The 53,831-nt window shown below is 70.7% G+C and carries 47 protein-coding genes and 1 tRNA gene; 15 read left to right on the plus strand and 33 right to left on the minus strand.

Annotation, left to right across the window (positions count from 1 at the left end):
* Window positions 1-170 precede the first annotated feature (170 nt).
* Both meaB and ACWD0A_RS28215 read right to left on the minus strand, forming a co-directional pair.
* On the minus strand, window positions 171-1,127 hold the full coding sequence (gene meaB, locus ACWD0A_RS28210; protein WP_307713387.1) for a methylmalonyl Co-A mutase-associated GTPase MeaB: 957 nt from the start codon (window positions 1,125-1,127) through the stop codon (window positions 171-173).
* 35 nt (window positions 1,128-1,162) lie between these two features.
* A complete protein-coding gene (locus ACWD0A_RS28215) occupies window positions 1,163-2,365 on the minus strand; it encodes an acetyl-CoA C-acetyltransferase (protein ID WP_307713388.1) in 1,203 nt (400 codons plus the stop codon).
* 144 nt (window positions 2,366-2,509) lie between these two features.
* On the opposite strand from ACWD0A_RS28215, the gene mce reads away from it, so the two are divergent.
* The 7 genes from mce (at window position 2,510) to ACWD0A_RS28250 (ending at window position 12,248) form a co-directional block, all read left to right on the plus strand.
* Window positions 2,510-2,938 (plus strand): methylmalonyl-CoA epimerase, encoded by a 429-nt coding sequence (gene mce / locus ACWD0A_RS28220; RefSeq protein WP_177147620.1) that lies wholly within the window; start codon window positions 2,510-2,512, stop codon window positions 2,936-2,938.
* 167 nt (window positions 2,939-3,105) lie between these two features.
* Complete coding sequence (scy, locus tag ACWD0A_RS28225) at window positions 3,106-7,116, plus strand: polarized growth protein Scy (RefSeq protein WP_451302590.1); 4,011 nt, start codon at window positions 3,106-3,108, stop codon at window positions 7,114-7,116.
* A gap of 113 nt (window positions 7,117-7,229) precedes the next feature.
* Complete coding sequence (locus ACWD0A_RS28230; protein ID WP_177147618.1) at window positions 7,230-8,168, plus strand: coiled-coil domain-containing protein; 939 nt, start codon at window positions 7,230-7,232, stop codon at window positions 8,166-8,168.
* A gap of 144 nt (window positions 8,169-8,312) precedes the next feature.
* Entirely contained in the window at window positions 8,313-9,299 is a 987-nt protein-coding gene (locus ACWD0A_RS28235; protein WP_451302592.1) for an ABC transporter ATP-binding protein, read from the plus strand.
* Window positions 9,300-9,302: 3 nt separating this feature from the next.
* A complete protein-coding gene (locus tag ACWD0A_RS28240; RefSeq protein ID WP_451302594.1) occupies window positions 9,303-10,082 on the plus strand; it encodes an ABC transporter permease in 780 nt (259 codons plus the stop codon).
* A gap of 175 nt (window positions 10,083-10,257) precedes the next feature.
* Entirely contained in the window at window positions 10,258-11,418 is a 1,161-nt protein-coding gene (locus ACWD0A_RS28245) for an ABC transporter ATP-binding protein (protein WP_451302596.1), read from the plus strand.
* On the plus strand, window positions 11,415-12,248 hold the full coding sequence (locus ACWD0A_RS28250) for an ABC transporter permease (RefSeq protein WP_451302598.1): 834 nt from the start codon (window positions 11,415-11,417) through the stop codon (window positions 12,246-12,248). Before ACWD0A_RS28245 ends, ACWD0A_RS28250 begins: the two co-directional genes overlap by 4 nt.
* Before the next feature lie 4 nt (window positions 12,249-12,252).
* On the opposite strand, the gene ACWD0A_RS28255 is transcribed toward ACWD0A_RS28250, so the two are convergent.
* Complete coding sequence (locus ACWD0A_RS28255) at window positions 12,253-12,582, minus strand: ATP/GTP-binding protein (RefSeq protein WP_451302600.1); 330 nt, start codon at window positions 12,580-12,582, stop codon at window positions 12,253-12,255.
* 213 nt (window positions 12,583-12,795) lie between these two features.
* Here ACWD0A_RS28255 and ACWD0A_RS28260 point away from each other — a divergent pair, with 213 nt between their 5' ends.
* A complete protein-coding gene (locus tag ACWD0A_RS28260) occupies window positions 12,796-13,827 on the plus strand; it encodes an LLM class flavin-dependent oxidoreductase (protein WP_451302602.1) in 1,032 nt (343 codons plus the stop codon).
* 136 nt (window positions 13,828-13,963) lie between these two features.
* On the opposite strand, the gene ACWD0A_RS28265 is transcribed toward ACWD0A_RS28260, so the two are convergent.
* Complete coding sequence (locus ACWD0A_RS28265; RefSeq protein WP_307713396.1) at window positions 13,964-14,356, minus strand: SCO5389 family protein; 393 nt, start codon at window positions 14,354-14,356, stop codon at window positions 13,964-13,966.
* Window positions 14,357-14,599: 243 nt separating this feature from the next.
* On the opposite strand from ACWD0A_RS28265, the gene nucS reads away from it, so the two are divergent.
* Entirely contained in the window at window positions 14,600-15,262 is a 663-nt protein-coding gene (nucS, locus tag ACWD0A_RS28270; protein WP_451302605.1) for an endonuclease NucS, read from the plus strand.
* A gap of 699 nt (window positions 15,263-15,961) precedes the next feature.
* Here the strand turns inward: nucS and ACWD0A_RS28275 are convergent.
* From ACWD0A_RS28275 to ACWD0A_RS28285, 3 genes are all read right to left on the minus strand, one after another.
* Window positions 15,962-18,343, minus strand: coding sequence for an ATP-binding protein (locus ACWD0A_RS28275; protein ID WP_451302607.1), 2,382 nt, complete (start codon window positions 18,341-18,343; stop codon window positions 15,962-15,964).
* Between the two features lie 330 nt (window positions 18,344-18,673).
* Window positions 18,674-18,997 (minus strand): STAS domain-containing protein, encoded by a 324-nt coding sequence (locus tag ACWD0A_RS28280; protein ID WP_177147608.1) that lies wholly within the window; start codon window positions 18,995-18,997, stop codon window positions 18,674-18,676.
* 149 nt (window positions 18,998-19,146) lie between these two features.
* Window positions 19,147-19,995: a 3-hydroxyacyl-CoA dehydrogenase family protein gene (locus tag ACWD0A_RS28285; protein ID WP_451302609.1), complete on the minus strand. Its 849-nt coding sequence runs from the start codon at window positions 19,993-19,995 to the stop codon at window positions 19,147-19,149.
* Window positions 19,996-20,216: 221 nt separating this feature from the next.
* Between ACWD0A_RS28285 and ACWD0A_RS28290 the strand changes: the two genes are divergently transcribed.
* Window positions 20,217-20,789 carry a cob(I)yrinic acid a,c-diamide adenosyltransferase gene (locus ACWD0A_RS28290; protein ID WP_365993395.1) on the plus strand — a complete coding sequence of 191 codons (573 nt, stop codon included), beginning with the start codon at window positions 20,217-20,219 and terminating at the stop codon, window positions 20,787-20,789.
* Between the two features lie 42 nt (window positions 20,790-20,831).
* On the opposite strand, the gene ACWD0A_RS28295 is transcribed toward ACWD0A_RS28290, so the two are convergent.
* Entirely contained in the window at window positions 20,832-21,407 is a 576-nt protein-coding gene (locus ACWD0A_RS28295) for a hypothetical protein (RefSeq protein ID WP_451302611.1), read from the minus strand.
* A 152-nt stretch (window positions 21,408-21,559) separates the two neighbouring features.
* Here ACWD0A_RS28295 and ACWD0A_RS28300 point away from each other — a divergent pair, with 152 nt between their 5' ends.
* The 3 genes from ACWD0A_RS28300 to ACWD0A_RS28310 all read left to right on the plus strand — a co-directional run bounded on the left by ACWD0A_RS28300 (window position 21,560) and on the right by ACWD0A_RS28310 (window position 25,588).
* On the plus strand, window positions 21,560-22,765 hold the full coding sequence (locus ACWD0A_RS28300) for a sensor histidine kinase (protein ID WP_451302613.1): 1,206 nt from the start codon (window positions 21,560-21,562) through the stop codon (window positions 22,763-22,765).
* Window positions 22,766-22,890: 125 nt separating this feature from the next.
* On the plus strand, window positions 22,891-23,571 hold the full coding sequence (locus ACWD0A_RS28305; RefSeq protein ID WP_451302647.1) for a response regulator: 681 nt from the start codon (window positions 22,891-22,893) through the stop codon (window positions 23,569-23,571).
* A 250-nt stretch (window positions 23,572-23,821) separates the two neighbouring features.
* Window positions 23,822-25,588 (plus strand): glycosyl hydrolase family 18 protein, encoded by a 1,767-nt coding sequence (locus ACWD0A_RS28310; protein ID WP_451302649.1) that lies wholly within the window; start codon window positions 23,822-23,824, stop codon window positions 25,586-25,588.
* A 141-nt stretch (window positions 25,589-25,729) separates the two neighbouring features.
* On the opposite strand, the gene ACWD0A_RS28315 is transcribed toward ACWD0A_RS28310, so the two are convergent.
* The 25 genes from ACWD0A_RS28315 to ACWD0A_RS28435 form a co-directional block, all read right to left on the minus strand.
* Window positions 25,730-26,176, minus strand: a complete 447-nt coding sequence (locus ACWD0A_RS28315) for a DUF2550 domain-containing protein (RefSeq protein ID WP_177147602.1) — start codon at window positions 26,174-26,176, stop codon at window positions 25,730-25,732.
* 129 nt (window positions 26,177-26,305) lie between these two features.
* Entirely contained in the window at window positions 26,306-26,680 is a 375-nt protein-coding gene (locus ACWD0A_RS28320) for a F0F1 ATP synthase subunit epsilon (RefSeq protein WP_177147601.1), read from the minus strand.
* A 195-nt stretch (window positions 26,681-26,875) separates the two neighbouring features.
* Window positions 26,876-28,318, minus strand: a complete 1,443-nt coding sequence (gene atpD, locus ACWD0A_RS28325) for a F0F1 ATP synthase subunit beta (RefSeq protein WP_451302615.1) — start codon at window positions 28,316-28,318, stop codon at window positions 26,876-26,878.
* Window positions 28,318-29,235, minus strand: coding sequence for a F0F1 ATP synthase subunit gamma (locus ACWD0A_RS28330; RefSeq protein WP_177147599.1), 918 nt, complete (start codon window positions 29,233-29,235; stop codon window positions 28,318-28,320). Before ACWD0A_RS28330 ends, atpD begins: the two co-directional genes overlap by 1 nt.
* A gap of 20 nt (window positions 29,236-29,255) precedes the next feature.
* Complete coding sequence (gene atpA, locus ACWD0A_RS28335) at window positions 29,256-30,854, minus strand: F0F1 ATP synthase subunit alpha (RefSeq protein ID WP_451302617.1); 1,599 nt, start codon at window positions 30,852-30,854, stop codon at window positions 29,256-29,258.
* Window positions 30,855-30,989: 135 nt separating this feature from the next.
* Window positions 30,990-31,805 (minus strand): F0F1 ATP synthase subunit delta, encoded by an 816-nt coding sequence (locus ACWD0A_RS28340; RefSeq protein WP_451302619.1) that lies wholly within the window; start codon window positions 31,803-31,805, stop codon window positions 30,990-30,992.
* Window positions 31,802-32,350, minus strand: coding sequence for a F0F1 ATP synthase subunit B (locus ACWD0A_RS28345; protein ID WP_177147596.1), 549 nt, complete (start codon window positions 32,348-32,350; stop codon window positions 31,802-31,804). Before ACWD0A_RS28345 ends, ACWD0A_RS28340 begins: the two co-directional genes overlap by 4 nt.
* 41 nt (window positions 32,351-32,391) lie before the next feature.
* Window positions 32,392-32,628 carry an ATP synthase F0 subunit C gene (gene atpE / locus ACWD0A_RS28350; protein ID WP_147988146.1) on the minus strand — a complete coding sequence of 79 codons (237 nt, stop codon included), beginning with the start codon at window positions 32,626-32,628 and terminating at the stop codon, window positions 32,392-32,394.
* Window positions 32,629-32,700: 72 nt separating this feature from the next.
* On the minus strand, window positions 32,701-33,471 hold the full coding sequence (atpB, locus tag ACWD0A_RS28355) for a F0F1 ATP synthase subunit A (protein WP_177147844.1): 771 nt from the start codon (window positions 33,469-33,471) through the stop codon (window positions 32,701-32,703).
* Between the two features lie 274 nt (window positions 33,472-33,745).
* A complete protein-coding gene (locus tag ACWD0A_RS28360; protein ID WP_177147595.1) occupies window positions 33,746-34,183 on the minus strand; it encodes a hypothetical protein in 438 nt (145 codons plus the stop codon).
* A 354-nt stretch (window positions 34,184-34,537) separates the two neighbouring features.
* On the minus strand, window positions 34,538-35,872 hold the full coding sequence (locus tag ACWD0A_RS28365; protein WP_451302622.1) for an MraY family glycosyltransferase: 1,335 nt from the start codon (window positions 35,870-35,872) through the stop codon (window positions 34,538-34,540).
* A 100-nt stretch (window positions 35,873-35,972) separates the two neighbouring features.
* Window positions 35,973-37,232: a serine hydroxymethyltransferase gene (locus ACWD0A_RS28370; protein WP_451302624.1), complete on the minus strand. Its 1,260-nt coding sequence runs from the start codon at window positions 37,230-37,232 to the stop codon at window positions 35,973-35,975.
* A 133-nt stretch (window positions 37,233-37,365) separates the two neighbouring features.
* Window positions 37,366-38,016, minus strand: a complete 651-nt coding sequence (locus ACWD0A_RS28375) for an arsenate reductase/protein-tyrosine-phosphatase family protein (RefSeq protein ID WP_177147592.1) — start codon at window positions 38,014-38,016, stop codon at window positions 37,366-37,368.
* Between the two features lie 28 nt (window positions 38,017-38,044).
* The gene (locus ACWD0A_RS28380) at window positions 38,045-38,692 is read right to left on the minus strand and encodes an L-threonylcarbamoyladenylate synthase (RefSeq protein ID WP_177147591.1); all 648 of its coding nucleotides are present in this window, start codon (window positions 38,690-38,692) and stop codon (window positions 38,045-38,047) included.
* Between the two features lie 268 nt (window positions 38,693-38,960).
* Complete coding sequence (gene prmC, locus ACWD0A_RS28385; RefSeq protein WP_451302627.1) at window positions 38,961-39,806, minus strand: peptide chain release factor N(5)-glutamine methyltransferase; 846 nt, start codon at window positions 39,804-39,806, stop codon at window positions 38,961-38,963.
* Between the two features lie 42 nt (window positions 39,807-39,848).
* Window positions 39,849-40,928: a peptide chain release factor 1 gene (gene prfA / locus ACWD0A_RS28390; protein WP_451302629.1), complete on the minus strand. Its 1,080-nt coding sequence runs from the start codon at window positions 40,926-40,928 to the stop codon at window positions 39,849-39,851.
* A 107-nt stretch (window positions 40,929-41,035) separates the two neighbouring features.
* Entirely contained in the window at window positions 41,036-41,260 is a 225-nt protein-coding gene (gene rpmE / locus ACWD0A_RS28395; protein ID WP_005311879.1) for a 50S ribosomal protein L31, read from the minus strand.
* A 201-nt stretch (window positions 41,261-41,461) separates the two neighbouring features.
* On the minus strand, window positions 41,462-42,547 hold the full coding sequence (locus tag ACWD0A_RS28400; protein WP_451302631.1) for an LCP family protein: 1,086 nt from the start codon (window positions 42,545-42,547) through the stop codon (window positions 41,462-41,464).
* A 188-nt stretch (window positions 42,548-42,735) separates the two neighbouring features.
* Window positions 42,736-44,742, minus strand: coding sequence for a transcription termination factor Rho (gene rho / locus ACWD0A_RS28405; protein ID WP_451302633.1), 2,007 nt, complete (start codon window positions 44,740-44,742; stop codon window positions 42,736-42,738).
* 390 nt (window positions 44,743-45,132) lie between these two features.
* Window positions 45,133-46,053 carry a homoserine kinase gene (gene thrB, locus ACWD0A_RS28410; RefSeq protein ID WP_451302635.1) on the minus strand — a complete coding sequence of 307 codons (921 nt, stop codon included), beginning with the start codon at window positions 46,051-46,053 and terminating at the stop codon, window positions 45,133-45,135.
* A 345-nt stretch (window positions 46,054-46,398) separates the two neighbouring features.
* Window positions 46,399-47,469, minus strand: coding sequence for a threonine synthase (thrC, locus tag ACWD0A_RS28415; protein ID WP_451302637.1), 1,071 nt, complete (start codon window positions 47,467-47,469; stop codon window positions 46,399-46,401).
* 7 nt (window positions 47,470-47,476) lie between these two features.
* The gene (locus ACWD0A_RS28420; protein WP_307713416.1) at window positions 47,477-48,769 is read right to left on the minus strand and encodes a homoserine dehydrogenase; all 1,293 of its coding nucleotides are present in this window, start codon (window positions 48,767-48,769) and stop codon (window positions 47,477-47,479) included.
* A gap of 95 nt (window positions 48,770-48,864) precedes the next feature.
* The gene (lysA, locus tag ACWD0A_RS28425; RefSeq protein WP_451302639.1) at window positions 48,865-50,256 is read right to left on the minus strand and encodes a diaminopimelate decarboxylase; all 1,392 of its coding nucleotides are present in this window, start codon (window positions 50,254-50,256) and stop codon (window positions 48,865-48,867) included.
* Between the two features lie 14 nt (window positions 50,257-50,270).
* Entirely contained in the window at window positions 50,271-51,248 is a 978-nt protein-coding gene (gene nrtL, locus ACWD0A_RS28430) for an ArgS-related anticodon-binding protein NrtL (RefSeq protein WP_451302641.1), read from the minus strand.
* A gap of 145 nt (window positions 51,249-51,393) precedes the next feature.
* A complete protein-coding gene (locus tag ACWD0A_RS28435) occupies window positions 51,394-51,840 on the minus strand; it encodes a response regulator (RefSeq protein WP_451302643.1) in 447 nt (148 codons plus the stop codon).
* Between the two features lie 194 nt (window positions 51,841-52,034).
* Here ACWD0A_RS28435 and ACWD0A_RS28440 point away from each other — a divergent pair.
* Both ACWD0A_RS28440 and ACWD0A_RS28445 read left to right on the plus strand, forming a co-directional pair.
* Window positions 52,035-52,106, plus strand: a tRNA-Arg gene (locus ACWD0A_RS28440).
* Window positions 52,107-52,491: 385 nt separating this feature from the next.
* On the plus strand, window positions 52,492-53,025 hold the full coding sequence (locus tag ACWD0A_RS28445; protein ID WP_451302645.1) for a zinc-ribbon domain-containing protein: 534 nt from the start codon (window positions 52,492-52,494) through the stop codon (window positions 53,023-53,025).
* Window positions 53,026-53,831 lie beyond the last annotated feature (806 nt).

Raw genomic sequence — 53,831 nt, forward strand, 5'->3', positions numbered from 1 at the left:
GCGCGGTGTCCTCAAGCGCCGGACGGGCTGGATTTCGCTGCGCGAAATCAGCCCCGCCCGCGATTGAGGCGCTGGGGGTCCCTCCCACGGCCGCCAGGCCGTAGGGGGAGGGTCCGGGGGCGGAGCCCCCGGTTACGGGAAGGGGCGGGGTGGGGACAGGCCCGCCCCGGCTACGACTGCGTCAGGCCCGCCACCAGTTCGTCCGCCGCCCGGTACGGGTCCAGCTCGCCCGCCACGATGCGCGCCGCCAGCGCGCCCAGGCGGCGGTCGCCGTGGAGGTCGCCGATGCGTTCGCGCAGCGCCGTGACCGCGATCGTCTCGACCTCCGTCGCCGCCCGGCGCGCACGGCGCTCCGCGAGGACGCCGTGCTCCTCCATCCACGCCCGGTGCTTCTCCAGCGCCTCGACGACCTCGTCCACGCCCTCGCCCCGCGACGCGACCGTCTTGACGATCGGCGGCCGCCAGTCGCCGGGGCCGCGGGCCTCGCCGAGGCCCAGCATGTGGTTCAGCTCCCGGGCCGTCGCGTCCGCGCCGTCCCGGTCCGCCTTGTTGACGACGTACACGTCGCCGATCTCGAGGATTCCCGCCTTCGCCGCCTGGATGCCGTCGCCCATGCCGGGCGCGAGCAGTACCACGGAGGTGTCGGCCTGGGAGGCGATCTCCACCTCCGACTGACCGACGCCCACCGTCTCGACGAGGACCACGTCGCAGCCGGCCGCGTCCAGGACACGGATCGCCTGCGGCGCCGCCCAGGCCAGGCCGCCCAGATGGCCGCGGGTCGCCATCGAGCGGATGTAGACGCCCGGATCGGAGGCGTGGTCCGACATCCGGACGCGGTCGCCCAGCAGCGCCCCGCCCGAGAACGGCGACGACGGGTCGACGGCCAGGACGCCGACCCGCTTCCCGGCCCGCCGGTAGGCGGAGACCAGCGCCGAGGTGGAGGTGGACTTGCCGACGCCCGGAGAGCCCGTCAGCCCGACGACGTACGCCCCGCCGGTCAGCGGCGCCAACGCCGCCATGACCTCACGGAGTTGCGGCGCCGCCCCCTCCACGAGTGAGATCAGCCGGGCCACGGCCCGCGGCCGGCCCTCCCTCGCCTGGGCGACCAGCTCGGGGACGTCCACCATGGTGCTGCTCCGATCCTCGTCGGGTACCGACTGTCCTACTTGGCCGGGACGCGGACGATCAGCGCGTCGCCCTGACCGCCGCCGCCGCACAGCGCGGCCGCACCGACGCCGCCGCCGCGGCGCTTGAGCTCGAGCGCCAAGTGGAGCACCACACGCGCGCCGGACATGCCGATGGGGTGGCCGAGCGCGATCGCGCCGCCGTTCACGTTCACCTTTTCCGGCGAAACGCCCAGGTCCTTCATTGACTGGTGGGCGACCGCGGCAAAGGCCTCGTTGATCTCGATGAGGTCGAGGTCGGAGACCTCCAGGCCCTCCTTCTTCAGGGCGTGCCGGATGGCGTTGGACGGCTGCGACTGCAGGGAGTTGTCGGGGCCGGCCACGTTGCCGTGGGCGCCGATCTCGGCGATCCACTCCAGGCCCAGCTCCTCGGCCTTGGCCTTGCTCATCACGACGACGGCGGCGGCGCCGTCCGAGATCTGCGAGGAGGTGCCAGCGGTGATCGTGCCGTCCTTCGCGAACGCGGGGCGCAGCTTGCCCAGCGACTCGGCGGTGGTCTCGGCGCGGATGCCCTCGTCCTTGGAGAACAGGATCGGGTCGCCCTTGCGCTGCGGGATCTCGACGGGCGTGATCTCCGCCTCGAAGAGGCCGTTCTTCTGCGCCGCGGCGGCCCGCTGGTGGGAGAGCGCCGCGATCTCGTCCTGCACGTCGCGCGGGATGCCGAGGCGGGTGTTGTGCTTCTCCGTCGACTCGCCCATGGCGATGTTCTCGAAGGCGTCGGTCAGGCCGTCGTACGCCATGGCGTCGAGCATCTCGATCGCGCCGTACTTGAAGCCCTCGCGGGACTTGGGCAGCAGGTGCGGCGCGTTCGTCATGGACTCCTGGCCGCCGGCGACGATCACGTCGAACTCGCCGGCACGGATCAGCTGGTCGGCGAGCGCGATGGCGTCCAGACCGGACAGACACACCTTGTTGACGGTCAGGGCCGGGACGTTCATCGGGATTCCGGCCTTGACCGCGGCCTGACGGGCGGGGATCTGGCCGGCGCCCGCCTGGAGCACCTGCCCCATGATCACGTACTGCACCTGGTCGCCGCCGATGCCCGCACGGTCGAGGGCGGCCTTGATGGCGAAGCCGCCGAGGTCGGCGCCGGAGAAGGACTTGAGCGAGCCGAGCAGACGGCCCATGGGCGTACGGGCACCCGCGACGATCACGGAAGTGGTACCGGTCGTTCCAGACATGTGCACGATCCCCTTTCAGCCGCAGCTGAGGAGTGAACGAGGGTTTACTCAAATGTACTGAGCGGTACCGTCGCCGGTCACCGGTCGGCCGGTGTGATCGCGCGCACGTTGCGTAACCGGCCGCCGGGGCGCTGCACTGGAGCAATGCTGACGCGAATCGACCACATCGGAATCGCCTGTTTCGACCTCGACAAGACTGTCGAGTTCTACCGTGCGACCTACGGCTTCGAGGTCTTCCACTCCGAGGTCAACGAAGAGCAGGGCGTGCGGGAGGCCATGCTCAAGATCAACGAGACGTCCGACGGCGGCGCCTCCTACCTCCAGCTCCTGGAGCCCACCCGCGAGGACTCCGCGGTGGGCAAGTGGCTGGCCAAGAACGGCGAGGGTGTGCACCACATCGCCTTCGGGACGGCGGACGTCGACGGCGATGCCGCGGACATCCGCGGCAAGGGCGTACGCGTCCTCTACGACGAACCGCGTATCGGCTCCATGGGGTCGCGCATCACCTTCCTGCACCCGAAGGACTGCCACGGCGTTCTCACCGAACTCGTCACCTCCGCAACGGAGCACTGACCGACACGATTCCCGGCCCGGTAGAGTGGGCCGTTCCGGGCCGGGGCCGGGTCGGGGCCGTGCCGCGTCTCCGTCGTTGATCTGTCACCATTCCCCGGGGGGCCGTTCGCCGGCGAACGGTGCTCGTGTGGAGACAGTTGCGACCAGGGGACGGATGGGACCGCGCAGTGCGGGGCTACGAACGCCAGGAGAGCCACCGAGCTGACGACGACCACCTCTCGCGGTTCGAGGCCGAGATGGACCGGCTGAAGACCGAGCGGGAGAAGGCCGTCCAGCATGCCGAGGACCTCGGCTACCAGGTCGAGGTGTTGCGCGCCAAACTCCATGAGGCGCGCCGGACCATCGCCTCCCGCCCCGCCTATGACAGCGCCGACCTCGGCTACCAGGCCGAGCAGTTGCTCCGTAATGCCCAGATCCAGGCGGACCAGCTGCGCTCGGACGCCGAGCGGGAGCTGCGCGAGGCGCGCGCCCAGACCCAGCGCATCCTGCAGGAGCACGCCGAGCACCAGGCGCGTCTGCAGGCGGAGCTGCACGCCGAGGCGGTGCAGCGCAGGCAGCGTCTCGACCAGGAGCTGGCCGAGCGCCGCCAGACCGTCGAGTCGCACGTCAACGAGAACGTCGCCTGGGCCGAGCAGCTGCGCGCCCGCACCGAGTCGCAGGCGCAGCGTCTGCTGGACCAGTCCCGCGCCGAGGCCGAGCAGTCCCTCGCCGCGGCACGCGCCGAGGCCGCCAGGATCGCCGAGGAGGCCCGCCGCCGGCTCGGCAGCGAGGCCGAGGCGGCCCGCGCCGAGGCCGAGGCGATCCTGCTGCGTGCCCGCAAGGACGCCGAGCGGCTCCTGACCGCCGCCTCCAACCAGGCGCAGGAGGCGACCGCCCACGCCGAGCGGCTGCGGTCGTCCACCACGGCCGAGTCCGACCAGGCCCGCCAGCAGGCCACCGAGCTCAGCCGTGCCGCCGAGGCGCGGATGCAGGAAGCGGAGGAAAAGCTCCGCGAGGCGCGGGCCGAGGCCGAGAAGCTGGTCGCCGAGGCCAAGGAGTCCGCGGCCAAGCAGCTCTCGTCGGCCGAGTCGGTCAACGAGCAGCGCACGCGTACGGCCAAGGCGGAGATCGCCCGTCTCGTCGCCGAGGCGACCAAGGAGTCCGAGGCGCTGAAGGCGGACGCCGAGCAGGCGCTCGCGGACGCCCGCGCCGAGGCGGAGAAGCTGGTCGCGAACGCCACCGAGAAGGCCCGTACGGCCGCGGCCGAGGACTCGGCCGCCCAGCTCGCGAAGGCGGCCCGCACCGCGGAGGAGGTGCTGACCAAGGCGTCCGAGGACGCCAAGGCGACCACCCGTGCGGCGAGCGAGGAGGCCGAGCGGATCCGGCGCGAGGCCGAGGCCGAGGCGGACCGGCTGCGCGGCGAGGCGGCCGAGCAGGCCGACCAGCTCAAGGGCGCGGCGAAGGACGACACCAAGGAGTACCGCGCCAAGACGGTCGAGCTGCAGGAGGAGGCGCGCCGGCTGCGCGGCGAGGCCGAGCAGCTGCGGGCCGAGGCGGTCGCCGAGGGCGAGCGGATCCGCGGCGAGGCGCGGCGCGAGGCCGTCCAGCAGATCGAGGAGGCGGCGAAGACCGCCGAGGAGCTGCTGACCAAGGCGCGTACGGACGCGGACGAGCTGCGGGCGAAGGCGGCGGCCGACTCCGAGAAGGTGCGCACCGAGGCGATCGAGCGCGCCACCACGCTGCGCAAGCAGGCCGAGGAGACGCTGGAGCGCACCCGCGCGGAGGCCGACCGGCTGCGCGCGGAGGCCGAGGAGCAGGCGGACGGCATGCGCGCGGCGGCCGAGGCCGCCGCGGACCGGCTGCGCGAGGAGACCGAGCGCGGCGTCGCGGCCCGGCAGGCGGAAGCGGCCGAGGAGCTGACGCGGCTGCACAGCGAGGCCGAGGCCCGGCTCGCGAGCGCCGAGGAGAACCTGACCGAGGCCCGCGCGGAGGGCGAGCGGATCCGCCGCGAGGCGGCGGAGGAGACCGAGCGGCTGCGGGCCGAGGCCGCGGAGCGGCTGCGTACGCTCCAGGCGCAGGCCGAGCAGGAGGCGGAGCGGCTGCGCGACGAGGCCGCGGCCGACGCGTCGGCGGCCCGTGCGGAGGCCGAGTCGGTCGCCGTACGGCTCACCAGCGACGCGGCGGCCGAGGCGGAGCGGCTGCGCACCGAGGCGCAGGACACCGCCGACCGGGTACGGGCGGAGGCCGCGGCGGCCGCCGAGCGGGTCGGTGCGGAGGCCGCCGAGGCGCTCGCCGCCGCACAGGAGGAGGCGGCCCGCCGGCGGCGGGCGGCCGAGGAGACCCTCGAGTCCGCGCGCGCCGAGGCGGGCCAGGAGCGCGAACACGCCCGCGAACAGAGCGAGGAGCTGCTGGCGTCGGCCCGCAAGCGGGTCGAGGAGGCGCAGGCCGAGGCGCAGCGGCTCGTGGAGGAGGCCGACCGGCGGGCCACCGAGATGGTCTCGGCCGCCGAGCAGACCGCCCAGCAGGTACGGGACTCCGTCAGCGGGCTGCAGGAGCAGGCCGAGCAGGAGATCGCCGGGCTGCGCAGCGCCGCCGAGCACGCGGCGGAGCGCACCCGCAGCGAGGCGCAGGAGGAGGCGGACCGGGTCCGCGCCGACGCGTACGCGGAGCGGGAGCGGGCCTCCGAGGACGCGGCCAGGCTGCGGCAGCGGGCCCAGGAGGAGACGGAGGCGGCGCAGGCGCTGTCCGAGCGGACCGTCGCCGAGGCGATCGCGGAGGCGGAGCGGCTGCGTGCGGAGGCCTCGGAGTACGCGCAGCGGTTGCGTACGGAGGCGTCGGACTCGCTGGCATCCGCCGAGCAGGACGCGTCGCGGACGCGGGCGGAGGCGCGCGAGGACGCCAACCGGATCCGTTCCGAGGCGGCGGCGCAGGCGGACCTGCTGGTCGGCGAGGCGACCAGCGAGAGCGAGCGGCTGCGCACGGAGGCCGCCGGGGTGCTGGCCGCCGCGGAGGCGGACGCGACACGGCTGCTCACCGAGGCCGAGCAGATCAAGGTGGACGGCGAGGCCGAGGTCGAGCAGATGCGCGCGGCCGTGCGCGCCGACCGGGAGCAGGTGCTCGACGAGGCGCGGAAGGCCGCGGACAAGCGGCGTGCCGACGCCGCGGCGCAGGCCGACCAGCTGATCGCCGAGGCGACGAGCGAGGCCGAGCGGATCGCGGCCGAGTCGGCCGCCGACGCGGAGCGGATGCGGGCGGAGGCCGCCGAGACGGTGGGTTCCGCGCAGCAGGCCGCCGAGCGGATGCGGGCGGAGGCGGAGCGGCACCGCGCCGAGACGGAGGCCGCTGCCGAGCAGCTGCGCAACGAGGCGCGCGCCGAGGTGGACCAGCTGCTGGACGAGGCGCGCACGGAGGCGGCGAAGCGCCGTGCCGACGCGGCCCAGCAGGTCGACCAATTGATGGCCAAGGCGCAGGAGGAGGCGCTGCGCGCGGCCACCGAGGCGGAGGAGCAGGCCGACACGATGGTCGGCGCCGCCCGCAAGGAGGCCGAGCGGATCGTCGCCGAGGCCACCGTCGAGGGCAACGCCCGGGTGGAGAAGGCGCGTACGGACGCCGACGAGCTGCTGGTCGGCGCGCGCCGGGACGCGACGGCGATAAGGGAACGCGGCGAGGAGCTGCGGGCCCGGGTCGAGAGCGAGATCGAGGAGCTGCACGAGCGGGCCCGCCGGGAGACGGCGGAGCAGCTGAAGACGGCCGGCGAGCGTGTCGACAAGCTGGTCAAGGCCGCCGAGCAGCAGCGGGCCGAGGCGGAGGCCAAGGCCAAGGAGCTGGTGTCGGATGCCGATTCCGAGGCCGGCAAGGTCAGGATCGCCGCCGTGAAGAAGGCGGAGGCGCTCCTGAAGGAGGCCGAGACCAAGAAGGCCGAACTGATCCGCGAGGCCGAGCGCGTGAAGGCCGAGGCCGATCGCGAGGCCGAGCACACGATCGCCGAGGGCCGGCGGGAACTCGACGTGCTGGTGCGCAGGCGTGAGGACATTCAGGCCGAGATCTCGCGAGTCCAGGACGTACTCGAGGCGTTGGAGTCTTTCGAGGCGCCGACGGGGGGTAAGACTTCGGCCAATGGCGGCTCGGGAGCGGGAGCCGTCAAGGCGGGAGCGTCAGCAGGGGGTACACGTTCGAGTGGCAAGTCGTCCGACGACTAGCCACTCAAAAGGCTGGACATTCTCCAGATCAAACCGGCATCCGCTCGATGACACGCCGCTTCGGCCCCTAGGATTCCCTCTAACACCTCACCGGTCTCATTGACAGGAACCCCATGAGCGACACTTCCTCCCCCTTCGGCTTCGAGCTCGTGCGGCGTGGTTACGACCGCGGTCAGGTGGATGACCGCATTACCAAGCTCGTCGCCGACCGTGATAGTGCTCTGGCCCGAATCACGTCTCTGGAAAAGCGCATCGAGGAGCTCCACCTCGAGACGCAGAACGCCCAGGCCCAGGTCAACGACGCCGAGCCGTCGTACGCGGGTCTCGGCGCGCGTGTCGAGAAGATCCTCCGCCTCGCCGAGGAGGAGGCGAAGGACCTGCGAGAGGAGGCCCGTCGCGCGGCCGAGCAGCACCGTGAGCTCGCCGAGTCCGCCGCCCAGCAGGTGCGCAACGACGCCGAGGCGTTCGCTGCGGAGCGCAAGGCGAAGGCCGAGGACGAGGGCGTTCGGATCGTCGAGAAGGCGCAGGGCGAGGCCAACTCGCTGCGGGCCGACGCGCAGAAGGACGCGCAGTCCAAGCGCGAGGAGGCGGACGCCCTCTTCGAGGAGACCCGCGCCAAGGCCGCCCAGGCCGCCGCGGACTTCGAGACCAACCTGGCCAAGCGCCGTGAGCAGTCGGAGCGCGACCTGGCCTCGCGTCAGGCCAAGGCCGAGAAGCGCCTCGCCGAGATCGAGCACCGCGCCGAGCAGCTGCGCCTGGAGGCCGAGAAGCTGCGCACGGACGCGGAGCGCCGGGCCCGCCAGACGGTGGAGACCGCTCAGCGTCAGGCGGAGGACATCGTGGCCGACGCGAACGCCAAGGCCGACCGCATCCGCAGCGAATCGGAGCGCGAGCTGGCGGCGCTGACGAACCGCCGCGACTCGATCAACGCCCAGCTCACCAACGTCCGCGAGATGCTGGCGACGCTGACCGGTGCGGCCGTCGCCGCGGCGGGTACGCCGGCGGACGACGAGCCGATCTCCCGCGGGGTTCCGGCGCAGCAGTCCCGCTGACGCCCTTCGCAAGCCTGATCCGACGAGTGCCCGGTGCCGCTTCGGCACCGGGCACTCGCGCGTCACCGGCCCTATGCGGAACGGCCCTCGTCCGTTGGGCGAACCCGGTGGCGGACGCCATGACGCCCCCGTAGCGTGAAACGCATGATCGAGCTCGAGGGCCTCACCAAGCACTTCGGTACGAAGGTCGCCGTCGACCGTCTGTCCTTCACGGTCCGCCCGGGCATGGTGACCGGTTTCCTCGGTCCCAACGGCGCGGGCAAATCGACGACGATGCGCATGATGCTCGACCTGGACAACCCCACGAACGGCACGGTCAGGATCGACGGCAAGCACTACCGGGACCTGGACGAGCCGCTCAAGTACATCGGCGCCCTGCTGGACGCCAAGGCGATGCACGGCGGCCGCAGCGCCTACAACAACCTGCTCTGTCTGGCCCAGGCGAACCGGATCCCGGCGAGCCGCGTGGCCGAGGTCCTGGACGTGGTCGGACTGACGGCGGTGGCGCGCAAGAAGGTCAAGGGCTTCTCGCTCGGCATGGGCCAACGGCTCGGAATCGCTTCGGCGCTGCTCGGCGATCCGGAGATTCTCATGTTCGACGAGCCCGTCAACGGTCTGGACCCCGAGGGAATTCACTGGATACGCAATCTGATGAAGGCCCTTGCCGCCGAAGGCCGGACGATCTTCGTCTCGTCCCATCTGATGAGTGAAATGGCGCTCACCGCCGACCACTTGATCGTGATCGGCCAGGGCAGACTGCTCGCCGACACATCGATGGCCGATTTCATTCACGAGAACTCCCGCAGTTATGTCCGGCTGCGCACTCCGCAGCGGGAGAGGCTGCTCGACGTCCTGCACGCCGCCGGTCTGATCGCCGTCGAATCGGGCAACGGCACGCTGGAGATCGACGGGGCGTCCACCGAGCAGCTGGGCGAGCTGGCGGCGGAGCACCGGATCGTGCTGCACGAGCTCAGCGCCCAACGCGCCTCGCTGGAGGAGGCGTTCATGCAGATGACGGCCGGCGCGGTGGAGTACCACGCGCATGCGACCGGCCCCGCCGCACCGCCCTCCGCACCTGCCGCCACCGGTACCGCCGCCCCGCAGTGGGCCCCGCGCAGCAAGGGAGCCTGACCGATGGCATCCGTACCCGCCGTCCTCCAGTCGGAGTGGACCAAGATCCGTACGGTCTCCTCGACGCGCTGGACCCTGATCTGCGCGCTCGCGGTCACGGTCGCCATGAGCGCCGCGCTCTGCGCCCTGATGAACTCCACCTTCGACGACCTGCCGGAGGCCGAGCGCCTCACCTTCGACCCGACGCTGATCAGCTTCTCGGGAATGGTGCTGGGCCAGCTGGCGATGGTCGTCTTCGGCGTCCTCGTGGTCGGCACGGAGTACAGCTCCGGCATGATCCGCACGTCGCTCGCGGCCGTTCCGCAGCGCGCCACCTTCCTGCTCGGCAAGATCACGGTGGCCGGGCTGCTGGCCCTGGCGGTCGGGATGGCGACGAGCTTTCTGACCTTCTTCCTCGGCCAGGCGCTGCTGGGCGAGTACCGCACCACGATCGGCGAGGAGAACGTGCTGCGCGCGGTGGTCGGCGGCGGGCTCTACATGGGCCTGATGGCGATCTTCTCGATGGGCGTCGCGGCGATGCTGCGGAGCTCGATGCTGTCGCTCGGCATCCTGATGCCGTTCTTCTTCCTGGTGTCCCAGATCCTCTCCGCGGTCCCGGGCGCGAAGGACGTGGCCCGCTACTTCCCCGACCAGGCCGGCTCCAAGATCATGCAGGTCGTCCCGGGCGCGATGAACAGCGGCGACTCCCCCTACGGGCCGTGGGGCGGCCTGGGCATCATGCTGCTGTGGGTGGCGGCGGCGCTGATCGGCGGCGTCCTGGTGCTCAAGAAGCGCGACGCGTAGGCGTCCTGGACGCGCGGCGCCCGGAAACGGGAGGCGGCCGCCGCGGAATCCGGGACGTACGGCGCGCGGGCTTGATGGGAACCGTCAAGGCCCGGATATCCTCCTAACTCTTACGGGGGGCGTACGGCATGCATGGCCTGTGCCCCGACGACCCGAAAGTCGATGGGGCTGGAGAATGATCGAGGCAGTCGGCCTGACGAAGCGCTACGGCGCCAAGACGGCCGTGTACAACCTTTCCTTCCAGGTGCGGCCCGGGGCCGTCACCGGGTTCCTCGGACCCAACGGAGCCGGCAAGTCCACGACCATGCGCATGATCCTCGGGCTCGACAAGCCGACGGAGGGACAGGTCACCATCAGCGGCCGGCCGTACCGGCAGCTGCCGAACGCGCCGCGGCAGGTCGGTGCGCTGCTGGACGCCAAGGCCGTGCACGGCGGGCGCAGTGCGCGCAGCCACCTGCTGTCGCTGGCGCAGCTGTCCGGCATCCCGGCCCGCCGGGTCGACGAGGTGCTGGGCGTCGTCGGTCTCCAGGACGTCGCCAAGCGCCGTTCCAAGGGCTTCTCCCTCGGTATGGGGCAGCGGCTCGGCATCGCGGCCGCGCTGCTCGGCGACCCGCAGGTGCTGCTCTTCGACGAGCCGGTCAACGGTCTCGACCCCGAGGGCATCCTGTGGGTGCGCAACCTGATGAAGCAGCTGGCCGCCGAGGGCCGTACCGTCTTCGTCTCCTCCCACCTGATGAGCGAAATGGCGCTCACCGCCGACCACTTGATCGTCATCGGCCGGGGGCAGCTGCTCGCGGACATGAGCGTCAAGGACTTCATCTCGCACAACTCGGCCGATTTCGCGCGTGTGCGCACGCCGCAGACCGACCCGCAGCAGCGCGAGAAGCTGTCGGCGGCGCTCACCGAGGCGGGCGGGCAGGTCATGTCCGAGCCGGACGGCGCGCTGCGCGTCACCGGGCTCGCCCTGCCGAGGATCAGCGACGTGGCCCACGAGGCCGACGTCCGGCTGTGGGAGCTGTCGCCGCACCAGGCGTCCCTGGAGGAGGCGTACATGCGGATGACGCAGGGCGCCGTCGACTACCGCTCCACCGACGACCAGAAGGCGGGGCTGATGCAGCAGCCGCCGATGGGCTACATGCCGCCGCAGCAGCCGCAGATCCCCGAGGTGCCGCAGCAGGGCTGGTACGCCCCGCCGCCGCCCGGAGCAGGCCAGAACCCGTACGCGGCCGTGGCGCCGGGCGCCCCCGCCCAGCCCGCGCCCGCGCAGCCCGCGCCGCCCGCCGCTCCCCCTGCCGCCGCCCCCGCCGACCTGACCAAGCCCGAGGACACCCGATGACCACCCCCTACCAGCACCCGGGCGCCGCGTCCCCGACGTACGCCTCCCCGATCCCGGTCCGCAGCGCCCACCTCGGGGACGCCCTCGCCTCGGAGTGGACCAAGATCCGCTCGGTGCGCTCCACGATGTGGACGCTCGGCGTGATGATCGTGCTCATGGTGGGCATCGGCCTCGGCACCGCGGCGATCGTGGCCGCCAGCGACGTCGATCTCCAGGGTGAGTCGGCGCTCGGCTTCGGCTTCTTCGGCGTTCTGCTCGGCACGATCTGCGTGATCACGCTGGGCGTGCTGACGATCGCCTCCGAGTACGGCACGGGCATGATCCGTACGACCCTGACCGCCTGCCCCAGCCGTTCGCGTGTGCTGGCCGCCAAGGCGATCGTCTTCTTCGGCCTCGTCTTCACCATCACGGCGGTCTTCGCGGCGCTCGTCGCCGTCGTCCAGACGGGCATGGTCGAGGCCACCGAGCCCACCGGCGACGAGTGGCTGCGCGCGACGGTCGGCGTGGCGTTCTTCGTCGCCTCGATCGGTCTGCTGTCGCTGGCCGTCGGCACCATGATCCGGCACTCCGCCGGCGCGATCACGATCATGATCGGCGTGATGCTGCTGCCGCTCGTCGCGGCCATGTTCATGTTCTCGGAATCGCTCGCCGACGTGCAGGAGTTCCTGCTCGACTACGCCATCCCGAGCCAGCTCATCGGCATCTACGGCGAGGCCGCGGCCGGCGGCTCCGCGGGCCCGGTCGGCTGGGAGCCGGTGTGGATCATGCTCGGCATCACCGCGGCGGCGATGGGCGGCGCGTTCGCCGTGCTCAACGGCCGCGACGTCTGAGACGTCAGTAGCGAGGCGCGTTCCGGGACCGCTGCACCCTCGTGGTGCGGCGGTCCTTCGCGTTCCAGCACGCCTTGTGCCAGTGGCGCCGTTCGTCAAGGCCGCCGTGCTGGGGCCAGGCCACCACGTGCGCGAGGCCGGAGGGGATCTCCTGGTCGCAGCCCGGGCAGCGGTACGTCTTGCCGGCGGCACTTGCGCCCGCGACATGGCGCACCGACCAGTCCTCGCCCTGCCAGGTCTCGCTGCTCCCGAACCCGCCGTACCGCTCGCCGCTCCCCGCTGCTCGCTCGGTCGGCTTCTCGCCGCCTCGGGGGCGGTTGCGGCGCGGGGACACGTGGACACCTCACAGAGAGTCGGAACAGTTCCTTTCCAGCGTACGGGCCGAGAAGCGGGGCACTCGTCCTTCCGGCCGCGCGACCGTGGCCGCCGGCGAGCGCCGGTTACCGGACAATCGCAACAACTTCCCGTCCGGCCGTGCCTTTGGCACGTGTCAGACGTTGTTGCCGGTAGGGGGAGTGACGCGTCGGCCGCAAGGAGGCTACAGGCGATGCGCGTTGGGACTTTCGTACTGGCCGCTCAGTTCCCGGGCCAGGGGCAGGGGGAGGCGCTGCACCGCGCGGTGCGGACCGCCGAGGTCACGGAGGAATCCGGGCTGGATTCCGTCTGGTTGGCGGAGCACCATTTCGTACCGTACGGGGTGTGCCCGTCGGCTGTGACGCTTTCGGCGCTGCTCCTCGGCCGCACGCGCCGGATCCGGGTCGGCACGGCCGTGAGCGTGCTGCCGACCGCCCATCCCGTGGCACTCGGCGAGCAGGCGGCGCTGCTGCACCTGACCTCGGGTGGGCGGTTCACGCTCGGCGTGGGGCGCGGGGGGCCGTGGGTCGACCTGGAGGTGTTCGGCGCCGGACCGGCCGCCTACGAGAGCGGGTTCCCCGAATCGCTCGACCTGCTGATGCGTTGGCTGCGCGAACCGCGCGTCGGCGCGGACGGCGAGCGGTACGCCTTCCGCGAGGTCGCGGTCGTCCCGCGGCCGGACGAGCTGATCGGCGGTCCGCCCGGCGGCCCCGAGGTCGTCGTCGCCTGTACGTCCCCGAAAAGCGTGAAGCTCGCCGCGGAGCGCGGGCTGCCCATGCTGCTCGGGATGCACTGCGGGGACGAGGAGAAGGCGGAGATGGTCGCCCTGTGGCGTACGCATGCGCGGGCCTGCGGCCGGTCCCCCGACGAGATCGTGGCGGCCGGGCACGTGTCGGCGGGCGTCGTCCAGATCGCCGACCGGGCCGCCGACGCGACCGAGACCTTGGTGAAGGCGATGCCCGGCTGGCTCAAGCGGGGCCTGGAGGCGCATGTCACGGTCGACGGCCGGCCCCGCACGATGCGCGACCCCCTGGCCTACACGGAACTGCTGTGCGCGCTGCATCCGGTGGGTCCGCCCCGGCTGGCGGCCGACCGGCTCGCCGCGACGGCGGAGCGGACCGGCATCACGCGCTTCGCGCTGCTGGCCGAGGGCTCGGGCGATCTGGCGGCGACCGAGGAGAACGTACGGCGCCTGGGCGCGGAAGTGCTGCCGCAGCTCGCCTGAGCGCCCCCGCCGTACGGCCCCGGCCGGTCCCGTCGAACCCGGCCGGGGTCTTACGCGCGCACGGGAACGCGCACAGTGCCGCCGCCCCGGCCATCGGGAGCGGTTCTCCCGCGAGGCGGAGCGGCAGCGGAAGTTCTCAGCAGTCGCGCAGTTCGGGCGACTGGTTGAGCAGCTGGGCCCGTACGGAAGTGAAGCGGGCGAGCCGCTCGTCCACCGAGGAGTCCAGCGGGAACACCGCGACGCGGTGGCAGTTCTGGAATGCCAGACGCACACCGAAGTGCCGCTGGAGCGCACCGCGAATGGCGTCACTCGCGAGTGCGCGCAGCAGCTGACCACGTGCCTGCTCGTCCGGCGGAGGCGTCTGGTTGTCGGCGAAGTCGCCGCCGTCCACCTTCAGCTGAGCCACCAGAGAACTGATCATCTCCCATGCGTAGGGCAGGGAGGTCCGGACGCAGTCGACGAAGGCTGCTTCGTCGACCTCGCCTCGCTCGGCCTGTTCCAACAGCGCCGGTGAGACGTCGAGCGACATGGGTTCTCCTCTCGCGGCCCCGGGCGAACGGGGCCTTACGGGCAGGGAAGGAGGTAGCGGACGAAACGACGGCATACGAACGGCGTAAGACGACGCAGAGTGCACGAGCGGCGACCTCCCGCTTCCACGGTAAGTGCGGTGTCTTGAGCGCACCAGGAGATTGGGAGCACAACCGGCCAAATAAGAAGGGTGCTTCCGGGGCGAATCGCGCGGGGCGGTGTCGGTCGAGTAGCGTTGCCGACCATGCGTCTCGTCATCGCCCGCTGCTCCGTGGACTACGCGGGCAGGCTTACCGCCCATCTGCCCTCCGCTCCCCGATTGATCCTGGTCAAGGCGGACGGCAGTGTGTCCATCCACGCCGACGACAGGGCGTACAAACCGCTGAACTGGATGTCGCCTCCCTGCACCTTGAAGGAGGGCGACGACAGTGTGTGGACCGTGGTGAACAAAGCGGGCGAGAAACTGATCATCACGATGGAAGAAATCCTCCACGACTCGTCGCACGAGCTCGGGGTGGACCCGGGCCTCATCAAGGACGGCGTGGAAGCGCACCTGCAGGAGCTTCTGGCCGACCGGATCGAGACACTCGGCGAGGGATACAGCCTGATCCGACGCGAATACCCCACGGCCATCGGTCCGGTGGACATCCTGTGCCGTGACGCGGACGGCGGGACGGTGGCAGTGGAGATCAAGCGCCGCGGCGAGATCGACGGCGTGGAACAGCTGACCCGCTACCTCGAACTCCTGAACCGCGACCCGCACCTGGCCCCGGTGAAGGGCGTGTTCGCAGCGCAGGAGATCAAGCCCCAGGCCAGGGTGCTGGCGACGGACAGGGGAATCGGCTGCGTGGTGCTGGACTACGACGCGCTGCGGGGCATCGAGGACGACAAACTCCGCCTGTTCTGACGAGTCTGCGCCCCGTGGCCCCCGGGGGCGGAGGCCGCTGCGCGGGTGAGGCGGTGCGGGCTGCGCCCGCGGGCACGCGCGTGCCGTACGCCCGTCGGGCCTGCGCGGTCTGCGCTCGCGGGGCGAGTGCGAGGTTGCGCCCGCTCGGGCCGCCGCGGGCACCTCAGCCCAGGCCCGCGTAGGGCTGCGCCTGGCAGGGGAGACGGTCCTGCCGACGGGGCGGCTGCGGGGTACGCCGGCGGGCGCGAGTGTGTGCACCCGCCGTACCGGTCGCTCGCAGTCAGCTCGGCCTGCGGCCGACGGCGACAACGGCCGCTCCGCGAAAGCCGAGCAAGGCCGCGCCCACAAGGCGGAGGGCCAACAGCGCGGGCGGCTGCGCCATGGCCGACGCCGCCCGCAGAGCGGGGTGGGCTGCGCCTGTGTGCCGGGAAGCCGGGAGGCGCGGGCCGGGCGCATGCCGACGCCCGCTGCGGAGAAGGCCCTGCCGACGGGGCGTGAGGGTGCGCCCGCTGTACCGGTCGCGCGCGGCGGGCGACGGCGTCAACGGCCACGCACGCAAGGCGCGGGGCCAACAGCGCAGGCGGGCTCGCCGGCCGTGCCGGCCAGGGAGCCCCGGCGCGGCCCGCGGCCGAAAGCTGCGTCGCGCAGAGGCCGCGTCCCCCGCCGGGGACGCGGCACGGCGTCGGAGACGTCGGTCCCCTACATCACCGGCGCGGACGAGCTCTGCGGGGCCGACGGGCCGCTTGCCGATGTTTCGCCGCTGGGGGACGACGACGTCTCGGTGTCGGACGGCGACGGCGTACCCGTGGGCGCAGTCTCCGTCGGGGACGGCTTCGGCGGCGTCGACGGCGGGTTCGGCGTGGAGCGCGTCGGTGTCGGACGCGGCGACTGCGCCGTCTCCGACGGCCTGCCCGGCTGCGACGGGGTCGACGACGGGATCTCGCCCGGCGCCGCCGGCGCGTCGGGGGCCGTGGACATGCCCGGCACCGCCGACGACGTCGGGCTCTTCGTCGCGCCCTTGTCGTCCGGCTTCTTCGACGCGTCGTCGGCCGGGTCCTGGGGCGTGTCCCAGTCCTCCGAGAAATCCTCGTCCGTCTGCTGCCCGTTCTTGACGTTGTCCGCCGGCGCCTCCTCCTTGTCGGAGGCCGCCCCGAGCGTCACCACCGTGCCGAGGACGACCGCGAGCAGCGCACCCGCTCCCGCCGCGACCACGTTGCGCCGGGCGCCGAGGAGGGCGAGACCGCGCCGGGACGGCGGCGCGGTGGCGGTCGCCGGCGTCGCGGGCTCGTCCTCCGGTCCCGTACGAGGCAGCTGCGACGTCGTGGCCGTGAGCCCGGCCAGCGGGAACACGGGCTGCGCCGGGGTCTCCGTACGTATCGTCGGCGCCTCGGGCTTGGGCGTCAGCCCCGACGCGCGGTCCTCGACGAGCGCCAGCGCCCGCCGCCCCGCCACCGTGCCGCGCTTGTCCGCGAGCGCGCCGCGTATCCCGATGGAGGCCTCCAGCTCGGCCCTGGCGCGCTCGAGGTTGCCGGTGCAGAGCGCGAGGACGCCCAACTCGTGGTGGAAGTAGGCGTCTTCGGCGACCTCGCCCGCGATCCTGGCGGCCTCCGAGCCGGCCCGAAGGGCCTTCTCCCAGGCGGTCCAGTGCAGCCCCGCGGCGAACACGGGCGCGGCGCTGCGGGCCAGCCGCACGGCCGCGCCTGCGTGCCCGGCGTCCCGGCCGCCCGAGACCAGCGCGCCCAGCGCGGCGAGCACGGCGTCCGACTCGGCGATCGCCCGCTCGGCCGTGACCGACGGGTGGCCCGACCACCAGGCGTAATGCTGGGCGGCGGTGTGCGCGTGAGCGACGGAGTCCTTGTCGTAGCCCTTCTCCCGCAGTTGCGCGAGCACTCCGGCCGCCAGCCGGTAGCGCGTGCCGACCGGGGAGAGGAGCCCGCAGCCCATGAGTTCGCCGAGCGCCGCGTCCGCGTGGGTGTCGCCGACGAGCGCCGGCAGGTGTGCCTGGTGCGGTACCTCGCCGCCGAGGGCGACGGCGATCCGCAGGGTCTGCCGCGCGGACTCGCTGAGCCGCGAGGCGAGCAGCGGCGCGGGCGCCGCCCCCTCCCCCAGCGTCGGCAGAGGTACGTCCCGGCCCTGCGCGGCGTCGAACGCCGCGAACTCGTCCAGGGCCTCCGGATCCCCGCGCAGCTCGTCGCCCTGCCGCAGCAGCCCACCGGCCTGCACGAAGCGCAGCGGCAGGCCCTCGGACTCGAACCACAGGTCGCCCGCCCAGTTCGACTCGTCCTCGGTGAGCGGCCGCTCCACGATGTGCGAGAGCAGCTCCAGCGCCGTCGCGCGGCCGAGGCCGCCGAGGAAGACCTCTTCGAGAGGCGAGTCCGCGGAGGGCGCGGGCACGTCGGGCGTCGTGGCGAGCAGGAAGGCGCACTCGGGAGCGGCGTCGAGCAGCTCGTCGAGCGCGGCGCCGCCGAACTCCAGGTCGTCGAGGACGACGACGGCCCCGATGTCGCGGACGAATCCCGCGAGCGCGTTCCGGTCGGGCCGGTGGCCGGGCGCGGAGAAGACGATGGTGAAGAGCTCCTGGAGGAGCTCCCCGGGGGTGCGGTGGTGGCCGTTGAGGCGTATGACACCGTCGGGCGCGAGGTCCGCGCAGTCCTCTGCCACCGCGTCGAGGAGGGTGCTGCGTCCGGAGCCCGCGGGGCCGGTGAGCCGTACGGATCGGCCCTGCCCGAGCAGGCGGACGAGCCGCTCCCGCTCCTCGCCCCGTTCCAGCAGCGGCAGCCGCGGGGACGCGGGCCCCGGCGGCACGGGAGGCAGCGCGGCGCGCTGCCTCTCCACGCGCTCGGCGGCGGTGCGCCGGGCCGGCCGCCCGGGCTGCTCCCCCGGCGGGCAGGGCTCGATCTCGCTGCCGTCGACGGGGTTGACGGTGAGCAGGAAGTCGCCCGAGACGACCTTGACGGTGCGCGCGTGCGCCGGTGCGGCCTTCGCGGCCGGAGTGACGGCGTCGCGCGGCGGCCGTGCCGCGCCGTTGCCGAAGCTGCCGCCGTCGCCGAAGCCGCCCTCGCCGAAGCTGTCGTTGTCCATGGTGAAAGCCCCCAGATACGGTTCGCCTGGCCTCGGCCCCCGGGATCTGCCGATCCCGGGGCCCGAGCCGCGTGCGGATGCCCTCCCGGCCTTTCTGCACGCTCGCCGTCGCTTCGGTCCGGTGCCCACCTGATGGGTCCTTCACAAGGGTGGGCGCCTGAACCCTAGACGCTCTGTCGGCGTGGCGGAACCGGCGGGGTCCCGCGCCGCCTGGGACGTCACGGTCTCGGGAGATTTGCGCGACTCATGCCGTCCCGTAGGGCTCGTGCCGTCACGTGAGTCTCGTGCCGTCCCGCGCGGCTCGTACCGTCGTGCCCGATCGGACCCGCGTCAGACCCGGGGCAGAGATTCGGCCGCGAGGCCGCCTTCGATCGCGAGGATGCGGTGCAGCCGGGTCGCGACGAGGAGCCTCTGCATCTGCGGCGGGACACCGCGCAGCACCAGGCGGCGGCCGCACCGGCCGGCCCGCCTGTGCGCGCCCATGATGACCCCGAGCCCGGTGGCGTCCCAGGAGTCGAGATGGGTCAGGTCGAGCACCAGGTCGCCGACTCCGTCGTCGACGGCCGAGTGCAGGACCGTACGGGCGTCCGCCGCGCTGCGGACGTCGAGGCGGCCCCCGACGACCAGCTCGGCGTGGTCGCCCCTGATGTGCATATGCGCTCCCCGAGAACTCTTCGCTACCCCGTAACCGATACTTCTTCGTCTAGAACAACTGACTGCCCGGCACCTGGAGGGGTTGCTGTTTGTAAGCGAACCGATACCGAATTCACCCCCGCGGGCGATACCGAATCGGTCGATTATGGTCAGTGCTTGTAGAAGCCCTGCCCGCTCTTGCGCCCGATGTCACCGGCATCCACCATCCGGCGCATCAGCTCCGGCGGCGCGAACTTCTCGTCCTGCGACTCGGTGTAGATGTTGCTGGTGGCGTGCAGCAGGATGTCGACGCCCGTCAGGTCGGCGGTGGCCAGCGGCCCCATGGCGTGACCGAAGCCGAGCTTGCAGGCGATGTCGATGTCCTCGGCGCTGGCGACGCCCGACTCGTACAGCTTCGCGGCCTCGACCACGAGCGCCGAGATGAGGCGGGTGGTGACGAACCCGGCGACGTCGCGGTTGACGACGATGCAGGTCTTGCCGACCGACTCGGCGAACTCCCGGGCGGTGGCGAGCGTTTCGTCGCTGGTCTTGTAGCCGCGGACCAGCTCGCACAGCTGCATCATGGGAACCGGCGAGAAGAAGTGGGTGCCGACGACGCGCTCCGGACGCTCCGTCACGGCCGCGATCTTGGTGATCGGGATGGCGGAGGTGTTGGAGGCGAGGACGGCGTCGTCCCGTACAAGCTTGTCGAGCGCACGGAAGATCTCGTGCTTGACCTCGAGCTTCTCGAAGACGGCCTCGACGACGATGTCCGCGTCGGCGACGGCGTCCAGGTCGGTCGTGGTGGTGACGCGGGCCAACGCGGCCTCGGCGTCGGCGGCTTCGAGCTTGCCCTTGGAGACGAACTTCTCGTACGACGCCTTGATGCCGTCCCGGCCGCGGGTCAGAGCCTCGTCGGTGACATCGCGGAGTACGACGTCCCAGCCGGCCTGGGCCGAGACCTGCGCGATCCCGGACCCCATGAGTCCGGCCCCGATGACGGCGAGCTTCCTGGCCACTGCGGCACCCCTTAACAGCTGTTTACATGTTCGCTCTCTGGCGGAGGTTAGCGCCCGTGAGGTGCCCTGTGACCATGAAGAGATGCGCGTCACGTCCCACATGGCGGACATCACACCGCCGGACGGCGTGTCCACCCGGACGGGTGCCCGTTCGTCCCCCTGCGCCGTGACGGCGGGCACACGTGTGTCCCGCGGGGCTCGCGCGTAACTACGCTGGTCGTATGGTCAATCTGACGCGTATCTACACCCGTACCGGCGACCAGGGCACCACCGCTCTGGGCGACATGAGCCGCACCGCCAAGACCGATCTGCGCATCGCCGCGTACGCCGACGCCAACGAGGCCAATGCCGTCATCGGCACGGCCATCGCCCTCGGGCAGCTCGGCGAGGACGTCGTGAAGGTCCTCGTCCGCGTGCAGAACGACCTGTTCGACGTGGGCGCGGACCTGTCGACCCCGGTGGTCGAGAACCCGAAGTACCCGCCGCTGCGGGTCGAGCAGTCGTACATCGACAAGCTGGAGGCGGACTGCGACCGCTTCCTGGAGGAGCTGGAGAAGCTGCGCAGCTTCATCCTGCCCGGCGGCACGCCGGGGGCGGCGCTGCTGCACCAGGCGTGCACGGTCGTGCGGCGGGCGGAGCGTTCGACGTGGGCGGCGCTGGAGGTGCACGGCGAGACGATGAACGCGCTGACGGCGACGTACCTGAACCGCCTGTCCGACCTCCTGTTCATTCTCGCGAGGACGGCGAACAAGGAGGTCGGCGACGTCCTGTGGGTCCCGGGCGGAGACCGCTGACCCCGGACACCGCGGCCGGGGGGTTTCCCCGGGCGGAGACCGCTAGTCGCGTCCGGCGGGGACCGGTTCGCGCTCCGGCTCGGTCTTGGGGGCCTTCTTCGGCCACAGCGCGTACGACAGCGCGATCAGGCCGTGGATCGCGGCCGCCTGCCATGCGACGGTCATCCATCTCTCCAGGGAAACCGTCCGGCTCGCGTCGCCCACGTACCAGATCGCGATCTGCAGCAGCACGGTGGTGACGCCGGCGGCGATCAGGGTGCCCAGCCAGACGCGTCCCTCGTGCTTGGCACGGGCCATGCCGTAGCGCGGCGGCTTCGCGGGCGGCGGCGCGCCGCCGAAGCGGTGCGCGGCGTGTCCGTCGAGCCACTTGACCGTGCGGTGGCCGTGGCCGACCGTGTAGCCGATGTAGAGCGCGGCCAGGCCGTGCTTCCAGCTCGGTTCGGCGCCGCTCTCGAGGTCGACGGCCGTGGCGACGAGCAGCACGACCTCCAGCAGCGGTTCGCACAGCAGCAGCGCCGCCCCCGTGCGCGGCATCTTGAGCAGGTAACGGGTGGCGAGTCCTGCGGCCAGCAGCACCCAGAAGCCGACCTCGCAGACCACGATCAGCGTGACGATCACGACGGCTCTCCTTTCGTACGGTTCCAGCGTGTCGGCACGGGACCGCGGTTTCGTCGTCGTGAGTGACGAACCGAGACTGCATCGTTCGATGTAGTCGCGGCTCCGCCCGTACGGTGAGGCAGTGGGCGGCCCCCAGCGTGTTGGATGGGGACGTGTCCTTCCCCCGCCCGCACCGCGACGACGTCCTCATCGCGGCCGTGTGCCTGCTCGGCGGCCTGCTGCTGTGGTCGCTGGGGGTCCACACCAACGGCCCGTACGCCCCGCTGCCGTCGTGGGTGACGCTGGTTCCGCTGGTGGCGCTGGCCGGACTGGAGCTGCTGCGCCGGACCATGCCGCGCACGGCCCTGATCGCCGGTACGGCCGCGGTGGTGGTGGACCCGTTCACCCCGGGCAGCATCGTGTCGCTGCTGATGTTCGCGGACATCGTGTACGCGGCCGTGGTGTACGGACCCCCCGCCTCCGCCCGCCGCATCCCGGTCACCACCGGGATGATCACGCTCGCGGTGACGATCGGCTTCCTCGCCTGGCTCAGGGAGCCGAGCGCCCTGCTGATCGGCCTCGTCACGGGGCTCGTCTCGTTCGGCCCCGCCACCACCGGCGCGATCGTGCGCAACCACCGGGAGGCCGCGGAGGCGGCCCGCCTGCGCGCCGAGCAGACCGCGCTGCTGGCCGAGATGGACCGGACACAGGCCGTCGTCGCCGAGCGCGCCCGGATGGCGCGGGAGCTGCACGACATGGTCGCCAACCATCTCTCGGCGATCGCCATCCACTCCACCGCCGCGCTCTCGCTGGACGACGCGGCGACCACGCGGCAGGCGCTGACGGTCATCCGTGAGAACAGCGTCGAGGGGCTGGCCGAGATGCGCCGGCTCATCGGGCTGCTGCGGGACAGCAGCGGTGACGCGGAACCGGCCGCCGCCCCCACCCTGGCGGGCCTCGACGCCCTGGTGGAGCAGGCCCGGACGAACGGGGCGTCGAGCGGCCTCACGTTCACGCTGCACGACGTACGGAAACAGGGCGCGCGGCTGCCCGCGCCGGTGGAGCTGGCGGCCTACCGGATCGTGCAGGAGTCGCTGACCAACGCGATCAAGCACGCGGAGGAGGGCGAGGTCCTGGTGGAGGTGTCGAACGACGGGGGGTGCGCGCTGAGCGTGACGGTGACGAGCCCGTTCGGCCGACGGCCGGGACCGCGGGCGCCGGGCTCCGGCGCCGGTCTCGTCGGGATGCGGGAGCGGGTGGCCCTGTTGGACGGGACGTTCGAGGCGGGGCCGGCGGCTCGGCCCGGTCCTGGGACCGGAAAGACCTGGCGGGTACGGGCGGAGCTGCCCGTACCGGACGACAAGGAGCCTTCAGGATGACGCACGCAGCGGGACCGTCGGGCGCACCGGGCGGGCGGACGCCGGCGGACGCAACGGGCGCACAGGCGCCGGCGGACGCACAGGCGCCGGCGGACGCACAGGCGCCGGCGGACGCACAGGCGCCGATGGACGCACCCGGAGGGCAGGCGCCGCCCCGGGTCATTCGGGTGCTCGTGGCCGAGGACCAGAGCGCCGTGCGCGCCGGGCTGGTGCTGATCCTGGGCAGTGCCCCGGACATCGAGGTGGCGGGCGAGGCGGCGGACGGGGAGGAGGCGGTCCGGCTGGCCCGCGAGCTGCGGCCCGACCTCGTGCTGATGGACGTGCAGATGCCGAAGCTGGACGGCGTCTCGGCGACCCGGCAGGTGGTCGCCGAGGGCCTGGCCGATGTGCTCGTGCTGACGACGTTCGATCTCGACGAGTACGTCTTCGGTGCGCTGCGGGCCGGGGCCGCGGGATTCCTGCTGAAGAACACGGACGCCAGGGACCTGATCGGAGCGGTGCGCACGGTGGCACGCGGCGAGGGCCTGATCGCTCCCGCGGTGACGCGCCGGCTGATCGCGGAGTTCGCCGTGCCGCGCGTCGCCCGCCCCGCCCGGGCGCCCGGCCTCTCGGCCATCGAGGCGCTGACGCGCCGCGAGCGCGAGGTGCTGTCGTGCCTGGGCGAGGGGCTGTCGAACGCCGAGATCGCCGGCCGTCTGTCGATGGCGGAGGCGACGGTGAAGACGCACGTCAGCAGGCTGCTCGGGAAGCTGGAGCTGCGCAGCCGGGTCCAAGCGGCGGTGCTGGCGCAGGAATTGGGCATCTGATGCGTCCCGCTTGACAGGCGTCACCTATGGTCTGGACCTATTGACGATTGGTCCAGACCTTCCTACTCTCACGGCACATACGCCGTGCGAGCCTCGCGGCGTGCGCAGTGCACGGACCACCCCGACTTGTCCGTCCGCAACTCGAGGAGCTTCCTTGAGCACTCCCGTCACCGGGGCGCCCCGCCCCAGAAGCAGCTTCAGAGCCAGAACCACCGCGGGCCTGACCGCGCTTCTCCTCCCCCTCGCCGCCATGGTCGGCCTGGCCTCCCCCGCGGAGGCCGCTGCGTCGGCCACGGCCTCCTACACCAAGGTCTCCGACTGGGGATCCGGATTCGAGGGCAAGTGGACCGTGAAGAACACCGGCACCACCGCCCTCAGCTCCTGGACCGTCGAGTGGGACTTCCCCACCGGCACCGCCGTCACCTCCGCCTGGGACGCGGACGTCACGAACTCCGGCACCCACTGGACCGCGAAGAACAAGAGCTGGAACGGGTCACTCGCACCCGGCGCCTCCGTGTCCTTCGGCTTCAACGGCACGGGCTCCGGCTCCCCCTCCGGCTGCAAGCTCAACGGCGCGTCCTGCGACGGCGGCTCCGTCCCCGGCGACGCGCCGCCCTCCGCCCCCGGCACCCCGGCCGCGAGCAACATCACGAACACCTCGGTCACGCTCAGCTGGAGCGCGGCGACCGACGACAAGGGCATCAAGAACTACGACGTGCTGCGCGACGGCGCCAAGGTCGCCACGGTCACCGGCACCACGTGGACCAACACCGGGCTGACCGCCGGCACGGACTACTCGTACACCGTCCAGGCCCGTGACACCGCCGACCAGACCGGCCCCGTCAGCGGCGCCCGCGCGGTGCGCACCACCGGCGGCGGCACCGACCCGGGCCCCGGCCCCGGCGGCAAGGTCAAGCTGGGCTACTTCACCGAATGGGGCGTCTACGGACGCAACTACCACGTGAAGAACCTGGTCACCTCGGGGTCCGCGTCGAAGATCACGCACATCAACTACGCCTTCGGCAACGTGACCGGCGGCAAGTGCGCCATCGGTGACGCCTACGCCGACTACGACAAGGCCTACACCGCCGACCAGAGCGTCGACGGCGTCGCCGACACGTGGGACCAGCCGCTGCGCGGCAACTTCAACCAGCTGCGCAAGCTGAAGGCGAAGTACCCGCACATCAAGGTGCTGTGGTCGTTCGGCGGCTGGACCTGGTCCGGCGGCTTCGGCCAGGCCGCGGCGAACCCGGCCGCCTTCGCCCAGTCCTGCTACGACCTGGTCGAGGACCCGCGCTGGGCCGACGTCTTCGACGGCATCGACCTGGACTGGGAGTACCCGAACGCCTGCGGTCTGTCGTGCGACACCAGCGGCCCCGCGGCCTTCAGGAACATGATGCAGGCCATGCGCGCGAAGTTCGGCGCGAACAACCTGGTCACCGCGGCCGTCACGGCCGACGCCTCCTCCGGCGGCAAGATCGACGCGGCCGACTACGGCGGCGCCGCGCAGTACGTCGACTGGTACAATGTGATGACGTACGACTTCTTCGGCGCCTGGGCCGCCCAGGGCCCGACCGCCCCGCACTCCCCCCTCACCTCGTACGCGGGCATCCCCCAGGCGGGCTTCAACTCCGCCGAGGCGATCGCCAAGTTCAAGGCCAAGGGTGTCCCCTCGTCGAAGCTGCTGCTGGGCATCGGCTTCTACGGACGCGGCTGGACGGGCGTGACGCAGTCGGCGCCCGGCGGTTCGGCCACCGGACCGGCGGCCGGCACGTACGAGCAGGGCATCGAGGACTACAAGGTCCTGAAGAACACCTGCCCGGCGACCGGCACGATCGCCGGCACGGCCTACGCCCGCTGCGGGAGCAACTGGTGGAGCTACGACACCCCGGCCACCGTCACGTCCAAGATGGGCTGGGCGAAGAACCAGGGGCTCGGCGGAGCCTTCTTCTGGGAGTTCAGCGGTGACACCACGAACGGCGAGCTCGTGAGTGCGATCAACAGCGGCCTCGGGTAGCCCCGGGAGCCGGGCACGAGAGCGGGGGCGGTGCATGCGCACCGCCCCCGCGTCACAGCCGATTCAGGCAACAGGAATTCAGGCAACATTTACCCTCCCCCAGACTTCGTCCGGGGGACCCCCATTCAACGGGCAAGGAATTCAGGCAACATTTACCCGTTGCCCGGGCGGAGCCGCCTCCAGCCAGGCGAGGAAGCCGGTGAGCGCGTCCTCGCTCATCGCCAGCTCCAGGCGGGTGCCACGGTGCAGGCAGCCGAGCACGATCGAGTCCGACAGCAGCGCGAGCTCCTCCTCGCTGTCCGGCGTACGCCGGGCGAGCACCTCGATCGCCGAGCGCTCCAGGGTGCGCCGGGGCCGGGGGGCGTACGAGAAGACCCTGAACCACTCGATGCGGTCACCGCTGTACCGGGCCACGCCGTACACCCAGCCCTTGCTGGACGGGTCGCCCTTCTCGGGGACGTTCCACCGCAGACTGCAGTCGAATGTGCCGCCGGAGCGCTGGATCAGGCGCCTGCGCAGACCGAAGACCAAGAGCGCGACCACTACCAGTAGGACGACCAGGCCGCTCACAAGAAGAGCGAGGAACATCTCCACCGACCTCCTCGCATCGTCCCGTAAAACCGAATACCACGTGCACCTGCATCGCCTCAGCCGCGGCACGGTCTGGAGTAGCTCCAGCCCGGGCCGCGGCTGAGGGACAAAACTGTGGGCGGGGTGTCAGTGCACCGCCACCGCACGCAGCCGGACATCGGCACGACGCTCGGCGGCGGCGTCCGCGTCCGACTTGGCGCGCTCCAGCGCACGCTCGGCGCGCTGGACATCGATCTCGTCCGCCAGCTCGGCGATCTCCGCCAGCAGCGACAGCTTGTCGTCGGCGAAGGAGATGAATCCACCGTGAACGGCGGCGACGACGGTGCCGCCCTCGCTCGTGCGGATGGTCACCGGGCCCGACTCCAGCACACCGAGCAGCGGCTGGTGACCGGGCATGACGCCGATGTCGCCGGACGTGGTGCGCGCGACGACCAGGGTGGCCTCGCCGGACCAGACACTGCGGTCCGCGGCGACCAGCTCGACGTGCAGCTCAGCAGCCAAGGTTGGCTCCTCGGGTCACCACCCGGCGGTACTGCCGGGTGTTGGGTCATAAGTCTAGTAGGGCTCGGGATGCCGAAGCGTCCCGGCCCGCCCCCGGCTCAGAGGCCGGGCTTGCGGGGTCTCCCCCGGACCGTGCAGCGCACGGCGTGGCGAAGGGGGCGGGACGCGCCCGCCCCCTTCAGCGAGTCACGGGACTCAGGAGACGCCGAGCTCCTTGGCGTTCTTCTTGAGGTCCTCGATACCACCGCACATGAAGAAGGCCTGCTCGGGGAAGTGGTCGTACTCACCGTCGCAGATCGCGTTGAACGCGGCGATCGACTCGTCCAGCGGCACGTCCGAACCGTCCACGCCGGTGAACTGCTTCGCCGCGTGGGTGTTCTGGGACAGGAAGCGCTCGACACGACGGGCACGGTGGACAACGAGCTTGTCCTCCTCGCCCAGCTCGTCGATACCGAGGATCGCGATGATGTCCTGGAGGTCCTTGTACTTCTGCAGGATGCCCTTGACGCGCATGGCGGCGTCGTAGTGGTCCTGCGCGATGTAGCGCGGGTCCAGGATGCGGGACGTGGAGTCCAGCGGGTCCACCGCGGGGTAGATGCCCTTCTCGGAGATCGGACGGGAGAGAACCGTCGTCGCGTCGAGGTGGGCGAAGGTGGTCGCCGGCGCCGGGTCGGTCAGGTCGTCCGCGGGGACGTAGATCGCCTGCATCGAGGTGATCGAGTGACCGCGGGTCGAGGTGATGCGCTCCTGCAGCAGACCCATCTCGTCCGCCAGGTTCGGCTGGTAACCCACCGCGGACGGCATACGGCCGAGCAGGGTGGACACCTCGGAACCGGCCTGGGTGAACCGGAAGATGTTGTCGATGAAGAAGAGCACGTCCTGCTTCTGCACATCGCGGAAGTACTCCGCCATGGTCAGACCGGCCAGGGCGACGCGCAGACGGGTGCCCGGGGGCTCGTCCATCTGACCGAAGACCAGCGCGGTCTTGTCGAGGACGCCGGACTCCTCCATCTCCGCGATCAGGTCGTTGCCCTCACGCGTACGCTCACCGACACCCGCGAAGACGGAAACGCCTTCGTGGAGGTTGGCGACACGCATGATCATTTCCTGGATCAGAACGGTCTTGCCGACACCGGCACCACCGAACAGACCGATCTTTCCACCCTTGACGTACGGGGTGAGAAGGTCGACGACCTTCAGGCCGGTCTCGAACATCTCGGTCTTGGACTCGAGCTGGTCGAAGGCGGGGGCCTTGCGGTGGATCGGCCAGCGCTCACCGACGTTGGCGTTCTCCTCCGGGAGGTTCAGCACCTCACCGAGGGTGTTGAACACCTTGCCCTTGGTGAAGTCGCCGACGGGGACGCTGATGCCCGCGCCCGTGTCGGTCACCGCGGCCTGGCGGACCAGACCGTCGGTGGGCTGCATCGAGATGGTGCGGACGATGCCCTCACCGAGGTGCTGGGCGACCTCGAGCGTCAGGGTCTTCTTGGCGCCCTCGAGGGCCGGGTCGGCAACCTCGACGTGCAGCGCGTTGTAGATCTCCGGCATCGCGTCGACGGGGAACTCCACGTCGACGACCGGGCCGATGACCCGGGCGACGCGGCCCGTGGCGGCGGCCGTCTCAACAGTGGTCGTCATTACTTGTCACTCCCCGCGGTCGCGTCGGCCAGGGCGCTGGCGCCACCGACGATCTCGCTGATTTCCTGGGTGATTTCGGCCTGGCGGGCCGCGTTGGCAAGTCGGGAGAGCGAGTTGATCAGCTCACCCGCGTTGTCGGTCGCCGACTTCATCGCCCGGCGGCGGGCCGCGTGCTCGGAGGCGGCGGCCTGCAGCAGAGCGTTGTAGATACGGCTCTCGACGTAGCGCGGCAGGAGGGCGTCGAGGACGTCCTCCGCCGACGGCTCGAAGTCGAACAGCGGAAGGATCTCGCCCTTCCCCGTCGTCTCCTCCGCGGCCTCATCGAGGCTGAGCGGCAGCATCCGGCGGTCGACGGGCGTCTGCGTCAGCATCGACACGAATTCCGTGAAGACGATGTGCAGCTCGTCCACGCCGCCCTCGGCGGTGTCCAGCTGGACGGCCTCGATGAGCGGAGCCGCGACCTTCTTGGCGTCCGCGTAGGACGGGCTGTCCGTGAAGCCGGTCCACGAGTCCGTGACCTTGCGCTCACGGAAGCCGTAGTAGGCGACACCCTTGCGGCCGACGATGTACGTGTCGACCTCCTTGCCCTCGCCGCGGAGCCGCTCGACGAGCCGGTCCGCCGCCTTGATGGCGTTGGAGGAGTAGCCGCCGGCCAGACCGCGGTCGCTCGTGACGAGCAGAACCGCGGCACGGGCCGGGTTGTCCGCCTCCGTGGTCAGAGGGTGCTTGGTGTTCGATCCGGTCGCCACCGCCGTGACCGCGCGGGTGAGCTCGGTCGCGTACGGCGTGGAGGCCGCCACCTTGCGCTGCGCCTTGACGATGCGCGAGGCGGCGATCATCTCCATCGCCTTGGTGATCTTCTTCGTCGCGGTGACGGACCGGATGCGACGCTTGTAGACCCGGAGCTGCGCTCCCATGAGTCAGGTCCCTTCCGTCGTCACTTGGAGACGTTGACGGCCGCCGGAGCGTCCTCGCCGAGCAGCTTGCCATCGAAGGTCTCGAACTGCTTCTTGAAGTCCGCGATGGAGTCCGCGACCTTGGTCAGGGTGTCGTCCGACATCTTCGCGCCCTCGCGGATCGACGTCATCAGACCGCCCTCCTCACGGTGGAGGTAGTCCAGCAGCTCGCGCTCGAAGCGGCGGATGTCCTGCACCGGGACGTCGTCCATCTTGCCGGTGGTGCCGGCCCAGATGGAGACGACCTGGTCCTCGGTCGCCATCGGCTGGTACTGCGGCTGCTTCAGCAGCTCGACCATGCGCTTACCGCGCTCCAGCGAGGCCTTGGACGCGGCGTCCAGGTCGGAACCGAAGGCGGCGAACGCCTCGAGCTCACGGAACTGGGCGAGGTCCACGCGCAGACGGCCGGAGACCTGGCGCATCGCCTTGTGCTGGGCGGAGCCACCGACACGGGAGACCGAGATACCGACGTTCAGGGCCGGACGCTGGCCGGCGTTGAACAGGTCGGACTCCAGGAAGCACTGGCCGTCGGTGATGGAGATGACGTTGGTCGGGATGAACGCCGAGACGTCGTTGGCCTTGGTCTCGACGATCGGCAGACCGGTCATCGAACCGGCGCCCATGTCGTCGGAGAGCTTGGCGCAGCGCTCCAGCAGACGCGAGTGCAGGTAGAAGACGTCACCCGGGTAGGCCTCACGGCCCGGCGGGCGGCGCAGCAGCAGGGACACGGCGCGGTAGGCGTCGGCCTGCTTCGAGAGGTCGTCGAAGATGATGAGGACGTGCTTGCCCTCGTACATCCACTGCTGACCGATGGCCGAACCGGTGTAGGGGGCGAGGTACTTGAAGCCCGCCGGGTCGGACGCCGGGGCGGCGACGATCGTCGTGTACTCGAGCGCGCCGGCCTCTTCCAGGGCGCCGCGCACGGACGCGATGGTCGAGCCCTTCTGGCCGATGGCGACGTAGATGCAGCGGACCTGCTTCTTCGGGTCGCCGCTGCGCCAGTTGTCGCGCTGGTTGATGATCGTGTCGACGGCCAGGGCGGTCTTGCCCGTCTGGCGGTCGCCGATGATCAGCTGACGCTGGCCACGGCCGATCGGGGTCATCGCGTCGACGGCCTTGTAGCCCGTCTCCATCGGCTCGTGGACCGACTTGCGCTGCATGACCGTGGGGGCCTGCAGCTCGAGGGCACGGCGACCCGAGGTCGCGATCTCGCCGAGACCGTCGATCGGGGTGCCGAGCGGGTCGACCACACGGCCGAGGTAGCCCTCGCCGACGGCGACGGACAGCACCTCGCCGGTGCGGGTGACCGACTGGCCTTCCTCGATACCGCTGAACTCACCGAGGATGATCGCACCGATCTCGCGCTCCTCGAGGTTGAGGGCGAGACCGAGGGTGCCGTCCTCGAACTTCAGCAGCTCGTTCGCCATGGCCGAGGGAAGACCCTCGACCTTCGCGATACCGTCGCCGGCCAGGCTGACCGTGCCGACCTCCTCGCGCGAGGCCGCGTCCGGCTGGTACGACTGGACAAAGTTCTCCAGCGCGTCCCGGATCTCCTCCGGCCGGATCGTGAGCTCCGCCATCTGGGTTCCCTGCTCTCCTTGTTGGGCCCGAAGTTTCTTTGGGGGTCTGGGGGCCGACCCCCAGGAATCTTCTGCAATCTCTGCACGGCCCAACCGGGCCGCTGGTCTTGCCAATTCAGTTGTGGCTGAGCCGTGTCAGCCGGCGATCCGACGCTTGGCGTCGTCGAGCCGCTCCGAGATGGTGCCGTTGATGACCTCGTCACCGACGCGCACCGAGATCCCGCCGAGGACCTCGGGGTCCACCTCGAGATTCAGGTGCATCTCGCGGCCGTACATCCGCGCCAGACCCGCGCCGAGGCGCTGCTTCTGCGCGTCGGTCAGCGGCACCGCGGAGGTGACGACGGCGACCATCCGGTTCCGGCGCCCCGCGGCCAGCTTGGAGAGGGACTCGAGTCCCGCTTCCAGGCTACGTCCCCGCGGGTGCGTGACGAGACGCACGACCAGACGCTCGGTGACCTGCTCGGCCTTGCCGCCGAGCAGGCTGCTCAGCAGCTCGCTCTTGGCGGCGGCGGTGGCGGACCGGTCGGTCAGCGCGGACCGCAGCTCGGTGCTGGACGAAAGGATCCGGCCGAACCGGAACAGCTCGTCCTCGACGTTGTCGAGCGCACCGGCCTGCTGGGCCGCCGTGAGGTCTGCGGTGTTCGCCAGCTCCTCGAGCGCGTCGACCAGGTCGCGCGACTGCGACCAGCGGGCGCGGACCATGCCCTTGATCAGGTCGACGGTCTCGCCGCCCACCTGGCCGCCGAACACACGGCCCGCCAGCTCGGCCTTGGCCGCGCCGGCCTGCGCCGGGTCGGTCAGGACCCGACGCAGCGACACCTCACGGTCGAGCAGCGCGGTGACGGCGGCCAGCTCGCCGGCGAGCTTCGCCGCGTCGACCGACGTGTTGTCGGTCAGCGCGTCGAGGGACTCGTGCGCGGCGGCCAGCGCCTCGCGGCTGGCTCCGTTCATCGTGCGACCTCGGCCTTCGCCTCGAGCTCGTCGAGGAAGCGGTCGATGGTGCGGCTCTGCCGGGCGTGGTCCTCGAGGGACTCACCGACGAGCTTGCCGGCCAGGTCGGTGGCGAGCTTGCCCACGTCCTGACGCAGCGCCGCGGCCGCGGCCTTGCGGTCGGCCTCGATCTGGGCGTGGCCGGCCGCGATGATCTCCTCACGCTGCCGCTGGCCTTCCGCCTTCATCTCAGCGATGATCGCGGTGCCCTGCTCGGTGGCTTCCTGGCGCAGCCGTGCGGCCTCGTGGCGGGCCTCGGCGAGCTGGGCCTTGTACTGCTCCAGGACGCTTTCGGCCTCGATCTTGGCCGCGTCCGCCTTCTCCATGCCGCCTTCGATGGCTTCGCGACGCTCTTCGAGAACACGGTTGATGTTCGGGAGGAGCTTCTTCGCGAAGAAGAAGAAGACGATGGCGAAGGCGATCGTGCCGACGAGCAGCTCGGGGCCCGGCGGAAGGAGCGGGTTCTGCTCCTCCGTGGCCGCCAGCTGAACGATGTTGGCGATCACATCAGTGCCTTTCGTCGAAAAGTGTCGTCAGTGAGAAGTGATTACTGACCGAACACGAACGGCATAACGATGCCGATCAGGGCGAGCGCCTCACAGAAGGCGAAGCCCAGGATCTGGTTGGCACGGATCAGGCCGGCAGCCTCGGGCTGACGGGCCAGGGCCTGGGTGCCGTTGCCGAAGACGATGCCGACGCCGATGCCGGGGCCGATCGCGGCGAGGCCGTAGCCGATGGAGCCGAGCGAACCGGTGACCTGGGCGAGGGTCTCAGTGGCAGCCATGCTGATTCTTCCTTTTCATGTACGGACCGGTGGGGGTTGACCACCGGACGTTTTCGGGGTCCGTGCTGAGGCTCAGTGGTGCTCGGCGAGAGCGCCCTGAATGTAGGTGCAGGCCAGGAGGACGAAGACGTACGCCTGGACGGCCTGCACGAAGAGCTCGAAGACGATCATGGCCATGGTCATCACGAACGAGACACCGGCGGCCGGGATCATGTAGCTGTTCAGCAGGTACCAGGAGGCGACGGTGAACATCACCAGCATCAGGTGACCGGCGAACATGTTGGCGAAGAGTCGCACCGCGTGCGTGAACGGGCGGACGAGCAGGTTCGAGAAGAACTCGATGAACGAGACCAGCCACTTGATCGGGCCGAGCGAGTTGTCGTAGCCGGTGATGTTCTTCCAGCCGCCGACGAAGCCGTGACGCTTGAAGGTCAGCGACACCCAGATCACGTACACCAGCAGGGCGAGCACGGCCGGGTAGGCGATGATCGACGACACCGGGAACTGCGCCAGCGGGACGACGGACCAGACGTTCATGATCCAGACGAAGAAGAAGATCGAGACCATGAGCGGGACGTACTTCTCGCCCTCGCGCTTGCCGAGGGTCTCGTAGACGATGCCGCGGCGTACGAAGTCGTAGCCGGCCTCGCCGATCATCTGCAGCTTGCCCGGCACGACCTTCGCCTTGCCGAAAGCCATCGTGAAGAACGTGACGATCAGCAGCGTGGTGATCAGCGCGAGCAGCATCACCTTGTTGAACTCGAAGCCGCCTACGTGGAACATCGGCTTGAAGAGGAAGGAGTGCAGGCCCGGCGCCGGAAAGCCACAGCCGTTGTCGGCCAGGATGCGGCAGCTCCAGTCAAAGGCGAGCGTGGTCTGTTCAGCACTCACCGCGGGCTCCTTCGGCGTGACGCATGGGTTCGGCAACCTCGTTGTGTCGGAGCGGCGCGCAGCCGCGAGTCGGCACCGGACTGGTGTTTCGGATGTGGGGGCGGCTCTCAGGCATCAAAGCCTCGCGATCGAGCAGGCGTCAGCTCGGATGCCCGCGCCCGCAGTGCCGCAGTTGGCACCGGACGATAGCAGGGTCTCGAACGGGTATTTATCCCGGCCCTACCTGTCACGTCGAGGACCCCGTCTTCTCGCCCTGACGGGAATCAGACGGTTCGGGCTCAACGTAGAGGATCTTGGCCTTCATGTGGGCGCGGGCCTGAGCCGCCACCCAGACGACCGTGGCCGCGACCAGTGTCACAGCGAAGGCCTTGGGGTTGAACAGTGTCGTGTCCTTGAAGACGGCGACGAAGACGAACAGCACGAGCAGCTGCGTCGTGTAGAGCATCAGGCCCATCGCCTGGAAAAGCTGCGGGAACTGCTTTGCGGTCCGCTGCAGGACGAGGACGCCGATCCCCATGAAGAGGATGACCACCAGCGCGGCCACGACCGCGCCCAGCGCACCCTTTCCACCGGCGACCACCCCACTGATCACGGCGGCGATGACGCCGGCGGCAGCGGTGGGTACGACGGTGGGAAGAAGTGAGCGTGCGTCGTTGGACGGCATGGCGGCAGCTCCGCTTGCTGGTGGGGGCAGTGGTGTCGTCATGGACGAGCGTAGGCCCGGTCCCGAGATGGGCCTCGGGGGCCAACGGACCGTCGCACTACGGTCCTTCGGCGCTGTCTCCGGGTCTCGTGAACGGTATCACAAACTATTTGATGAGGTCTTTACCCAGAGGTGTGCCAACTCTCACACATGAGAGTGACGCCGCGCGTGTGTGCACGACAAAACACCGCATTGCCTGCTATACCGAACGCTCGCTCGGCACATCGGTCGGCTTTCACCGGAACGAGGGGTGTCGCAAATGCCCGGATCCATGAGGCGGCAGGCCGGATAGCGACGCACCGGCCGCGTGGGAGCTCAGCGCGCAGAGCCCGCGTTGTCCCGTTCGCGGAAGCGGGAGCGGCCGCCGATCGCCGTCGCCCCGTTCGCACCGCTCACACCCACGCCCACCGGGACCCTCGGCTCGTCCTCGTACGACGAGGACGGCGTGCCCGGCGACGGCGTGATCGCCGTCCTCGCCGGCCTGCGGCGGCGGTAGCGCGGCGGGACGAAGGACTCCGCCCACCGCGGCGCCCTCGGTGTGAAGCGCGGCAGGAGCAGCAGGACCAGGCCCACCGCGCTCAGCGCCACGATCACCAGCACGATCCACATCGACGCCGAATGCACGGAGTAGGCGACCGTGCCGAACGCGATCAGCGCCGACCAGAAGTACATGATCAGCACCGCGCGGCTGTGGGAGTGGCCGATCTCCAGCAGGCGGTGGTGGAGGTGGCCGCGGTCCGCGGCGAACGGCGACTGGCCGCGCCACGTGCGGCGCACGATCGCCAGCAACAGGTCCGCGACCGGCAGCGCCGTGATCGTCAGCGGCAGCAGCAGCGGGATGAAGACCGGGAGCATCGCGTGCGTCGCCGCACGCTCGCCGCCCACGAAGATCCCCAGCCGGTCCGGGTCGACCTGGCCCGTGATGGAGATGGCGCCGGCCGCCAGCACCAGACCGATCAGCATGGACCCCGAGTCGCCCATGAAGATCCGGGCCGGATGCATGTTGTGCGGCAGGAAGCCCAGGCACATGCCCATCAGGATCGCGGCGAACAGCGTCGCGGGGGCGGCGGACTCGATCCCGTAGCCGTACCAGAGGCGGTAGGCGTACATGAAGAACGCGCCGGAGGTGATGCACACCATCCCCGCCGCGAGCCCGTCGAGGCCGTCCACGAAGTTGACGGCGTTGATGGTGAGGACCACCAGCGCGACGGTCAGGAGATTGCCCTGCCAGGCGGTCAGCGAGACGGTGCCGACGCCGGGCACCGGGATCCACAGGATGGTCAGGCCCTGCACGACCATCACCCCGGCGGCGATCATCTGCCCGCCGAGCTTGATCAGCGCGTCGATCTCGAACTTGTCGTCGAGGACACCGATCAGCCAGATCAGGGCCGCGCCCGACAGCAGGGCACGCGGTTCGTTCGACAGCTCGAAGACGTCGTTGAGGTTCGCCAGGTGGTCCGCGAAGAGCAGACCCGCGCACAGACCGCCGAACATGGCGATACCGCCGAGCCGCGGTGTCGGTTCCCGGTGCACGTCACGCGCACGGATCTCCGGCATCGCGCCGGCGGCGATGGCGAACTTCCGCACCGGTCCGGTCAGCAGATAAGTCACTGCGACCGTGACACAGAGCGTCAGCAGGTACTCGCGCACTGATTCCCCATGTGTTGGACGACGCGCCGCTCCACACCTTAAGACATGGGACGACTGAGGACGGCCGGCAGTTGCACGGCCTCCACAGCCTCCGCCCGCCTCAGCGCGGGTACGGCGGGAAGCTCCCGGTGAGCTCCCGTACCCGGTCGAGTACCCGCCCGTCCTCGTGAACCGCCGCCCCGAACAGCGTCGCGATCCGCGCCATCTCCGGCCGGCCCATGCCCTGCGTGGTGATCGCGGCCGTCCCGAGCCGGATGCCGCGGCCGTCCCCGTACGGGAGGGCACATGTGTCGAGCACCATGCCGGCGGCGGCCAGCCGGCCCCGCGCGGTGCGGCCGTCGACGCCGAGACCGGCCGGGTCCGCGCCGATGATGTGCGTGTCCGTACCGCCCGTCAGAACCGCGAAGCCCTCGGCCGCGAGGCCCTCGGCGAGCGCCCTGGCGTTGGCGACCACCTGATGGGCGTACGCCCGGTACGCGGGCGTCGCCGCCTCGCCGAAGGCGACGGCCTTGGCAGCGATGGTGTGCATCTGCGCGCCGCCCTGCGTGAACGGGAACACCGCGCGGTCGATGCGGTCCGCCAGTTCGGCCCCGCACAGGATCATGCCGCCGCGCGGGCCGCGCAGGACCTTGTGCGTGGTGGCGCAGACCACGTCGGCGTACGGGACGGGACTGGGCGCCGCGCCGCCCGCCACCAGCCCGATGGGGTGCGCCGCGTCGGCGATCAGATAGGCGCCCACCTCGTCGGCGATCTCGCGGAAGGCCGCGTAGTCGGGGTGGCGCGGGTAGGAGATCGAGCCGCAGACGATCGCCTTCGGCCGGTGCTGGCGGGCCAGGTGGCGTACCTGGTCGTAGTCGATGAGGCCGGTCTCGGCGTCGACGCCGTACGCGACGAAGTCGAACCAGCGCCCCGAGAAGTTCGCCCGCGAGCCGTGCGTGAGGTGCCCGCCGTACGGCAGCCCCATCGCGAGGACGGTGTCGCCGGGCCTCAGCAGTGCCGCGTACGCCGCGAGAACCGCCGAGGACCCCGAGTGCGGCTGCACATTGGCGTGTTCGGCACCGAACAGAGTCATCGCCCGCTCGACGGCGAGCCGTTCGGCGGCGTCCACCAGCTCGCAGCCGCCGTGGTGGCGGGCGCCCGGATAGCCCTCGGCGTACTTGTTCGCGAGGGGCGAGCCGAGGGCCGCGAGGACCGCGGGCGAGGTGAAGTTCTCCGCCGCGATGAGCTGCAGCGATGCGGCCTGTCGCTGCGCCTCGGCGAAGAGGATGTCGGCAGCCTGCGGGTCCTGGCGGCGCAGCGCCTCGAAGGACGGGCTGTCGTAGACGGCCGGTACGGAACGCACTTCAGGAGTGACGGACATGGCGACTCCGGTCGTCGTCGAGGTGCTGGCGGCACCCTCCAATGTAGGACCGGGGCGGGGTGCGCGCGCGGTGTACGGCCGGACCGGTTCGGACGGCCGCCGAAGGCCGCCCGCTGCCGCGGCGCACCGGACGTCAGCCCCGCGACTCCACACCCGTGAGCGCGGTGACCACGGGGTCCAGCGCCTGGTGGATCTCGTCGCCGATCGAACGGAAGAACGTGATCGGGGCGCCGTACGGGTCGAACACCTCGTCCGCGTCCGGGCTCGGCGCCAGCAACCACCCGCGTAGAGCCGCGGCCGCGCGCACCAGCGCACGCGCGCGCTCGACCACGCCGTCCTCCCGCGGGTCGGGCAGCGTGGCCGGGTCGATGGCCCGCACGAGCCGGGTGAACTCCTTGAGCGTGAAGGTCCGCAGGCCCGCCGAGTGCCCCATCGATATCACCTGGGCGCGGTGGTCGCGGGTCGCGGTGAGGACCAGGTCCGCGCGGATGACGTGCTCGTCGAGCAGTTCGCGGCCGACGAAGCCGGTGGCGTCGGCGCCGAAGTCCGCGAGGACGATCTCCGCGTTGGCCTCCATCGGGGCGCCCTCGTGGCCCCAGGTGCCGGCGCTCTCCACGATGAGGCCGCCCGTGAGGGGATCGCCGAGGCGGTCGCTCAGGGCATGGCGGGTCAGCCGCTCGGTGATGGGCGAGCGGCAGACGTTGCCGGTGCTGACGTGGAGGATGCGGAAGGTCGACGCGGTTCTGCCGGATTCCGCTATGCCACGCCCCTCAGGGGCGGTCACTGGGCCCGCCCCCGGATGCTCGCTCGCCTCACGGAGCCACCTCGAGGTCGGGTACGACCTTGCGCAGCTCGTCCGCCGAGAGTGCTCCCTCGCGCAGCAGGACCGGGACCTTGCCCGTGACGTCGACGATGGAGGACGGCACGATGCCCGGGGTCGGGCCGCCGTCGAGGTAGACGGAGACCGAGTCGCCGAGCATCTCCTGCGCGGCGTCGCAGTCCTCGGGCGAGGGGTGTCCCGTGAGGTTGGCGCTGGAGACCGCCATCGGGCCCACCTCGGTGAGCAGTTCGATGGCGACCGGGTGCAGCGGCATACGGATCGCGACGGTCCCCCGGGTGTCGCCGAGGTCCCACTGCAGCGACGGCTGGTGCTTGGCGACGAGCGTCAGCGCGCCCGGCCAGAAGGCGTCGACGAGCTCCCACGCCTGCTCGGAGAAGTCCGTGACGAGCCCGTGCAGGGTGTTCGGGGAGCCGATGAGGACGGGCGTGGGCATGTTGCGGCCGCGTCCCTTGGCCGCCAGCAGGTCGGCCACGGCCTCGGAGGTGAAGGCGTCGGCCCCGATCCCGTACACGGTGTCGGTGGGCAGCACGACGAGCTCGCCGCGGCGGACCGCGGAGGCTGCTTCGCGCAGCCCGGTGGTGCGGTCCGTCGCGTCGTTGCAGTCGTATCGCCGAGCCATCAGCGGGCCTCCCTTTTCATGGTCACTCGGTTCTCCCCCAGCTTGCGGCGCGGGCACCCCCACGGGGCGCCGAAGACCCCGCCGACGGTCGACCGTGCTCGGTCGCTCACGCGGCGGCGGCCGCACGCGCGCCACAGCTCTCGCGCCCTCCGCGCTCCCCCGGCTGCCGCCGCTGGGTGGCGGGCGTGGAGGGCGTGCCCCCACGCCCTTTCGGCGGCGCCGCGCCTCTTCGATTCACTCGCTGCCGGCGCCTTCGGGGTCGACGCCGTCATGGCATCGCCTTGCGTGCGGTCGCGAACCGCGGCCGGTTGTTCAGGTCGGGGTGGTCGGCGGCGTCGGCCCAGCCGGATTCCTCGTTGAAGATCCACGGCACCTGGCCGCCCTGGGTGTCGGCGTGCTCGACGACGACGAGACCGCCCGGCCGCAGCAGCCGGTGCGCGGTGCGCTCGATGCCGCGGATGGTGTCGAGGCCGTCCTCTCCCGAGAACAACGCCATCTGCGGGTCGTGGTCACGCGCCTCCGGGGCGACGTACTCCCACTCGGTGAGCGGGATGTACGGCGGGTTGGAGATCACCAGGTCCACCTGGCCATCGAGCTCGGGCAGGGCGCTCAGGGCGTCGCCCTGGTGGACGGTGACCCTGGACCCCTCGGCGTTCTTGCGCGTCCACGTGAGGGCGTCCTCGGACAGCTCCACGGCGTGCACCCGTGAGCGCGGCACCTCCTGCGCCATGGCCAGGGCGATCGCGCCCGATCCCGTGCACAGGTCGACGATGAGCGGCTCGACGACGTCCATGGCCCGTACGGCCTCTATGGCCCAGCCGACCACCGACTCGGTCTCGGGCCTCGGCACGAAGACGCCGGGTCCGACCTGGAGCTCCAGGAAGCGGAAGAAGGCCCGTCCGGTGATGTGCTGCAGCGGCTCGCGCGCCTCACGGCGCGCGACGGCCTCCCAGTAACGGGCGTCGAAGTCCGCGTCCTTGACGTTGTGGAGCTCTCCGCGCTTCACACCGTGGACGTAAGCGGCCAGCTCCTCCGCGTCGAAGCGCGGCGACGGCACGCCGGCGTCGGCCAGCCGCTGGGTGGCCTGGGCCACCTCGGCAAGCAGCAGGTTCACGCGCCCACCCTTCCTGTGACGCTCGTGGGGACTGATCGCGGGCTACTGCGCGGCCGCGAGCTTCGCCGCGGAGTCCGCGTCGACGCACGCCTGGATCACGGCGTCGAGGTCCCCGTCGAGCACCTGGTCCAAGTTGTACGCCTTGAACCCGACGCGGTGGTCCGAGATCCGGTTTTCCGGGAAGTTGTACGTCCGGATCTTCTCGGACCGGTCGACGGTGCGGACCTGGCTGCGACGGGCGTCCGCCGCCTCCTTCTCCGCCTCCTCCTGCGCGGCCGCGAGCAGCCTGGAGCGCAGGATACGCATTGCCTGCTCCTTGTTCTGGAGCTGGCTCTTCTCGTTCTGGCAGGAGGCGACGATGCCGGTCGGCAGGTGCGTGATGCGCACGGCGGAGTCGGTCGTGTTGACGGACTGGCCACCGGGGCCGGAGGAACGGTAGACGTCGATCCGCAGGTCGTTGGCGTGGATCTCGACGTCGATCTCCTCGGCCTCGGGCGTGACGAGCACACCGGCCGCGGAGGTGTGGATACGGCCCTGGGACTCGGTGGCCGGCACGCGCTGCACGCGGTGCACGCCGCCCTCGTACTTCAGCCGCGCCCACACGCCCTGGCCGGGCTCGGTCGCGCCCTGGCCGCCCTTGGTCTTCACGGCGACCTGGACGTCCTTGTAGCCGCCCAGCTCGGACTCGGTGGCGTCGATGATCTCGGTCTTCCAGCCGACGCGCTCGGCGTAGCGCAGGTACATGCGCAGCAGGTCGCCGGCGAACAGGGCGGACTCGTCGCCGCCCGCGCCCGCCTTGACCTCGAGGATGACGTCCTTGTCGTCGCTGGGGTCGCGCGGGACGAGCAGCAGCCGCAGCTTCTCGGTGAGCTCCTCGCGCTGCTTCTCCAGGTCCTTCACCTCGGCGGCGAAGTCGGGGTCCTGCTGGGCGAACTCACGAGCCGTCCCGATGTCCTCACCGGCCTGCTTCCAGGAGCGGTACGTGCCGACGATGGGCGTCAGCTCGGCGTAGCGCTTGTTGAGCCGGCGCGCGTTCGCCTGGTCCGCGTGGACCGAAGGGTCGGCGAGCTTCTTCTCGAGGTCGGCGTGCTCGCCGACCAGTTCCTCGACCGCTTCGAACATCTCCGGGTTCCTGCTTCCGTACACGTGGGTGGCTGCTGCTCAGAACGGACAAAGCGCCGGTCCCGGCCGCCCCCGAGAGGACGGCCGACGACCGGCGCAGTGGCTCGCTACTTCTTGGCGGAGCCGGCAGCCTTGCCGAAACGGGCCTCGAAGCGGGCCACACGGCCACCGGTGTCGAGGATCTTCTGCTTGCCCGTGTAGAACGGGTGGCACTCGGAGCAGACCTCGGCACGGATGTTGCCGCTCTGGATCGTGCTACGGGTGGTGAACGACGCGCCGCAGGTGCAGCTGACCTGGGTCTCGACGTACTCGGGGTGGATGTCGCGCTTCAAGGTGTCTCCTAGATTCGGGAGGGCACCGGGTCGTACGCGCGGATTGCTCGTACGTGAACCGGGGCCGACGTACCAGTCTGCCAGGACCGGCCGTATCTCCCAAAACCGGGGTGGGGCCCGCAGTATTCCGGGCGCCTTCGGCGGGTACGGACGGCGCTTGCGGCCACCTGTCGTGCCGGAGCGGCTACGGTCCGGCAGCCGTCACCCGCCGCTGACCACGCCGGCGGCCTCGCCCTTGTCGCCGGCGGAGCCCTCGAGCGCGGCGGCGGGGATCGGCCTGTCCTGCTTGAGCGCCCGCCACACCTGTGTGGTGCCGGTCTCCACCGGGACGACGCGGTTGGGGTCGAGTGGGTCGTAGCGGACCGGCATCGTGACCATGTGGACGTCCTCGGCGCCGAGGGCGCTCAGCCCGCGGGCGAAGCCGACGAGCTCGTTGACGGAGTCGAGCTCGGAGTCCGGGGTGATCGCCTTGCTGCCGGTGTCGGCGAGGTCCAGGAGCTTCTTGGGGTTGCTGAAGACGCCGACGTTCCTGACCTGTTCGATGAACGCCTTCATGAACGCCTGCTGGAGCTGGATGCGCCCCAGGTCGCTGCCGTCGCCGACGCTCTTGCGGGTGCGGACGAGGCCGAGGGACTGCTCGCCGTCGAGCGTGTGGGTGCCGGGCGGGAGGCTGAGGTGGCTCTTGGGGTCGTCGATGGGGCGCGTCGTGGTGATCTCCACGCCGCCGAGTTCGTCGATGAGCTTCGTGAAGCCGGTGAAGTCGACCTCGATGTAGTGGTCCATGCGGATGCCGGACATGGCCTCGACGGTCTTGACGGCGCAGGCCGGGCCGCCGACCTCGTACGCCGTGTTGAACATCGCGCGGGGTGCTCCGGCGTGGACGGCGCCCTCGGTGTCGGTGCACTCGGGCCGCTCGACGAGGGTGTCGCGGGGTATGGAGACCACGCCGGCCTTCTTGTGGCCCTGGTAGACGTGCACGACCATCGCGGTGTCGGCGCGGGCGGCGCCTTCGTCGGTGCCGTACGCGCCGTTCGCGCCGGCGCGGGAGTCGGAGCCCAGGACCAGGATGTCCATGGAGCCGTTGTCGATGTTCTTCGGGCGTTCGGTGCCGAGGGCCTGATCGATGTCGACGCCCTCGAGATTTCCGTCGACCTTGATGTACACGTACCCGAGGCCGGAGCCGCCGACGAGGACGAGGGCGGCCGCCGACCATGCCGCGGCGGTCCACAGCCCGCGGCGTATGCCGCGGGCGCCGCGTATCCGGCCGCCACTGCTGCTGTCGGTCATGGTCTCCTCGGCTCTGTCGGACCGCTGCCCCTGGGATGACAGACGGTGAAGCGCCCGAAAGGGTTGCACGGCCTTCTGAGAAGTCCCTGAGAACGACGTGTGCCCACCGTGCGTCGCACGGTGGGCACAGTGGCCGGCGGCGGCGCAGGGACCCGTGACCGGGCCCCTGCTGCCGTGGCGAAGATCTCTCAGTCGTTGCCGTTGGCGATGCCGGGAGTGGTCTTCTGGATCTGGAGCAGGAACTCGGCGTTCGACTTCGTCTGCTTCATCTTGTCCAGCAGCAGCTCGATCGCCTGCTGCTGGTCCAGCGCGTGCAGCACGCGGCGCAGCTTCCAGGTGATCGCGAGCTCGTCGCTGCCGAGCAGGATCTCCTCCTTGCGGGTGCCGGACGCGTCGACGTCCACCGCCGGGAAGATGCGCTTGTCGGCGAGCTTGCGGTCGAGCTTGAGCTCCGCGTTGCCCGTGCCCTTGAACTCCTCGAAGATCACCTCGTCCATGCGCGAACCGGTGTCCACCAGAGCGGTCGCGAGGATGGTCAGGGATCCGCCGTCCTCGATGTTGCGCGCGGCACCGAAGAAGCGCTTCGGCGGGTACAGCGCGGTCGAGTCGACACCACCGGACAGGATGCGCCCGGAGGCCGGGGCCGCCAGGTTGTACGCACGGCCCAGGCGGGTGATCGAGTCGAGCAGGACGACCACGTCGTGACCCAGCTCGACGAGACGCTTGGCGCGCTCGATGGCCAGCTCGGCGACGGTGGTGTGGTCCTCGGCGGGGCGGTCGAAGGTCGAGGAGATGACCTCGCCCTTGACCGACCGCTGCATGTCGGTGACCTCTTCCGGACGCTCGTCGACGAGGACGACCATCAGGTGGCACTCGGGGTTGTTGTGGGTGATCGCGTTGGCGATCGCCTGCATGATCATGGTCTTGCCGGTCTTCGGCGGGGCCACGATCAGGCCGCGCTGGCCCTTGCCGATCGGCGACACAAGGTCGATGATCCGCGTGGTCAGCACACCCGGGTCGGTCTCCAGGCGGAGGCGGTCCTGCGGGTACAGCGGGGTCAGCTTGTTGAACTCGGGGCGGCCGCGGCCCGATTCGGGCGCCATGCCGTTGACCGAGTCGAGGCGGACCAGCGCGTTGAACTTCTCGCGGCGCTCGCCCTCCTTGGGCTGGCGCACGGCACCGGTGACGTGGTCGCCCTTGCGCAGGCCGTTCTTGCGGACCTGGGCGAGGGAGACGTACACGTCGTTCGGGCCGGGCAGGTAGCCGGAGGTCCGGATGAACGCGTAGTTGTCGAGGATGTCCAGGATGCCCGCGACGGGGATCAGGACGTCGTCCTCGGAGACCTGCGGCTCGCTGCTCGCGAAGTCGTCACGGCCGCGGCGGCCGCGACGGTCGCGGTAGCGGCCGCGGCGTCCGCGCCGGCCGCCGCCGTCCTCGTCGAAGTCGTCCTGCGGGCCGCCGCCCTGCTGGCCCTGCTGGCCGCCCTGGCGCTGCTGGCGCTGGCCGCCCTGCTGGTCGTCGCCCTTGCCGCGGCGGTCGCGCTGACGCTCACCACGGTCGCGGCGCTCGCCACGCTGGCCGCGCTCCTGACGGTCGCGGCGGCCCTCGCCCTCCTGGGCGCCGATGGCGGTCTCGGCCTTGGCGTCGCCCTGCGGCTCGGTCCTGACGTCGGTCTTGACGTCGACGGCCGTGTCGGTGCGCGCCTCGGTACGGGTCTCGGGGCTGCCCGCCTGGGCGGTCGCACGGCGACGGCGGCGCTCACCGGCCGGCTGTTCGTCGCTGGCCGGCTGTCCCGGGATCTCGATCTGCTGCTGGGCGACGGCCTTCTCGGCCTTGTCCGCCTTCTCCTCGGCCGGGGCGGCGGACTCCTCGCCCGTGCGCGCCTTGGAGGTGGTGCGGCGCTTCGGCTTCGTCGGCGCCTCGCCGGCGGCCTCCGCGCTCTTCGCCGGAGAGGCCCCGGTGCCGGCCTGCGCCTCCTTGATGACCTCGATCAGCTGGCTCTTGCGCATGCGCGCAGTGCCCCTGATGCCGAGGCCGGACGCGACCTGCTGCAGCTCGGCCAGGACCATGCCCTCGAGGCCGGTGCCGGAGCGGCGGCGCCGTGCGGTGGTGCCGGAGGCAGCACCTGCGGCGGGCGCGGCGGTGTCGACGTTGTTGTCGGCAGTCACGCCCATCAGATCGGTGGTGTCGCTCACGAAGGGTCCTTCCCTGGAGCGGACGTCGGCCTTCTGGCTCGGCGACCGGTTGTGCTGTCCGGCATCGGCCCGTCGCAGCGGACCGTGTCGGAGCGGTGGTCCCGCCGGTGCAAATCAACGGCGGAGAGATATACATGCATACGTGCAAGCCCGGCCCGAGGTCCCCCTGCTCGGCCCACTCCTGGGAAAAGCGAGGGGTGTCGTGCCGGTTCCGGAGCGTGCTCGAACTGCTCAGGCAGGCTGCTCAGGCAGTGTGGGAGGCTCTCGGAAGAATGGTGGTCCCGATGAGGGACACGCAGCACCGCGTCGTGATGACGACGGTTGCAGACTTGAGGTTAACACTACCGGCTCCAACAAACATTCCCCCTCTCACTCACCGGCAATCGCGTGTCACTGGGGAGCGAGCGGCAGAACGCTCGCGCCCGCGGCGTCGAAGGCGAGCCGGTTGGCCGCCCATCCCTCGCCCGCCAGCCGTGCGACCTTGTCGGCCACACCGTCCTCGGCCAGCGCGAGCACCGTGGGGCCCGCACCGGAGATGACTGCGGGGACGCCGTCGGCGCGCAGTCGGTTGACCAGCTCGATGCTCTCCGGCATGGCCGGGGCGCGGTACTCCTGGTGCAGCCGGTCCTCGGTGGCGGGCAGCAGCAGCTCGGGGCGCCTGGTCAGAGCCTCGACCAGCAGCGCCGCGCGGCCGGCGTTCGCCGCGGCGTCGACGTGCGGGACGGTGCGCGGCAGCAGTCCGCGGGCCGTCTCGGTCAGCACCGGCTTCGCGGGGACGAAAACCACCGGAACGACGGAATCGGCGGGGTCCATCCTGATCGCGCGCGCCGCTCCGGCCTCGGTCCACGCCAGGGTGAAGCCGCCGAGCAGACAGGCGGCCACATTGTCGGGGTGCCCCTCGATCTCGGTGGCGAGCTCCAGCAGCGCCGCGTCGTCGAGCTTCGCGTCGCCGCCTATGGTCACCGCACGCGCGGCGACGATGCCGGCGCAGATGGCCGCCGAGGAGGAACCGAGGCCGCGGCCGTGCGGGATGCGGTTGGCGCAGACGACCTCGAGGCCGCGCGGCTGCCCGCCGAGCAGGTCGAAGGCCGTGCGCAGGGAGCGCACGAGCAGGTGGCTTTCGTCGCGGGGCAGCGTCTCGGCGCCCTCGCCCGCGATGTCGATGTGCAGACCGGCATCCGCGACCCGGACGACGACGTCGTCGTACAGACCGAGCGACAGCCCGAGGGCGTCGAAGCCCGGACCGAGGTTGGCGCTGGTGGCGGGGACGCGCACCCGGATGGCGGCGGCACGGAACGCTGGACCGGCCATCGCTCGACGACTCTCCTTGGTTCTGAACTGTGAGATGTACGAGATTTGCTCGAGAGGACGAACACCCGATGGCCTCAATGGCAACAACACCGCGGCATATGCGGCGGGGCGGGTTCGGGTACAGCCTATCGAAGGAAGGTTCACCTGCGACATAGGGCGCACGGGAGGCGCACGATGCGTGTCGCGGGCTCCCCGTGCCCCTACCTGTGCCGTTGTCCCGGTTGCCCTACTTTCCAGTAGGGCAACCGGGCGGCCGCAAGGGGGCTTTGAGCCGGACCCCGGTCTGCGGGACCCGGCCCGCGGGGCGCCTGCCCGGCCGGTCGGGGCCGGGCAGGGCCGAAGGCTCTAGGCCAGGCCGAGGCGCTCGGCCGCGGCCCCGGCGTCCACCGGGACGGTGACCGGCTGGGGTGCTCCGGCGACGGCCCAGTCGGGGTCCTTCAGGCCGTTGCCGGTGACCGTGCACACGATCGTCTGGCCCGGGTCGACCTTGCCCTGCTCGGCGGCCTTCAGCAGACCGGCGACGGAGGCGGCCGACGCCGGCTCGACGAAGACGCCCTCCTGCGAGGCCAACAGGCGGTAGGCGCGCAGGATCTCACGGTCCGTCACCTCGTCGATGAAGCCGCCCGACTCGTCGCGCGCGGCGAGCGCCTGCTTCCAGGAAGCCGGGTTGCCGATCCGGATCGCGGTGGCGATCGTCGAGGGGTCCTTGACGACCTCGCCGCGCACGATCGGCGCGGAGCCGGAGGCCTGGAAGCCCCACATGCGGGGCGTCCGGGACGCCATCTTGTCGCCGGCGTACTCCGTGTACCCCTTCCAGTACGCCGTGATGTTGCCGGCGTTGCCCACGGGCAGCACATGGATGTCGGGGGCGTCGCCGAGCGCGTCGACGATCTCGAAGGAGGCGGTCTTCTGGCCCTCGATGCGGTACGGGTTGACCGAGTTGACCAGCGCCACCGGATAGTTCTCGGACAGGCTGCGGGCCAGGTTCAGGCAGTCGTCGAAGTTGCCGTCGACCTGGAGGATCTTCGAGCCGTAGACCAGCGCCTGGCCCATCTTGCCGAGCGCGATCTTCCCCTGCGGGACGAGCACCGCGCAGACCATGCCGGCGCGCACCGCGTAGGCGGCGGCCGACGCGGAGGTGTTGCCGGTGGAGGCGCAGATGACGGCCTGCGCGCCCTCCTCCTTGGCCCGGGTGATGGCCATCGTCATACCGCGGTCCTTGAAGGACCCGGTCGGGTTGGCGCCCTCGACCTTGAGGTGCACCTCGCAGCCCGTGCGCTCGGAGAGGACCTGCGCCGGAACGAGCGGCGTGCCACCCTCACGGAGCGTGACGACGGGCGTCGTGTCCGTGACCGGAAGGCGGTCCCGGTACTCCTCGATGATGCCGCGCCACTGGTGGGTGCCGTTGGTGGTCATGGGTCCCTTACTCCCCTTCAACACGCATGATGCTGGCGACACCGCGCACGGTGTCGAGCTTGCGCAGCGCCTCGACGGTCCCTGACAGGGCCGCGTCGGGCGCGCGGTGGGTGACGACGACGAGCGATGCCTCGCCGTCCTTGCCCTGCTGGCGCACCGTATCGATCGATACGCCGTGCTCGGCGAAGACCGTCGCGACCTGGGCGAGGACGCCCGGCTTGTCGGCCACGTCGAGGCTGATGTGGTACCGCGTCACCACGTCGCCCATGGGGCTCACGGGCAGCTGGGTGTACACGGATTCGCCGGGCCCCGTTGCCTCGGCGAGCTTGTTGCGGCAGACGGCGACGAGGTCGCCGAGGACCGCGGAAGCGGTCGGCGAGCCGCCGGCGCCGGGGCCGTAGAACATCAGCCGGCCGGCGGCCTCGGCCTCGACGAACACCGCGTTGTACGCCTCGCGGACCGATGCCAGCGGGTGGCTGAGCGGGATCATCGCGGGGTGCACGCGCGCGGTGACGGACTGCCCGTCGGCGGCGCGCTCGCAGATGGCGAGCAGTTTGATGGTGCAGCCCATGCGCTTGGCGGAGGCGAAGTCGGCGGCGGTGACCTCGGTCATGCCCTCGCGGTAGACGTCGTCGAGCCGTACGCGGGTGTGGAAGGCGATCCCGGCCAGGATGGCGGCCTTGGCGGCCGCGTCGAACCCTTCGACGTCGGCGGTGGGATCCGCCTCCGCGTACCCCAGGGCCGTCGCCTCGTCCAGCGCCTCGGAGTAGCCGGCCCCGGACGTGTCCATCTTGTCCAGGATGAAGTTCGTCGTGCCGTTGACGATACCGAGGACGCGGTTGACCTTGTCGCCCGCGAGGGACTCCCGCAGCGGCCTGATCAGCGGGATCGCGCCCGCGACGGCCGCCTCGAAGTACAGGTCGCGGCCGTGCTGCTCGGCGGCGGCGTAGAGCGTCGCCCCGTCCTCGGCGAGGAGCGCCTTGTTGGCGGAGACGACGGACGCGCCGTGCTCGAACGCCGTGGTGATGAGGGCGCGCGCCGGCTCGATGCCGCCGATGACCTCGATGACGACGTCGATGTCGCCGCGTTTGACCAGCGCGGTGGCGTCGGTGGTGACGAGCTCGTCGGGGATCCCGGCGCGCGCCTTCCCGGGGCGGCGCACGGCGACCCCGGCGAGCTCCACCGGGGCGCCGATGCGCGCGGCGAGGTCGTCGGCGTGCGTCGTCATGATGCGCGCCACCTCTGAGCCGACCACACCACAGCCCAGCAGCGCCACCTTCAGCGGACGCGTACGCATCATCCGACCTCGTTTCTCTTACTTCTACGGTTGGACCAGTCTCACCCACCGGACCGGAGTTTCTATCCCTCGTCCGGCATGCGAGACATCTATCTCAATTAACCGACGTCGAGACGCAGGAGATCTTCCTCCGTCTCACGCCGGACGATCACCCGCGCCTCGCCGTCCCTGACGGCGACGACGGGCGGGCGAAGTGCGTGGTTGTAGTTGCTGGCCATGGAACGGCAGTAGGCGCCGGTGGCCGGCACGGCGATCAGGTCGCCGGGCGCCAGGTCGGCCGGCAGGAACGCGTCCCTGACCACGATGTCGCCGCTCTCACAGTGCTTGCCGACGACACGGCTCAGCATCGGCGCCGCGTCCGACGTCCGCGACACGAGCGCGACGCTGTACTCGGCGTCGTACAGCGCGGTGCGGATGTTGTCCGACATGCCGCCGTCGACGCTGACGTACGTCCGCAGGCCCTCCAGCGGCTTGACCGTACCGACCTCGTACAGCGTGAACGCCGTCGGCCCGACGATGGCGCGGCCCGGCTCGACGGAGATACGCGGGGTGCGCAGCCCGGCGGCCTCGCACTCGCGGGTGACGATCTCGCCGAGGGCCTTCGCGATCTCGTGCGGCTCGCGCGGGTCGTCCTCGGGGGTGTACGCGATGCCGAGACCGCCGCCGAGGTCGATCTCGGGCAGCTCCACGCCGTGCTCGTCCCGCACCTCGGCCAGCAGCTGCACGACGCGGCGGGCGGAGACCTCGAAGCCGGCCATGTCGAAGATCTGGGACCCGATGTGGGAGTGGATGCCGATGAGCTCGAGACCGTCGAGCCTCAGCGCGCGGCGTACGGCCTCGGCGGCCTGCCCGCCCGCGAGCGCGATGCCGAACTTCTGGTCCTCGTGAGCCGTGGCGATGAACTCGTGCGTGTGCGCCTCGACGCCGACGGTCACCCGGATCTGGACCCGCTGCCGCTTGCCGAGGCCCTGCGCGATGTGCGCGACGCGGACGATCTCCTGGAAGGAGTCGAGCACGATGCGCCCGACGCCCACGCGCACGGCGCGCTCGATCTCGGCCTCCGACTTGTTGTTGCCGTGGAAGGCGATGCGCTCGGCGGGCATCCCGGCGTCGAGGGCGGTCGTGAGCTCGCCGCCGGAGCACACGTCGAGATGGAGCCCTTCCTCCTTCAGCCACCGGACGACGGCGCGCGAGAGGAACGCCTTCCCCGCGTAGAACACGTCGGCGTCCTTGCCGAACGCCTCGGCCCAGGCACGGCACCGGGCGCGGAAGTCGGTCTCGTCGAGGAAGTACGCGGGCGTGCCGAACTCCTCGGCGAGCCGGGTGACTTCGATCCCGCCGACGGTCACGACACCGTCCGTGTTCCGGGTGACGGTGGTGGACCAGACCTTGCCGTCGAGGGCGTTGAGGTCGGTGGGCGGAGCGGTGTAGTGGCCCTCGGGAAGGACGTCGGCGTGACGGGGCCCGGCGGGGTGGGCGGATCGGCTCATCTGTCTCTCACATCTCACAAGTATTCGGGTGCGCTGATGCCGAGCAGGGACAGGCCACCGGCGAGCACCGTCCCGGCGGCCTCGGCGAGGGCGAGCCGGGAGCGATGGGCGGCCGAGGGTTTCTCGTCCCCGACGGGCAGCACCGTGTGCTGGAAGGCGAGGAGCGCGTCGGCGGTGACGTCCAGGTGCCGCGCGAGCCGGTCGGGCGCGCGCAGCCGGGCCGCGTCGGCGACGACCGCGGGGTGGTCGGCGACGGCGGTGGTGAGGGCGGGGGCGTCGACGTACGCGTCGGGGGCGGCGCCGAAGCCGAGCGCGGCGGCACTCCGGCTGAGGGCCCTGGCGCGGGCGTGGGCGTAGCGCACCCGGTACAGCGGATTGCGCTCGTGCTGCACGAGGAGCCCCTCGGTCCGTGGCCGGTCGTGCGCGGCGACGGCGAGGAGCGCCCAGCGGGCGGCGTCGCTGCCGAGGGACTCGGGGAGGTGGCCGTGAGGGGCGGGGACGACCGTGACGGTCTCGCCGTCGAGGGGCCGTGCCCCCAGGCGCAGGAGGGCCTCGGCCCAGACGCGGGCGCGCAGCTCGTCGGCGTGCGCGAAGGCGGCCTCGCCGGGGCCGTCGGGCAGGGCGACGCTGTCGGGCTTGTCGGCGCTGCCGGGCATTCCGTACCGCTCGCCCTGGTCGCGCACTGTCGCGAGGAGCCGCTGCTGGGCGCTGCCTGCGAGGGTGAAGTTGAGGAACCCGGGCCCGGTGATCTCGATGCGCTCGATGCCGCCGGTGCGGCCGATCCGCTCCTTGAGGAGCGCGGCGACGTCACCGGCCGGCTGCCCGGCGGGACCCGCGAGCCGGAGGGCGACGTTGGTGGCGTAGTCCCCGCGCCCGCCGGGCCGGGGTCGCTCGATCCGCACGCTCTCGGGCACGGGCGCCCGCAGCACACCGTCCTCCACCGCACGGCACACGGCGTGCAGGACGGTACGGGAGAGCTCGGCGGGAGTCACGGGACAAGCGTATGGGAGGGAGGGGGTGGCTTTGCGAACCGGTTTCGCCATGCGGTCAGCGGGGCGCCGAGCCCCGGCCCGGGGCAGGTGATCAGCGGCAGCTGCGCCGAGCTCTGAGCCGGGGCGGTGATCAGCCGCCGGGGGGTCAGCCGCGGGTGCTGCCGGCCCGCCCGGCCTCATGCCTGCCGTCTACGGACGGCGGACCCTCCCGGCGCTCGCGGTGCATCAACTGCCGCACGATCCGGACGAGCTCGGCGGGCTCGAAGGGCTTGGCGAGAAAGGCGTCCACGCCCGCGGTGATCCCGGACTCGACCTCGTGCTGCGTGCACGCACTGATGATCGCGAGCGGCACGTGCCGGATCGCGGGATCGGCCCGCAGCCGCGCGGCGGTTCGCAGGCCGTCGAGCCGGGGCATGACGACGTCGAGGGTTATCACGTCCGGCCGTACCCGGTGGACGACGTCCAGACACTCGGCACCATCGGCCGCGGTCACGACCTCGAAGCCCTCCAGCTCGAGGTTGACCCTGATCAGCTGCCGAATCACCCGGTTGTCATCGACAACGAGGACTCGGCCGGACGCGTCGCCGGACACAACTCGAGAGTAGGTGGGCGAGCACGGCGGCGTCCGGCTTTTCCCCACTTCCGCCCCGTGCGGGGGACGCGGAGTCACGAGGGGGCGCAGGGGGCGCGTATCAAGGGGGCGTCACGGGCTGGAAATACCTGTTCACAGCGACCCTTCAGGAGCTGGTAGGGTTCTACCCGTCGCCACGCAGCAGCGGGGTGCACGCCCCCGTAGCTCAGGGGATAGAGCAACGGCCTCCGGAGCCGTGTGCGCAGGTTCGAATCCTGCCGGGGGCACTCGCCAAGCAGCCAGCGTGAATCAGCCGCTGACCAGGGCGAATGCCGACATGAGAGAGCGGGAGTCAGTCTCACTGACTCCCGCTCTTTCTGGTTGTCTCTCAGGGTTCGCGACACACCTCCGACACAGCGCCGGGGCACCGGGGCACCGGGCAGCCTCAACACGACTCGCGCGCCCCAGCGATCGCTCGTAGCCCCTGGTGCGTCCCCTTAGCTTGCGCAGGTTCAAACGAATCAGGCCCACCAGCACCACTCGGGCCGTACGATGCGCCTGCTGGAACCCGCCGGGGGAAAATGTCACAGGATTCTGCATTCATGTTGATCAGAAGACTGAAGGAGTTCGGCCGTCACTTCGCCATGGCCGGAGACTGCGAGCAGCTCAGCCGTGGCGGATCTGCACCCTGAACTAGCGCAAGAATTTGCAGGCAACCTAGAGAATGAACTCACTGTCTCACAACTCAAGCCACATAGCGGCTATAAATACCGCTGGCGCTGCGCCACATGCAACAACGCATGGGTAGCAACTCCACAGAATCGCGTATCCGGCAAAACTGGGTGTCCCGCCTGTTTTACAGCAAGGCGTGGTAAGTGGAAACGCAAGCCTAGGAATGCCGCCCAAACCGCACACCTTGCACTTGGGGAAATCGCTAAAGAGTTCATCAGAAATGAAACAACGCCTGATCACGATCTGACTATGCTCCGGCCCGGCTCTGCCGATAAGTGCACCTGGATGTGTTCCACATGCGGTTACATCTGGGTAGCCTCAGTCGCCTCTCGCGTTAACCCTCACACCGACACAATCCCCTTCGAGGCAGCGTCTACTGTGATCGGCTCAGCCCGTAAGTTGCTGCGAGCGGTCGGTACCACGGCGTTGGAACGAGCATGGCGAGATCGGCGGCAACTACGCCCGTCAGGGTGACGCAGTGCTGCGGCGCGCCCGAATGGATCACACGCAGGAGGGTTCTTTTGTTATCCCCATTCTGATCCCTCTTCCATACACGGAAGAGATTCCTGCAGAGGTCCATACGGCTGACCTCGAGCTATTTCAGGCTGCTCCAGAACCCTTCGAGCGTCGAGTGACGCGAACTTTGACGCAATCGCTAATGGCTGTCAAAGAAATCATCGTGGAGCCGGAATCGTCTCCAAGTGTGCGGGATTTGCATACCGTAGTTGCGCGAGGTGTCAGTAGGGAGTTTTGCTCCGCACTGGCAAAGATTCTCACAGAACCCTCGGTTAGCGAGTTCGAGACCATTTTCGATTGGGCCTCTGCCGTTCCTGCCCCGGCGACCATACCCGATTCTGTCTCCATTGAATCAGACGCTTCGGAGAAGATTGAAGAGGCTGCGGAAAAGCTGAAGAAGCATCGCATTGACTCTACGTCGTCGTTCTCGGGGAACATTGTGGAGTTGAGGCATGTGGGAGATGACCCGGCTTTGCGACCATCTCAACGGTGCGCAGGGGCAGGCGATCAGAGATTCGTGTTCGCCTCCCCGATGGGGCGTATCAAGAGGCTGTCATTTGGCATCGGGCGCGTCGGCCGGTCATCGTAGAAGGCGAGGTTAAGCACGGCACTGGAAGAAGACTCGTTGTGGAAGCTCCAGTCGATTTTCGCCCCATCGACGAGATACTAGGTTGCGTCCTGAGAGGTGGTGTACGGGCTCCCACCTGATCCGGGCGTTTGTCCTGGCGTCGGAGTGAGTGTCCGGATACAAGAACGGCCACCGG

This window comes from Streptomyces sp. NPDC002867 (assembly GCF_053591895.1).

Excerpts from the sequence above, each read along its gene's own strand:
- meaB (WP_307713387.1), bottom strand. The coding sequence starts at position 1,127 with ATGGTGGACGTCCCCGAGCTGGTCGCCCAGGCGAGGGAGGGCCGGCCG.
- ACWD0A_RS28215 (WP_307713388.1), bottom strand. The coding sequence starts at position 2,365 with ATGTCTGGAACGACCGGTACCACTTCCGTGATCGTCGCGGGTGCCCGT.
- mce (WP_177147620.1), top strand. The coding sequence starts at position 2,510 with ATGCTGACGCGAATCGACCACATCGGAATCGCCTGTTTCGACCTCGAC.
- ACWD0A_RS28230 (WP_177147618.1), top strand. The coding sequence starts at position 7,230 with ATGAGCGACACTTCCTCCCCCTTCGGCTTCGAGCTCGTGCGGCGTGGT.
- ACWD0A_RS28235 (WP_451302592.1), top strand. The coding sequence starts at position 8,313 with ATGATCGAGCTCGAGGGCCTCACCAAGCACTTCGGTACGAAGGTCGCC.
- ACWD0A_RS28240 (WP_451302594.1), top strand. The coding sequence starts at position 9,303 with ATGGCATCCGTACCCGCCGTCCTCCAGTCGGAGTGGACCAAGATCCGT.
- ACWD0A_RS28245 (WP_451302596.1), top strand. The coding sequence starts at position 10,258 with ATGATCGAGGCAGTCGGCCTGACGAAGCGCTACGGCGCCAAGACGGCC.
- ACWD0A_RS28250 (WP_451302598.1), top strand. The coding sequence starts at position 11,415 with ATGACCACCCCCTACCAGCACCCGGGCGCCGCGTCCCCGACGTACGCC.
- ACWD0A_RS28260 (WP_451302602.1), top strand. The coding sequence starts at position 12,796 with ATGCGCGTTGGGACTTTCGTACTGGCCGCTCAGTTCCCGGGCCAGGGG.
- ACWD0A_RS28265 (WP_307713396.1), bottom strand. The coding sequence starts at position 14,356 with ATGTCGCTCGACGTCTCACCGGCGCTGTTGGAACAGGCCGAGCGAGGC.
- nucS (WP_451302605.1), top strand. The coding sequence starts at position 14,600 with ATGCGTCTCGTCATCGCCCGCTGCTCCGTGGACTACGCGGGCAGGCTT.
- ACWD0A_RS28275 (WP_451302607.1), bottom strand. The coding sequence starts at position 18,343 with ATGGACAACGACAGCTTCGGCGAGGGCGGCTTCGGCGACGGCGGCAGC.
- ACWD0A_RS28280 (WP_177147608.1), bottom strand. The coding sequence starts at position 18,997 with ATGCACATCAGGGGCGACCACGCCGAGCTGGTCGTCGGGGGCCGCCTC.
- ACWD0A_RS28290 (WP_365993395.1), top strand. The coding sequence starts at position 20,217 with ATGGTCAATCTGACGCGTATCTACACCCGTACCGGCGACCAGGGCACC.
- ACWD0A_RS28305 (WP_451302647.1), top strand. The coding sequence starts at position 22,891 with ATGGACGCACCCGGAGGGCAGGCGCCGCCCCGGGTCATTCGGGTGCTC.
- ACWD0A_RS28310 (WP_451302649.1), top strand. The coding sequence starts at position 23,822 with ATGGTCGGCCTGGCCTCCCCCGCGGAGGCCGCTGCGTCGGCCACGGCC.
- ACWD0A_RS28315 (WP_177147602.1), bottom strand. The coding sequence starts at position 26,176 with ATGTTCCTCGCTCTTCTTGTGAGCGGCCTGGTCGTCCTACTGGTAGTG.
- atpD (WP_451302615.1), bottom strand. The coding sequence starts at position 28,318 with ATGACGACCACTGTTGAGACGGCCGCCGCCACGGGCCGCGTCGCCCGG.
- ACWD0A_RS28330 (WP_177147599.1), bottom strand. The coding sequence starts at position 29,235 with ATGGGAGCGCAGCTCCGGGTCTACAAGCGTCGCATCCGGTCCGTCACC.
- atpA (WP_451302617.1), bottom strand. The coding sequence starts at position 30,854 with ATGGCGGAGCTCACGATCCGGCCGGAGGAGATCCGGGACGCGCTGGAG.
- ACWD0A_RS28340 (WP_451302619.1), bottom strand. The coding sequence starts at position 31,805 with ATGAACGGAGCCAGCCGCGAGGCGCTGGCCGCCGCGCACGAGTCCCTC.
- atpE (WP_147988146.1), bottom strand. The coding sequence starts at position 32,628 with ATGGCTGCCACTGAGACCCTCGCCCAGGTCACCGGTTCGCTCGGCTCC.
- ACWD0A_RS28360 (WP_177147595.1), bottom strand. The coding sequence starts at position 34,183 with ATGCCGTCCAACGACGCACGCTCACTTCTTCCCACCGTCGTACCCACC.
- ACWD0A_RS28370 (WP_451302624.1), bottom strand. The coding sequence starts at position 37,232 with ATGTCCGTCACTCCTGAAGTGCGTTCCGTACCGGCCGTCTACGACAGC.
- ACWD0A_RS28380 (WP_177147591.1), bottom strand. The coding sequence starts at position 38,692 with ATGGCTCGGCGATACGACTGCAACGACGCGACGGACCGCACCACCGGG.
- prfA (WP_451302629.1), bottom strand. The coding sequence starts at position 40,928 with ATGTTCGAAGCGGTCGAGGAACTGGTCGGCGAGCACGCCGACCTCGAG.
- ACWD0A_RS28400 (WP_451302631.1), bottom strand. The coding sequence starts at position 42,547 with ATGACCGACAGCAGCAGTGGCGGCCGGATACGCGGCGCCCGCGGCATA.
- thrB (WP_451302635.1), bottom strand. The coding sequence starts at position 46,053 with ATGGCCGGTCCAGCGTTCCGTGCCGCCGCCATCCGGGTGCGCGTCCCC.
- thrC (WP_451302637.1), bottom strand. The coding sequence starts at position 47,469 with ATGACCACCAACGGCACCCACCAGTGGCGCGGCATCATCGAGGAGTAC.
- ACWD0A_RS28420 (WP_307713416.1), bottom strand. The coding sequence starts at position 48,769 with ATGATGCGTACGCGTCCGCTGAAGGTGGCGCTGCTGGGCTGTGGTGTG.
- lysA (WP_451302639.1), bottom strand. The coding sequence starts at position 50,256 with ATGAGCCGATCCGCCCACCCCGCCGGGCCCCGTCACGCCGACGTCCTT.